The 56,765-nt window shown below is 46.4% G+C and carries 57 protein-coding genes (2 of these 57 cut by a window edge); 24 read left to right on the top strand and 33 right to left on the bottom strand.

The window, feature by feature from the left end:
• Positions 1-768: the 5' portion of an AmmeMemoRadiSam system radical SAM enzyme gene (gene amrS, locus Q0882_RS02005; RefSeq protein ID WP_299177291.1), read on the bottom strand. It extends 303 nt beyond the left edge of the window; 768 of the gene's 1,071 nt are visible here — the first part of the coding sequence; it begins with the start codon at positions 766-768; the stop codon falls past the left edge of the window.
• A 329-nt stretch (positions 769-1,097) separates the two neighbouring features.
• Positions 1,098-1,889: a glutathione S-transferase family protein gene (locus tag Q0882_RS02000; protein WP_299177289.1), complete on the bottom strand. Its 792-nt coding sequence runs from the start codon at positions 1,887-1,889 to the stop codon at positions 1,098-1,100.
• Positions 1,890-1,994: 105 nt separating this feature from the next.
• Here Q0882_RS02000 and Q0882_RS01995 point away from each other — a divergent pair, with 105 nt between their 5' ends.
• Together Q0882_RS01995 and hisA are read left to right on the top strand one after the other, a co-directional pair.
• A complete protein-coding gene (locus tag Q0882_RS01995) occupies positions 1,995-2,888 on the top strand; it encodes a LysR family transcriptional regulator (protein WP_299177287.1) in 894 nt (297 codons plus the stop codon).
• A gap of 280 nt (positions 2,889-3,168) precedes the next feature.
• A complete protein-coding gene (gene hisA / locus Q0882_RS01990; protein ID WP_299177284.1) occupies positions 3,169-3,924 on the top strand; it encodes a phosphoribosylformimino-5-aminoimidazole carboxamide ribotide isomerase in 756 nt (251 codons plus the stop codon).
• Positions 3,925-3,979: 55 nt separating this feature from the next.
• Here the strand turns inward: hisA and msrB are convergent, their stop codons facing one another.
• Positions 3,980-5,116, bottom strand: coding sequence for a peptide-methionine (R)-S-oxide reductase MsrB (gene msrB / locus Q0882_RS01985; protein ID WP_299177281.1), 1,137 nt, complete (start codon positions 5,114-5,116; stop codon positions 3,980-3,982).
• Positions 5,117-5,307: 191 nt separating this feature from the next.
• Here msrB and Q0882_RS01980 point away from each other — a divergent pair, with 191 nt between their 5' ends.
• Positions 5,308-5,514: a DUF1289 domain-containing protein gene (locus tag Q0882_RS01980; RefSeq protein ID WP_299177278.1), complete on the top strand. Its 207-nt coding sequence runs from the start codon at positions 5,308-5,310 to the stop codon at positions 5,512-5,514.
• A gap of 35 nt (positions 5,515-5,549) precedes the next feature.
• Here Q0882_RS01980 and Q0882_RS01975 read toward each other — a convergent pair whose 3' ends face one another.
• Positions 5,550-6,326 (bottom strand): TlyA family RNA methyltransferase, encoded by a 777-nt coding sequence (locus Q0882_RS01975; protein WP_299177275.1) that lies wholly within the window; start codon positions 6,324-6,326, stop codon positions 5,550-5,552.
• 122 nt (positions 6,327-6,448) lie between these two features.
• Between Q0882_RS01975 and Q0882_RS01970 the strand changes: the two genes are divergently transcribed.
• Positions 6,449-6,880 carry a hypothetical protein gene (locus tag Q0882_RS01970; RefSeq protein WP_299177272.1) on the top strand — a complete coding sequence of 144 codons (432 nt, stop codon included), beginning with the start codon at positions 6,449-6,451 and terminating at the stop codon, positions 6,878-6,880.
• Between the two features lie 64 nt (positions 6,881-6,944).
• Positions 6,945-7,331, top strand: a complete 387-nt coding sequence (locus Q0882_RS01965; RefSeq protein ID WP_299177269.1) for a RidA family protein — start codon at positions 6,945-6,947, stop codon at positions 7,329-7,331.
• A gap of 163 nt (positions 7,332-7,494) precedes the next feature.
• Here Q0882_RS01965 and Q0882_RS01960 read toward each other — a convergent pair whose 3' ends face one another.
• Both Q0882_RS01960 and Q0882_RS01955 read right to left on the bottom strand, forming a co-directional pair.
• Positions 7,495-9,255, bottom strand: a complete 1,761-nt coding sequence (locus tag Q0882_RS01960) for a DEAD/DEAH box helicase (protein ID WP_299177266.1) — start codon at positions 9,253-9,255, stop codon at positions 7,495-7,497.
• A gap of 225 nt (positions 9,256-9,480) precedes the next feature.
• Positions 9,481-10,275 carry a response regulator gene (locus Q0882_RS01955; protein ID WP_299177263.1) on the bottom strand — a complete coding sequence of 265 codons (795 nt, stop codon included), beginning with the start codon at positions 10,273-10,275 and terminating at the stop codon, positions 9,481-9,483.
• 151 nt (positions 10,276-10,426) lie between these two features.
• Here Q0882_RS01955 and Q0882_RS01950 point away from each other — a divergent pair, with 151 nt between their 5' ends.
• Together Q0882_RS01950 and Q0882_RS01945 are read left to right on the top strand one after the other, a co-directional pair.
• Positions 10,427-11,281 (top strand): TraB/GumN family protein, encoded by an 855-nt coding sequence (locus Q0882_RS01950; RefSeq protein ID WP_299177260.1) that lies wholly within the window; start codon positions 10,427-10,429, stop codon positions 11,279-11,281.
• A 9-nt stretch (positions 11,282-11,290) separates the two neighbouring features.
• A complete protein-coding gene (locus Q0882_RS01945; RefSeq protein ID WP_299177257.1) occupies positions 11,291-11,815 on the top strand; it encodes a hypothetical protein in 525 nt (174 codons plus the stop codon).
• Positions 11,816-11,966: 151 nt separating this feature from the next.
• Here the strand turns inward: Q0882_RS01945 and Q0882_RS01940 are convergent, their stop codons facing one another.
• From Q0882_RS01940 to Q0882_RS01930, 3 genes are all read right to left on the bottom strand, one after another.
• Positions 11,967-12,605 carry an XRE family transcriptional regulator gene (locus tag Q0882_RS01940; RefSeq protein WP_299177254.1) on the bottom strand — a complete coding sequence of 213 codons (639 nt, stop codon included), beginning with the start codon at positions 12,603-12,605 and terminating at the stop codon, positions 11,967-11,969.
• 110 nt (positions 12,606-12,715) lie between these two features.
• Positions 12,716-13,726 (bottom strand): M48 family metallopeptidase, encoded by a 1,011-nt coding sequence (locus Q0882_RS01935; protein ID WP_299177251.1) that lies wholly within the window; start codon positions 13,724-13,726, stop codon positions 12,716-12,718.
• A 110-nt stretch (positions 13,727-13,836) separates the two neighbouring features.
• Positions 13,837-14,121, bottom strand: coding sequence for a metalloregulator ArsR/SmtB family transcription factor (locus Q0882_RS01930; RefSeq protein ID WP_299177433.1), 285 nt, complete (start codon positions 14,119-14,121; stop codon positions 13,837-13,839).
• Positions 14,122-14,498: 377 nt separating this feature from the next.
• Here Q0882_RS01930 and Q0882_RS01925 point away from each other — a divergent pair, with 377 nt between their 5' ends.
• From Q0882_RS01925 to Q0882_RS01915, 3 genes are read left to right on the top strand one after another with little or no spacing between them, the layout of a single operon-like run.
• Positions 14,499-17,057 (top strand): MMPL family transporter, encoded by a 2,559-nt coding sequence (locus tag Q0882_RS01925; protein ID WP_299177248.1) that lies wholly within the window; start codon positions 14,499-14,501, stop codon positions 17,055-17,057.
• A complete protein-coding gene (locus Q0882_RS01920) occupies positions 17,050-17,862 on the top strand; it encodes an outer membrane lipoprotein-sorting protein (protein ID WP_299177245.1) in 813 nt (270 codons plus the stop codon). Before Q0882_RS01925 ends, Q0882_RS01920 begins: the two co-directional genes overlap by 8 nt.
• Entirely contained in the window at positions 17,862-19,163 is a 1,302-nt protein-coding gene (locus Q0882_RS01915) for a hypothetical protein (RefSeq protein ID WP_299177243.1), read from the top strand. Before Q0882_RS01920 ends, Q0882_RS01915 begins: the two co-directional genes overlap by 1 nt.
• An 8-nt stretch (positions 19,164-19,171) precedes the next feature.
• Here Q0882_RS01915 and Q0882_RS01910 read toward each other — a convergent pair whose 3' ends face one another.
• Together Q0882_RS01910 and Q0882_RS01905 are read right to left on the bottom strand one after the other, a co-directional pair.
• Positions 19,172-20,452: a GGDEF domain-containing protein gene (locus Q0882_RS01910; protein ID WP_299177240.1), complete on the bottom strand. Its 1,281-nt coding sequence runs from the start codon at positions 20,450-20,452 to the stop codon at positions 19,172-19,174.
• A 180-nt stretch (positions 20,453-20,632) separates the two neighbouring features.
• Positions 20,633-21,049: a DUF2892 domain-containing protein gene (locus Q0882_RS01905; RefSeq protein ID WP_299177237.1), complete on the bottom strand. Its 417-nt coding sequence runs from the start codon at positions 21,047-21,049 to the stop codon at positions 20,633-20,635.
• Positions 21,050-21,259: 210 nt separating this feature from the next.
• On the opposite strand from Q0882_RS01905, the gene Q0882_RS01900 reads away from it, so the two are divergent.
• Positions 21,260-22,189 carry a universal stress protein gene (locus Q0882_RS01900; RefSeq protein ID WP_299177234.1) on the top strand — a complete coding sequence of 310 codons (930 nt, stop codon included), beginning with the start codon at positions 21,260-21,262 and terminating at the stop codon, positions 22,187-22,189.
• Positions 22,190-22,229: 40 nt separating this feature from the next.
• Here Q0882_RS01900 and Q0882_RS01895 read toward each other — a convergent pair whose 3' ends face one another.
• The gene (locus Q0882_RS01895) at positions 22,230-22,847 is read right to left on the bottom strand and encodes a LysE family translocator (RefSeq protein ID WP_299177231.1); all 618 of its coding nucleotides are present in this window, start codon (positions 22,845-22,847) and stop codon (positions 22,230-22,232) included.
• Positions 22,848-23,082: 235 nt separating this feature from the next.
• Here Q0882_RS01895 and Q0882_RS01890 point away from each other — a divergent pair, with 235 nt between their 5' ends.
• The 4 genes from Q0882_RS01890 to Q0882_RS01875 all read left to right on the top strand — a co-directional run bounded on the left by Q0882_RS01890 (position 23,083) and on the right by Q0882_RS01875 (position 26,033).
• Positions 23,083-23,994 (top strand): LysR family transcriptional regulator, encoded by a 912-nt coding sequence (locus Q0882_RS01890; protein WP_299177228.1) that lies wholly within the window; start codon positions 23,083-23,085, stop codon positions 23,992-23,994.
• Positions 23,995-24,092: 98 nt separating this feature from the next.
• Complete coding sequence (locus Q0882_RS01885) at positions 24,093-24,698, top strand: LysE family translocator (RefSeq protein WP_299177225.1); 606 nt, start codon at positions 24,093-24,095, stop codon at positions 24,696-24,698.
• A gap of 94 nt (positions 24,699-24,792) precedes the next feature.
• The gene (locus tag Q0882_RS01880; protein ID WP_299177222.1) at positions 24,793-25,782 is read left to right on the top strand and encodes a permease; all 990 of its coding nucleotides are present in this window, start codon (positions 24,793-24,795) and stop codon (positions 25,780-25,782) included.
• A 17-nt stretch (positions 25,783-25,799) separates the two neighbouring features.
• A complete protein-coding gene (locus tag Q0882_RS01875) occupies positions 25,800-26,033 on the top strand; it encodes a thioredoxin family protein (protein WP_299177219.1) in 234 nt (77 codons plus the stop codon).
• A gap of 25 nt (positions 26,034-26,058) precedes the next feature.
• On the opposite strand, the gene Q0882_RS01870 is transcribed toward Q0882_RS01875, so the two are convergent.
• Entirely contained in the window at positions 26,059-27,303 is a 1,245-nt protein-coding gene (locus tag Q0882_RS01870; RefSeq protein ID WP_299177217.1) for a DEAD/DEAH box helicase, read from the bottom strand.
• 210 nt (positions 27,304-27,513) lie between these two features.
• Between Q0882_RS01870 and Q0882_RS01865 the strand changes: the two genes are divergently transcribed.
• The gene (locus tag Q0882_RS01865; protein ID WP_299177215.1) at positions 27,514-28,695 is read left to right on the top strand and encodes a substrate-binding protein; all 1,182 of its coding nucleotides are present in this window, start codon (positions 27,514-27,516) and stop codon (positions 28,693-28,695) included.
• 1 nt (position 28,696) lies between these two features.
• The gene (locus Q0882_RS01860; protein WP_299177212.1) at positions 28,697-30,523 is read left to right on the top strand and encodes a sensor domain-containing diguanylate cyclase; all 1,827 of its coding nucleotides are present in this window, start codon (positions 28,697-28,699) and stop codon (positions 30,521-30,523) included.
• Positions 30,524-30,556: 33 nt separating this feature from the next.
• On the opposite strand, the gene xthA is transcribed toward Q0882_RS01860, so the two are convergent.
• Positions 30,557-31,372 carry an exodeoxyribonuclease III gene (gene xthA, locus Q0882_RS01855; protein ID WP_299177209.1) on the bottom strand — a complete coding sequence of 272 codons (816 nt, stop codon included), beginning with the start codon at positions 31,370-31,372 and terminating at the stop codon, positions 30,557-30,559.
• A gap of 175 nt (positions 31,373-31,547) precedes the next feature.
• Between xthA and gorA the strand changes: the two genes are divergently transcribed.
• Complete coding sequence (gene gorA / locus Q0882_RS01850) at positions 31,548-32,906, top strand: glutathione-disulfide reductase (protein ID WP_299177206.1); 1,359 nt, start codon at positions 31,548-31,550, stop codon at positions 32,904-32,906.
• A 65-nt stretch (positions 32,907-32,971) separates the two neighbouring features.
• Here gorA and chrA read toward each other — a convergent pair whose 3' ends face one another.
• Together chrA and Q0882_RS01840 are read right to left on the bottom strand one after the other, a co-directional pair.
• Positions 32,972-34,114 (bottom strand): chromate efflux transporter, encoded by a 1,143-nt coding sequence (gene chrA, locus Q0882_RS01845; protein ID WP_299177203.1) that lies wholly within the window; start codon positions 34,112-34,114, stop codon positions 32,972-32,974.
• A gap of 72 nt (positions 34,115-34,186) precedes the next feature.
• The gene (locus Q0882_RS01840) at positions 34,187-35,437 is read right to left on the bottom strand and encodes a glycosyltransferase (RefSeq protein WP_299177200.1); all 1,251 of its coding nucleotides are present in this window, start codon (positions 35,435-35,437) and stop codon (positions 34,187-34,189) included.
• 152 nt (positions 35,438-35,589) lie between these two features.
• Here Q0882_RS01840 and Q0882_RS01835 point away from each other — a divergent pair, with 152 nt between their 5' ends.
• The gene (locus Q0882_RS01835; RefSeq protein WP_299177198.1) at positions 35,590-36,123 is read left to right on the top strand and encodes a DinB family protein; all 534 of its coding nucleotides are present in this window, start codon (positions 35,590-35,592) and stop codon (positions 36,121-36,123) included.
• A gap of 160 nt (positions 36,124-36,283) precedes the next feature.
• Positions 36,284-36,526 (top strand): hypothetical protein, encoded by a 243-nt coding sequence (locus tag Q0882_RS01830; RefSeq protein WP_299177195.1) that lies wholly within the window; start codon positions 36,284-36,286, stop codon positions 36,524-36,526.
• A 65-nt stretch (positions 36,527-36,591) separates the two neighbouring features.
• Here Q0882_RS01830 and modC read toward each other — a convergent pair whose 3' ends face one another.
• The 4 genes from modC to Q0882_RS01810 all read right to left on the bottom strand — a co-directional run bounded on the left by modC (position 36,592) and on the right by Q0882_RS01810 (position 40,490).
• Positions 36,592-37,692 (bottom strand): molybdenum ABC transporter ATP-binding protein ModC, encoded by a 1,101-nt coding sequence (modC, locus tag Q0882_RS01825; RefSeq protein WP_299177193.1) that lies wholly within the window; start codon positions 37,690-37,692, stop codon positions 36,592-36,594.
• Positions 37,685-38,383 carry a molybdate ABC transporter permease subunit gene (modB, locus tag Q0882_RS01820; protein WP_299177191.1) on the bottom strand — a complete coding sequence of 233 codons (699 nt, stop codon included), beginning with the start codon at positions 38,381-38,383 and terminating at the stop codon, positions 37,685-37,687. The genes modC and modB overlap by 8 nt, the downstream gene beginning before the upstream one ends.
• Entirely contained in the window at positions 38,384-39,154 is a 771-nt protein-coding gene (modA, locus tag Q0882_RS01815; RefSeq protein WP_299177189.1) for a molybdate ABC transporter substrate-binding protein, read from the bottom strand.
• 307 nt (positions 39,155-39,461) lie between these two features.
• A complete protein-coding gene (locus Q0882_RS01810; RefSeq protein WP_299177186.1) occupies positions 39,462-40,490 on the bottom strand; it encodes a GGDEF domain-containing protein in 1,029 nt (342 codons plus the stop codon).
• Between the two features lie 330 nt (positions 40,491-40,820).
• On the opposite strand from Q0882_RS01810, the gene Q0882_RS01805 reads away from it, so the two are divergent.
• Positions 40,821-42,473, top strand: coding sequence for a SulP family inorganic anion transporter (locus Q0882_RS01805; protein ID WP_299177184.1), 1,653 nt, complete (start codon positions 40,821-40,823; stop codon positions 42,471-42,473).
• Here Q0882_RS01805 and Q0882_RS01800 read toward each other — a convergent pair.
• Both Q0882_RS01800 and Q0882_RS01795 read right to left on the bottom strand, forming a co-directional pair.
• Positions 42,446-43,063 (bottom strand): YigZ family protein, encoded by a 618-nt coding sequence (locus Q0882_RS01800; protein WP_299177182.1) that lies wholly within the window; start codon positions 43,061-43,063, stop codon positions 42,446-42,448. The genes Q0882_RS01805 and Q0882_RS01800 overlap by 28 nt on opposite strands.
• The gene (locus tag Q0882_RS01795; RefSeq protein WP_299177180.1) at positions 43,060-44,238 is read right to left on the bottom strand and encodes a cation diffusion facilitator family transporter; all 1,179 of its coding nucleotides are present in this window, start codon (positions 44,236-44,238) and stop codon (positions 43,060-43,062) included. The genes Q0882_RS01800 and Q0882_RS01795 overlap by 4 nt, the downstream gene beginning before the upstream one ends.
• A gap of 502 nt (positions 44,239-44,740) precedes the next feature.
• On the opposite strand from Q0882_RS01795, the gene Q0882_RS01790 reads away from it, so the two are divergent.
• A complete protein-coding gene (locus tag Q0882_RS01790) occupies positions 44,741-45,622 on the top strand; it encodes a bile acid:sodium symporter family protein (RefSeq protein ID WP_299177178.1) in 882 nt (293 codons plus the stop codon).
• On the opposite strand, the gene queE is transcribed toward Q0882_RS01790, so the two are convergent.
• Complete coding sequence (gene queE, locus Q0882_RS01785) at positions 45,619-46,251, bottom strand: 7-carboxy-7-deazaguanine synthase (RefSeq protein ID WP_299177175.1); 633 nt, start codon at positions 46,249-46,251, stop codon at positions 45,619-45,621. The two genes, Q0882_RS01790 and queE, sit on opposite strands and share 4 nt — an antisense overlap.
• A gap of 108 nt (positions 46,252-46,359) precedes the next feature.
• Here queE and Q0882_RS01780 point away from each other — a divergent pair, with 108 nt between their 5' ends.
• Both Q0882_RS01780 and Q0882_RS01775 read left to right on the top strand, forming a co-directional pair.
• Positions 46,360-46,869: a DUF3087 family protein gene (locus Q0882_RS01780; protein ID WP_299177172.1), complete on the top strand. Its 510-nt coding sequence runs from the start codon at positions 46,360-46,362 to the stop codon at positions 46,867-46,869.
• Between the two features lie 133 nt (positions 46,870-47,002).
• Positions 47,003-47,644: a rhodanese-like domain-containing protein gene (locus Q0882_RS01775; protein ID WP_299177169.1), complete on the top strand. Its 642-nt coding sequence runs from the start codon at positions 47,003-47,005 to the stop codon at positions 47,642-47,644.
• A 98-nt stretch (positions 47,645-47,742) separates the two neighbouring features.
• Here Q0882_RS01775 and Q0882_RS01770 read toward each other — a convergent pair whose 3' ends face one another.
• The 10 genes from Q0882_RS01770 to Q0882_RS01725 form a co-directional block, all read right to left on the bottom strand.
• The gene (locus Q0882_RS01770; RefSeq protein WP_299177166.1) at positions 47,743-48,714 is read right to left on the bottom strand and encodes an SLAC1 anion channel family protein; all 972 of its coding nucleotides are present in this window, start codon (positions 48,712-48,714) and stop codon (positions 47,743-47,745) included.
• Positions 48,715-48,861: 147 nt separating this feature from the next.
• Positions 48,862-49,776 (bottom strand): recombination-associated protein RdgC, encoded by a 915-nt coding sequence (gene rdgC, locus Q0882_RS01765; protein ID WP_299177163.1) that lies wholly within the window; start codon positions 49,774-49,776, stop codon positions 48,862-48,864.
• A 75-nt stretch (positions 49,777-49,851) separates the two neighbouring features.
• Complete coding sequence (locus tag Q0882_RS01760) at positions 49,852-50,244, bottom strand: thioredoxin fold domain-containing protein (RefSeq protein ID WP_299177160.1); 393 nt, start codon at positions 50,242-50,244, stop codon at positions 49,852-49,854.
• A 97-nt stretch (positions 50,245-50,341) separates the two neighbouring features.
• Positions 50,342-51,235 (bottom strand): alpha/beta hydrolase, encoded by an 894-nt coding sequence (locus Q0882_RS01755; RefSeq protein WP_299177157.1) that lies wholly within the window; start codon positions 51,233-51,235, stop codon positions 50,342-50,344.
• 101 nt (positions 51,236-51,336) lie between these two features.
• Positions 51,337-51,879, bottom strand: a complete 543-nt coding sequence (locus Q0882_RS01750) for an adenine phosphoribosyltransferase (RefSeq protein ID WP_299177154.1) — start codon at positions 51,877-51,879, stop codon at positions 51,337-51,339.
• Positions 51,880-52,036: 157 nt separating this feature from the next.
• Positions 52,037-52,831 (bottom strand): fumarate/nitrate reduction transcriptional regulator Fnr, encoded by a 795-nt coding sequence (fnr, locus tag Q0882_RS01745; protein ID WP_299177152.1) that lies wholly within the window; start codon positions 52,829-52,831, stop codon positions 52,037-52,039.
• Positions 52,832-52,902: 71 nt separating this feature from the next.
• On the bottom strand, positions 52,903-54,297 hold the full coding sequence (gene hemN, locus Q0882_RS01740; protein WP_299177150.1) for an oxygen-independent coproporphyrinogen III oxidase: 1,395 nt from the start codon (positions 54,295-54,297) through the stop codon (positions 52,903-52,905).
• Positions 54,298-54,328: 31 nt separating this feature from the next.
• Positions 54,329-55,003 carry a sulfite exporter TauE/SafE family protein gene (locus Q0882_RS01735; protein WP_299177147.1) on the bottom strand — a complete coding sequence of 225 codons (675 nt, stop codon included), beginning with the start codon at positions 55,001-55,003 and terminating at the stop codon, positions 54,329-54,331.
• Positions 54,996-55,190, bottom strand: a complete 195-nt coding sequence (gene ccoS, locus Q0882_RS01730; RefSeq protein ID WP_299177146.1) for a cbb3-type cytochrome oxidase assembly protein CcoS — start codon at positions 55,188-55,190, stop codon at positions 54,996-54,998. Before ccoS ends, Q0882_RS01735 begins: the two co-directional genes overlap by 8 nt.
• A gap of 47 nt (positions 55,191-55,237) precedes the next feature.
• A protein-coding gene (locus Q0882_RS01725) for a heavy metal translocating P-type ATPase (RefSeq protein ID WP_299177144.1) crosses the window boundary here: on the bottom strand, positions 55,238-56,765 show its 3' portion. Its footprint extends 977 nt past the window's final position; the window shows 1,528 of its 2,505 coding nt (coding positions 978-2,505); the start codon falls outside the window, past its right edge; its stop codon occupies positions 55,238-55,240.

Here is a 56,765-nt window from a genome sequence, read left to right as displayed (position 1 = left end):
GAAGGCACTGAAATGGATGGGGATATCGTGCCCTAGTTCAGACACAATCCATCGACACATCTGTTCAAGTTCTTGATCACTGTCATTCATTCCCGGAATGATTAGATTTGTAATCTCAAACCAGGTTTTAGTTTCAAACCTGAGGTGCAGGAGTGTATCGAGTACAGAAGATAAGCTTCCTCCGCATATCTTTTTATAAAAGGATTCAGAGAAGCTTTTCAGATCAATGTTTGCTGCATCCATCGCAGAGAAAAAGGTTTTCCTGGGTTCTTCACAGATATAGCCCGCAGTGACAGCAACGGTTTTGAGGCCTAGTTCATGGCATGCATCTGCGACATCCAGTGCATATTCCATAAAAATGACTGGATCATTGTAAGTAAAGGCAACTCCTAAACAGTTATTTTTTAACGCGGTTTTTGCTAACTGTTCAGGCAGTGCATTTTTAGCCAAAATATCAGTATCTCTGGATTTACTGATATCCCAATTCTGACAGAATTTACAATTCAGGTTACAACCAGCGGTACCAAAGGAAAGAATTGGCTCGCCAGGGTAGTAATGGTTGAGCGGCTTCTTTTCGATAGGGTCGATACAGAACCCGCTAGATCTTCCCCAGCTGTATAGCTTGATCTGACCTTGGTGATTACCTCTTATGTAGCACAGTCCCCGCTGTCCCTCTTTCAGCTTGCAAAAACGGGGACATAGGTCGCATTGAACCCTTCCATCATTGAGTGGGTGCCAATATTGTGTAGGGTGAGCTGTGCTTCGCATCCGTTTGGTCCCCGTTGTTATCTAAAGGCTAGCTCAGATTAAGGGATTATGGTGGAAGTGCCGAGGATGTTTGGAGAGCAAAACTATTAACAGAATGGTTTGATAAGCTTGTGCATAAGTTGTGTTTAAATACCGCTAGACACCTTATTGCATATATTCAAGAAAACTGTGCGAAAAAAACACAAAATCTTTTTAATTTCAGATGGATGAATTTGCGCCAGTGATGCAAAGATTAAGAGGTGAGCTAGTTTTTGTCATGATGAGTACCGGTTTATGTCAGACAGTACTCATCATTTAAACTCAGAGGTGAGTTTATAAAGCGGGTAATCTTACTTGTGTTGTAGGTGGCGCTCTATAATTTCCCAAGCAATTTGACCCTGCTCTTTCAATTGACTCAGGAGCTCTTTGTTAAAATCTGAACTCACGCCTTTTTGATAGGAGTCTCTGTTTAAGCATCGCTCAAACCAATCTGTAACTCTGGGGCAGTCTTCATATATTTTCTCCCAGCCAAATTGATAGATAGTCTGGAAGTAAGGGGCAAGGCAGATATCTGCCAGAGAGAAGTGATCACTGACAATCCATCTATGCAGACCTAATGCCTGCTCCATTCGCAGAATAGTCGATCGGTATACCTGTACCGCGTCAATGACATCAGGAGCTTCCAGACCCATCTCCATCAGCCTTTTCTGGCGCTCTCTCCGAGGTTTTTCCGGTATTCTGTCAAGTAAGGCTTTTCGTTCAGTTTCAGTCTTTTCCAACAGAGCAGGACGCATGATGATCGGCCATTGGAGTGCACCACAAGAGGGATGAAGTTTCGTATCGATATGTTTCATCCAAAAACGCATTTCAGCTCTTTCAAGTGGATCATCAGGACTTAAGTTGTGCTGCGGGAACGCATCGTTGAGATATTCGCAAATGATACTGGATTCAATTATCGGGTGTTTGTTATGAACCAAGGTTGGTACAACACCTAAATGGTTCAACGCGAGATACTCCGGTTTCAGATTCTCTTTGTTAGCAAGGTCTACAAAGCGTGGTTGATATTCTAGTGATTTTTCAGCTAGAACAATTCTGACCTTCTGGGCGCAGGGAGACATCGGATGGGTGTAAAGTTCAATCATGACTCATTTCCTCATTTTTCAGACAGCATAAATCTGATTGGTTTATTGAAAAATGGCATGAGTGGCATATCATTTATGAAAAAATATCAATAAAAGGAGCGGATCTTGAACCGTTGGTCAGAGATGCAGGCTTTTACAGAGTCGGTCAGAGAGGGTAGTTTTTCTGCAGCAGCGAAGGTTCTCGGAATCTCCCCCTCTGCTGTAAGCAAGCTGATCTCAAGATTAGAGAAACGCTTACAGACACGATTACTGAACAGGACAACACGCCAGATAAGTCTGACAGAAGCGGGACAGCTTTTTTATCAACGGTGTTATGAAATATTACATGAAGTAGAGGAAGCTGAAGCTGAAATTGAATCTTTTGGTGTAAACCCTCAGGGTACTTTGCGAATAAACTGCTCCTCAGGTTTTGCTAATCACCAACTATTACCTTTATTACCAGCATTTCAGACACGCTATCCATCCTTAACGGTTGAGCTACAACTGACAGGGAGACCTATCGACCTGGTTGCCGAAAGTGTAGACCTTGCTATTCGATTAGGAGAGCTTGAAGAGAGCAGTCTGGTTGCCAGTCCATTAGGGAGCAGCCAGCGCATTATTTGTGCGGCTCCGGAATATCTAAGACGCTATGGTTATCCGGATACTCCTAGTGAGTTATCCCAGCATAACTGCTTGAGGCTTAGCTCCCGTGAGGGTTTTAATCGCTGGCATTTCCGTAAAGGGGAGGATATTGAAACGGTAGATGTTCAGGGAAACTTCATTACCGATAATGTGGAAGCATTGTACGAATATGCCATTAAGGGTGGAGGGATCGTCAGGCTTTCTGGATTTATGTTAAAAAGTGCTCTGGATTCGGGGGCTCTTGTGCCCCTTTTGCTAAATTATGAGACTGATCCTCAGTGGGTCAATGCAATCTATCCACACCGGCGCTTTCTGCCAGCAAAGGTCCGATTATTTATCGACTTTTTAAAAGAGAATCTGAATACCGAAGATTGGTAATAAGCAGGCGTATCCCAAAATGAGATTTTATGCTGACTCGTAGACAAGTCTAGGGTGAATTCCAGCACAATATGCCAGATGAAAGCAAACGTCCCCTAGTGGAAGTAACGGATGCTAAAAAAGATACGGTTGATTCTTTGGATGCCAGGCCTAGTGGCTGATGTTAAATCAAATAACAACAGTTGTGACTCAATTGTTATTTTTGCGGACGTTGATGTACCTAAGCATTATCGAGCGGTAAAATGGGGTCAATTTATCAGTGCAGTTTCAGGAGCTTACTTTGACATACTTCCGTCCATGTATCGATCTACACCAGGGGCAAGTTAAGCAGATAGTGGGAGGTAGTCTTAAAGAGAGTGGTGCAGATACTAATTTTGTCAGTACCCACGATGCCGCATATTACGCAGACTTATACAAACGTCATGATCTCAAGGGTGGCCATGTAATTGCTCTGGGACCGGGAAATCAAGCGCAAGCATTACTTGCACTCAAAACCTGGTTTGGTGGACTACAGTTTGGCGGGGGCGTTAATCGTGAAAATGCTACGAGCTATCTTGAAGCAGGAGCTTCGCACGTTATTGTCACCTCTTACCTTTTTGAGCAGGGGCAGTTTAGTTGGGAGCGTTTGGAGGGGATAAAAGCAGAAACCGGTGCCGAGCGTCTGGTCCTTGATTTAAGCTGTCGTAAAACGGAGAGTGGTTGGCATATAGCTACTGATCGGTGGCAGACAGTAACGTCTACGGCAATTACCGCTGAAACCTTATCTGAGCTAAGTGATCATTGCGCCGAGTTTTTGATTCATGCTGCCGACGTTGAGGGGCTGCAGGGGGGGATCGATCAGGATCTTGTGAACCTCTTGGGGGAGGCGTGCACTATTCCGGTTACTTATGCAGGTGGTGCTCGCTCTTTAGATGATCTGAAACTTGTGGAAAAGCTTTCACAGGGGAAAGTGGATCTGACGATCGGTAGTGCATTAGATATATTTGGTGGATCAGGGGTTACGCTGCAGGAGTGCATTGCTTGGAATGCACGCTAGAGCTTTATCTTGAGAAAAAAGGCAGCCTGTGTGGCTGCCTTTTTGTGTTTTCCGATTAATGAAACAGGCTTGTAAACTCTCTGTACCCCTGCTGCTCAAGCTCCTCTTTAGGGATGAAACGGAGGGAGGCAGAATTAATACAGTATCGTAACCCGGTTGGCTCTGGACCATCATTAAAGAGGTGACCCAGGTGTGAGTCAGCATGAAGGCTTCTGACCTCTGTGCGTTTCATAAAAAGAGAGTTGTCCTCTTTTTCAACAATTGAAACCCCTTGTATGGGTCGGGTAAAGCTGGGCCAGCCTGTCCCTGATTTGTATTTGTCTTTAGAGGAGAATAGCGGTTCTCCACTAACGATATCGACGTATATACCCTCACGTTTCTCATTCCAGAACTCATTATCAAAAGGTCGCTCCGTTCCCTCTTCCTGTGTCACTGTATATTGTAAAGGGGTCAGGTGATTTCGCAGATAGTGCTCGGAGGGCTTTATGTATGTTTCAGTAATCAGGTCAGCTTGAGAGCGCTGATTTTCAAATTGAGTGTAATCGAATTTGATTTTGTCGCCCCAGGTGCGCTCTAAAAACTGGTCCCGACCAGAGCCGTTTCGGTAATAGCTATATCGTAAAGGATTACGAGCGTAGTAATCCTGATGGTACTCTTCTGCTGGATAGAAGCTTTTAAACGGTGCGATCTCGGTTTCAAGCTCACTATCAAAAACACCGGAGGCCTGTAGCTTAGCAATAGATTGTTCTATGGCATGTTTTTGGTCGTTGTTGTGAAAATAGATAGCGGGTCGATATTGCGCGCCTCGGTCTACAAATTGTCCCTTTCCGTCAGTGGGGTCCATGCTACGCCAAAGTTTCTCTAGCAGACCAGAGTAGGAGATGACATCGGGGTTGTAATAAACCTGAATCGCTTCTGTGTGCTTGGTTTGTCCTGAGGAGACCTGTTGGTAGGTCGGGTTTTCTTTATCTCCACCACTGTAGCCAGAAATCACCTGAACTACACCGGTAAGTTTCTCGAAGTCTGCTTCGGTACACCAGAAACACCCTCCTGCAAATGTTGCTACGGCGATTTGAGACGTGGAGATTGGTTCTGCTGCTGAGGTTGATGTACGGTTTTCGGTACCGGAGGTCAGTGTTGTAACAACTATACCTCCAATTGCCAGAACGGATGCCATTATTATTTTCTTCATATCCCAAAGCCTCTATACCACTTTATACAATCGTGGGATTTAGAGGCTTAGAAATGATATTGGTTCCCCATGAATCAAGAGAGGTTCAATTAAGCCTTTTTTATTACGGCTTGCGGAGGAGAAAAAGAATTGTTTTACCGGTTGAACTAAACTTACAAGATGCTTTCCTGATCGTATAAAGGGATGGAACTATGATCAAAGAAAAAGAGGTAGGGCAAATACTTTCACCCTGTGTTCGTAATTGCTGCCTTAATCAAGAGGATGTGTGTTTAGGTTGCTATCGGACACTTGAAGAGATTTTGAGGTGGAGCAAGGTCTCAGAGCTGGAGAGGGGGAATATTATGCTGGATGCGCAACAGAGAAAAGCTCGTTATCGCAATCTGGAGTTTAGCTCTTAAGCTAGCAGACATTAACCCCCCATTATGAAGAATGATTAGTCACCGTTATCAGGGCGAGCTTTCTGAGCGATTAGTAGAAATTCTCTGTTGCCATCTCCACCTTTTATCGGGCTGTCAAAATAGTCGATAATCTTCAGGTTGAGCTTTTCGCAGCATCTGATGATATCGGTTTTAACCTGTGGATATAGGGTTTCGTCTCGAACAATTCCACCGCGCCCTATGCCTTTTTTCCCAACCTCAAACTGTGGCTTAACCAAGCTGATCAGATAACCTTCCGGGGCAATTAAAGGGATCAGAGAGGGAAGGATCTTTTGTTGAGAGATAAAAGAAACGTCCATGACGGCCAAGTCAAATCCTGGATCATGGGCGTGGTGTAGCAGCTCTTCCTGGGGCAGAGCGCGTGCATTAACACCCTCAAGGCAGGTAACTCTGGAATCTTGGCGCAACTTTTCAGCTAGCTGGTCGTGCCCAACCTCAATACCAACCACATGGCCGATGCCAGCTTGCAGTAGGCAATCTGTGAACCCGCCAGTTGATTGGCCTATATCGATGGCGATTTTGTTACCTAGCTCAAAGGGATGCCGTTCCAGAGCACTCTGAAGTTTTAGTGCCCCCCGCGATACAAATTGATCAGCGGCATCTGGCTCCACTTTAAAGAGGGTCTCTTGATCCAGTTTGATACCCGGTTTATGCAGTACCTGCCACTTACCTTTATGGAAGGCCTCTACTTTATCGTTCTTAATCAGTCGTTGGGCGTGAGTGCGAGTTTTGGCAAGACCCTTTTCAACAAGAAGTAGATCAGCTCTTTGCATTATTGATCCGAGATTTGTGTAAAGGGCAGATTATACGCATATTCAGATCTACTGGTTAGAACTTTGAGTGCAGTGTAAACTGCAATGTAATTGCCGATGCAGATCCGATTAAGGAAAGGAAAATGCGCAAGTTAATCCCGATTATTTTCTTACTGATGCCATTGTATGGATGGGCTGGGGCCAATGAGGCTGACTTGGCTAAGTGCCGTGAATACATTAATCCGGCCGTGCGAAGTCAATGTGTACAGTTATACAAAAAAACGAGTACGCGTGTAGCTTTTTCGAAGTGTAAGAAAAGCCTGGATTGCTGGAGTAAGCGCTACCGTAAGCAAGCTGAGCAATATTGTTCCAGGGCATTTGAAATGCGAGCTGCGCGATCTCAGTTCTGGAATCGTTACTGGAACGGGCAGGATTTTGATAAGGTGCGTTGGTTGGATGAAAGTGAGGGAGCTATGGTTTACTTCGAGGAAGAGGGAAGTGCGGTTTTAAACTGTTTCTTCTACCCAAATGCGCCCTCCAGAGTCAAAGTAAAGATCGCTTCCAAAGCTCGTTAATGTAGCTTTTGGAGCGGGTTTTGTATCAATATTTGTATAGAAGCATACCTTTTCAGGGGTAATCATGAATAAAAGTATCATCAGTACTGAAAATGCACCGTCTGCAATTGGAACATATTCTCAGGCCGTGCGGGTTGGTAGCACGGTTTATATGTCTGGCCAGATCCCATTGATTCCTGAATCAATGGAGATGGTGACTGAATCTTTTGAAGCACAAGCTGAACAGGTTTTTAAGAACCTTCAGGCTGTAGCTGAAGCGGCAGGCGGATCGCTTTCTGATGTTGTAAAAGTGACGATTTTGCTCTCGGATATGGGCTTTTTTGCAACGGTGAATGAGGTGATGGCGCGGTATTTTGAAGAGCCCTACCCTGCACGTGCTGCGTTTGCTGTTAAGCAGTTACCCAAAGATGCGGATATCGAGGTGGAAGCGATTATGGTGACGGCTGAGTAAGTTATTTTAGATGAAAAAAAGGCAGGCTTAATAGCCTGCCTTTTTTTGTCTATTCCATTAGAGGCCATCGAATATCCTGCGAAGGGGGTGCAGGATATTCGATGAAGATTGAATTACCAGCAAGGGTAATCCTTAGCAAAGCCTATTTACATCCCGATCAGGCTTAGCTGTCTTTGCTCTTATTAGAATCTTTCTTCTGACGACGCGGGCGGTTTCGGCCGCCTTTGTTGTTGCTTGTTCTTGGTTTGCCACCCTTATTAGCAGACATGTCGCTGATATTCAGGCGCTGGCCGCAAACAACCGCTTTTCTGAGTTGCTGGACAACATACTTAGGCATGCCCGCTGGAAGATCAACAGTGGAACAGTCATCGAAGATCTCAATCGCACCGATAAAGTTTGCATCCAGCTCAGCTTCATTCGCTATTGCACCCACAATATTCTTTGGGGCTACGCCATGCTCATGACCAACCTGAATCATGTAGCGCTTCATCTCTACATCGGGATTTTCTTTCAGTGGTTTTGCTTTTGATGAGATGCCGCGCGGCGGTCGTTTACCCTGCTGTTCATTTCGCCCTTCACGCTCGCGGCGTGCAGGCCTTTCCTGCTCTTTCATTAGCAGGGGCGTTTCACCTTGCAGCAGGTGCGCCAGCGCTGAGGCAATGACGAGTGGGTCAGCATCATGCTCCTGCTGATATTCTGTCAGCAGGTTTCTGTAGAAATCCAGTTCCTGACCATCGATGGTCTGCGTAATCCGGTCTACAAATCGCTGGACACGTTTCTCATTGATATCATCAGTGGAAGGAAGCTGCATCGCGTCGATCTTCTGTCGAGTCGCACGCTCAATGGATTTAAGCATCCGTTGTTCACGTGGTGATACAAACAGAATAGCTTCACCTTCACGACCAGCTCGGCCGGTACGACCAATACGGTGGATGTAAGACTCTGTGTCGTAAGGGATATCGTAGTTCAGTACGTGACTGATACGTTCAACATCAAGTCCACGTGCAACCACATCAGTAGCGATCAGAATATCGATCTGGCCACGTTTTAGCTTTTCGATTGTACGTTCACGCAGATTCTGTGAGATATCGCCATTGAGGGCTTCACAAGCGTAACCACGAGCGGCCAATTTTTCGGCAAGTTCGACTGTAGCTGATTTTGTTCTCACAAAGATCAGCATGGCATCAAAAGACTGCATCTCCAGAATTCTGGTCAGCCCATCCAGCTTCTGGTTACCTGAAACGCGAAGGTACTTCTGGGTAATCGTTGTAGCCGTTGCTGTTTTAGCCTTAATCCGGACTTCGGCCGGTTGATTAAGATACTTGTCAGCGACGGTTTTGATCTGGGATGGCATCGTTGCAGAGAACAGTGCGATCTGGCGATCATCGGGTGTATGTTCTAAAACCCACTCAACATCATCTATAAAGCCCATGCGAAGCATTTCATCTGCTTCGTCCAGGACCAGTGCCTGCAGGTTATTAAGCTTCAGTGAGCCACGACGCATATGATCCATAACGCGTCCCGGCGTACCGACAACCACCTGTGCACCGCGCTTAAGTTGGCGTAATTGACTATCGTAAGCCTGACCACCGTAGATGGGCAGTACATGAAAGTCTGGCAGGTTGCGGGCGTAAGTCTGGCATGCTTCGGCCACCTGAATGGCTAACTCTCGGGTAGGAGCCAGAATCAGAAGCTGTGTATGACGGCTCTTTAGGTCAAGCCGAGATAGCAATGGCAGGGAAAATGCAGCTGTTTTACCGGTACCCGTCTGAGCGATACCTAGAAGGTCTCTACCTTCCAGCAAATGTGGGATACTGGCCGCTTGGATGGGAGAAGGGGTTTCATAACCGATCTCGTCCAGCACTTTTAACACGGGAGCCGCAAGGCCAAGCTCAGCAAAAGATAGCTGATCTTCTGAATTCATCTCTTTGAGTTACCTGTTTGGAATTAGGGCAGGCTGCATCAATGTTGTAGATACAGTATAGGCTGCTCTGGTGGGAAAGCGTGCGATTATACACCTCATAGCCTATAGAGCAAGGAAGATGGCTTTTTAATCAGCTTTATACCGTTATCTTATCGGGTGCCGTCTTTAATGGAGGTTGACTGCTTCAAGCTATACAGGAGGGACGTGAGGGGTTGTCATGCTTGGTTATTCCTCGAGTATCCTGGCCAGTAACTGTTTGACTATGGCAGGTTCAAACGGTTTATCTGTCAGAGCATTTACGCCAGACCTTGAAATGTTACTCAAATGAGCCTGGCTTGCTTCACTTGAGACCATCAAGACAGGAAGGTGGGAATAATCACCAGAATTACGTATATGTTCGGTCAATTCTAAGCCATTGATTTCGGGCATATTGTAATCAGTGATGACCAGATCGAAACCCTGATTGAGTAGTTGAATCGCCTCAGATCCATCTACAGCTTGAGTGATATGAGAGATACCCAAAGTTTCCAGTACACGGATAATGATATTACGTGCCATGCGGCTATCATCGACCACCAGTACACGTAATGCAGCTGGATCATAATACTCCAGCTCAAGATCATGCTGTGAGAGCAGGTCCAGTGTCGAATTGATAGCGGTTCCCAGGTGTTCACTATTGAAAGGCTTAGGGAGTATGGCTATTACACCGGCTTGTTTAAACTGATCCAGTTGTTCGTGACGAGTTTCACTGGAGATCAACATAAAAGGAAGATCGGCCGTAGCCTCATCCGAACGGATGGTGTCCAGAATATCCATGGCAGAGCCATCAGGAAGGTAGAGCGCACTCACAACAAGGTCAGGGCAGACCGCTTTAATTCTTGCTAATGCGGATTGAACGGAGTCGGCCTCATCGATCGCATCTACGCACTCTCTTTGAAATTCTTGACGAATAATCTTGCGCTGAACGGCTGAGGGTTCAACAAGTAAAATATTCAGATCTGCAGAGGTTAAACTTACCATTACTTTTCCCTGTCTATCCTTGTATTGCTTGAGCATACCAGTGATCGATTCTGATTTTGAAGTGATTTTCGGGGTGTTAGTGGGAATTTACCTCCAAAGTTTCTCTGTCATAGTGCTACTCTGGATCTATTGCATGAGATGGATGATAGATATGAAATATTTAACGCTTATCTGGTTACTGTTTTTAAGTAACACTTTGCTAGCAGAAACATCGATCTGGAAAGTCAGCCAGGGTGATCGTTTGCTCTATTTGGGAGGGACGATCCATATATTGTCCCCCTCAGACCTCCCTTTTCCGCAAGCATTCGATCAGGCATACCGTGAAGCAGAGGTTGTCGTGCTGGAAACAGAGATGGAAAAGTTATTCCAGCCTCAAACTCAAGTTAAATTAATGTCCGGATTGTCTTATCAGGATGGCCGTTTACTCAATGAACTGATCTCTGCTGAACTGTATGCGGATCTGAATCAGTATCTGAAAGAGCGTGGCTTGATGCCACATCTGTTTATCGGGATGAAACCAGCAGGTGTGATGATTACGATGTTGGGAATTGAATTCAGGCGATTGGGGATATCAGCTGACGGCGCCGACTCTGTCTACTATAAACGTGCAATGAAGGATGGCAAAGCCGTAATCGGGCTTGAAACCATTGATGAGCATCTTGGTTTCCTTGTGGATATGGGGACGGGTAATGAGGAGCGTTTTCTCCGTCAAACCTTGGATGATGTAAAGAAAACTGAAGGCATGATGCGCGAGATGGTACGGCACTGGAAATCCGGGAACACCCTAGAGTTAGAAAAGGATGTGTTAGATGAGATGCGTGAGGATTACCCCAATGTGTATCAATCTTTACTTGTCGAACGAAATCAGCGTTGGTTTCCCGCTATAGAATCTATGCTGCGGACGGAAGAGGTCGAGCTGATCTTGGTAGGGGCCGCACACCTCATCGGACCGGATGGTATTTTGAAAAGGCTACAAGAATCAGGATACAGTGTTGAGCAGATGTAGGAGAAAAATATGTTAGGGACACGGATTATTTTAATGGGCGTGGGTTCGGCTGCTGATGGAGGGGGTGAGCAGCGAGCTGAAATGCTCTGTGCTGCGAATCATGCTATCCCTCTGTATTGGTTGTTACCGTTTGACAAAGACGATATCAAATTCTACAAGGTTGATAACTCTCAAAATCCAATGATTGAACTACCAGACGATAAGGAATATCCCGTTCTGATCACCGATAAGGATAGGGCTATTTCGCGACTTACCCAGCGACAAAAAACGCTTGGAATGATGATGGCGGATACGGATAAAGCCTTATTGGACAGTTGGCTTTCATTTCTCGACGGGCAGCCCTTTTCGATGTTCGCTGTAGATACATTTGAGCTATGGTGCAACCGCAGGGAGAGTCAGCCTCTGGATAAGGAGCTGGAGTCTTACTTTGAATTGTTGTCAGGTGTTGATGAGAAGGATGGATTCTCTCTTATGCTCTCCTCTGGAGAGTGGCAATCTGGGAATGCAATCTCATTGGCAGGCTTTGGATGGTAGGGTAAAAAAAACCGCCACAGAATTCGTTTGTAGAGACAAACAACATTGTGACGGTGTTCAGGAAGGTTGAAATCAGTATAACTGAAAATTCAGAATTATCACCGATTAAAATGACTTAAGAGCTTGCTGAAGAAAGCCATTATGCTCTGAATCAGGCGGTAACCCATATCACTTCGGCATCCTCTTCGCTTGTGGATATCAGAGCGTGGCCCATTTCGCAGTCATAGTATGCAGAGTCTCCGGAAAATAGCTCCAGCGGCTCGTAAAACTCAGTATAAAGAAGTAATGATCCACGAAGTACAAAGAGAAACTCCTCTCCGTCATGCCGAACCCATTCGGGGTATTCATCAAAACTCCTTGCCCTGACCGTCGTGCGGTAAGGGATCATTTTTTTTGTACTAAGTTGCGTTGCTAGTAGTTCATGTTCATAGGTCGGGGTCGGGTGTGGTTGCCCCTCGCCACCACGAGTGATATCCCGGCGGCCGCCGGCACCTGCTCCGCGCTTGGGTTGTGAGAACAGTTGAGGGATATCGATTCCCAGCCCTTTAACCAATTTGTTTACAGCGCTGAAAGTGGGTGAGATCTGCTCATTTTCAATTTTGGACAGGGTTGAGCGGGCAAGCCCCGTCAGCTTGCTGGCTTCTTCCAGCGTGAGGTTCTGGCTCAAGCGTATCTCTTTGACCCGTTTACCCAGCTGTAAGGGTTCAAGGGTTGCTTCAGTTTGTCCGTTGGCTCTGTTCAGCCCTAGTTTTTCTTTTTCTTCCTTGAGGAAAAATGGCTCGTCAGACATTAATGCAACTCCAGATCTACCTATAGTTCTTCTTAGAGGGTATGTGAAACCGTTATGGAGACAGTATACATGGTTTCAAGAAACTGTACTCTAGGCTAAAAGCAACAGACTCAGGGGGTTGTTAGTTGTGAAATCTCTTTCTGGATGACCAGTACACGCTCAACTGTTGTGGGATGTGAAACCAGTTTTCCATGGGTAATTGAGCGGGGGTGGATGGCAGCGATCTTACGCCAGAACTGATCTATCCCTTCAAGACTGAAACCGCTTTTATATAACATTCTTACCGCAACAATATCCGCTTCCAGTTCGTAGTGTTGACTATATAAGTTGCCACCGATTCCCGCATTTATGAAGGGCGAGACGATACCCTGAGTGATCAGAGCAATGTCGATCAGGCTACCCAGTGCAGTATTTTTCAGACGTTTCCAGATATGCTGTTGACTGTTATGGGCCATCTCATGGGCGATGATCATGGCAAGTTCTGAATCTTTTTCAGCATATCGCATCAGGCCTGAGGTGATGATGATATTACTACCATCTGCATAAGCATTCACCATATCACTGTTTCGTAAAAGAACAGGATAGTCACATACTTGCTCAGGTGTGATGGTGGTTTGTTGTTGCTCTTCATGACGCCAGAATTGAAGCTTAACAGGGGTACCTGATCTGAGCGCATCCTTAATTATCTTGAGCTGTGTTGTATGAGCACCTGACAGCAGAGAACCATTGATCGCGACAAGCTTATCGCCGTGCTGTAAATGACCGTCCGCAGGGCCCTGAGTTAATACATGGTTTACCTGAACAGCGTTATCGAACTGATATAGCGATTTCGCAGCAGGCTTTTGGTGATCACTATATTGCTCCAGTGAATGCAGCAGGACCCCTAAACGGTAGCGGGTCTTATTTTCACAAGCGATAGGTGCCAGTTTTAATAATGGATGTGCAGTCTCCGCCAATCTGATTGTTTGAGAGCGTTGGTAAGTGATGGATTGCTCTAATTGATGTTGTCGCTCGGCTTTTACCGCCTCATCGCTCAGCTTGGGAATTTTTACATCTGGAGCTGAACAAGCGGCTACAAAGCTGAATGAAAGAAAGAAGGAAACAGTCAGGGCCCGATTCATGATAAAGCCCAAGCCCCGAATCGAATTACATTTAAGGTACTTTTTGCAGTAACAGGCATATCAATTTTCATTCCGGCATGAAAAAGCCGCTACATTGAGCGGCTTGATGATTACATTGCTGGGCAGAACATCTCATGAAGTGTGTGAATAATCCGCTTTGCGGTATCACCCTCAAGAGAGTAGTAGATAGTTTGTGATTCACGCCGCGTTTTGACCAGCCCATCTTTGCGAAGCACCGCCAGATGTTGAGAGAGGGCTGATTGGCTCAGATCCAAACAGTTATTCAGCTCGGTTACTGAGAGCTCTTTGCCATCCAGGTAGCAGAGGATGAGCAAGCGGCTTTCATTCCCGAGGGCCTTCATTAGTTTCGCTGCTTTACCCGCATTGGTTTTCATCATTTCCAGGGTTTCAGCATCTAGCGAGGCTGCAGTAATTGTATCGTTCAATTTAACACTCCGAAGCGCTGTATTGTTCTTATCATCGTGTGAGCAGCTGTGAATCATTGATACATCTGGGGTTGAGTATCTAATGATCGGTTTCCGTACAACAGGGCTCAATCAGCGTCATGCCTGCCGTTTGTTAAAACGGTTATTAATAAACAGTTTTTTATAACAGATCAAATAATACCTCAGATTGTAGGTGTTTCGCAATTTACTAATTTAGTAGTATTGTAATATTAGCGTAGTCTAATATAATTGCGAATAATAAACTGCTCCAGTGCATCCGAATGAGGTTGAAGATGGGATTTAAAGCTTGGTTAATAGAGTGCTCAATGCAGAAACCGAAACAGGTTTTTCTGCTTATTCTCGCTATTGTTATTTTTGCAGGATTGCAGATTCCAAGCATCAAGGTGGATACCGATCCTGAGAACATGCTGCCACATGACCAGGCAGATCGCGTGTTTCATGACGAGGTCAAACAGCGTTTTTCGCTGTACGATATGATCGTTGTCGGTGTGGTTAACAAACAGCACCAGCAGGGGATTTATAATCCGCAAACCCTTCAGGATCTACATAAGCTTTCGTTGGCTATTCAGTCGATGGAGGGTGTCATTCGTCAGGATTTGATGGCACTGAATACAGTGGACAATATTAGTCAGTCCACCGAACAGGCAGGTACGATCAGATTTGAATGGATGATGCGCACAGCACCTGAAACACAACTCCAGGCTGATTCCATCAGGCAAGCAGTTGAGCGTTTGCCTCTGCTTCAGAATACGCTGGTTTCAGGCGATGGCAAAGCCGCAGGTATCTATATTCCGATAGAATCAAAATCGGAGAGTTATCGCCTTTCGAATGAGATTCAACTTGTCATTGATGAGCTTGTTCAGGCGGCCCCCAACTCTGGTAATCAGTTCCATATGGCAGGGCTTCCCGTAGCTGAAGATACATTCGGTGTTGAGATGTTCATTCAGATGGCGATCTCAGCCCCGCTGGCCGGTTTGATGATTTTCGTTCTGATGTGGGTTTTCTTCCGTTCCTTACTACTGATTACGGCACCTATGCTGGTGGCTATGGCTTCAGTGATCATCACCATGGGGTTATTAATCGGTCAGGGGTACACCGTTCACATTATGAGTTCGATGATCCCAATCTTCCTGATGCCGATAGCGGTCGTCGATTCAGTACATATATTGTCAGAGTTCTCTGATCGATATAAGCCGGGGGAGAAACCTCATAAGGCTATTGGAGAGGTGGTCGGTCACCTTTTCACGCCGATGCTATATACCTCAATCACCTCGGCCGTCGGTTTTGCCTCTTTAGCATTTACCCCTATTCCCCCGGTGCAGATTTTTGGTTTGCATGTGGCGTTCGGTATCTTTTTGGCCTTTGCCCTGACAATTACGTTGGTGCCTGCCTATATCGTTAGCTTGTCACCTGCACGTTTGGCCGCGTTGAAAGATCACTCTATATCAGAAGAGGCTTCAGGTCGTCTGGGACGGTTTCTTGCAGCTACAGGCCGCTTTTCGATCGCCCAGTCAAAAGGACTGGTGGTCATGTTTATCATGATCAGTGCTGTCTCTGTTTACGGACTGACAACCATCCAAATTAACGATAATCCAGTTCGTTGGTTTAAAGAGGATCATCGGTTAAGGGTGGCTGATGATGTGATGAATCAGCATTTTTCTGGCACATATGATGCCTTTCTGGTGCTGGATCATAGCGATAAAAATACGACAACCGGAGAGGTGTTCAGTTCGCTTACAGAGCTTGCAGGAAGTTCTCATCTGCAGACTGAGTTAACTCAGCTATTGAATGTTGCAGGGGCTGAAAACGGTAAGCCCGACTTAGATCTACTTGCAAACGCATTGGATGACGCGGCTTATGATGATCCTGAAAACGAGGCCGTATGGATGCAGATGCTGGATATTGTCGAGCAGGCTCAGGCAGGCAGTCGCTATTTTCTATCACCTGAAGGCTTGGCCTATCTGGAAGATCTGCAGCAGTTTCTTGATAGCTCCGAGAAGATTGGTAAAAGCAACTCGCTGGTGACACTCTTGAAAACTGTTTACCGTGAATTGCAGGGTGGGGAAGATGAACACTACCGTTTACCTCTTACCCAAACGGCAGCCGCACAAACGATTCTGAGCTTCCAGTCATCTCACCGCCCAAATGACCTCTGGCATATGACGACACCTGATTTCAATTCAACAGCGATCTGGTTGCAGCTGAAGAGCGGTGATAATCAGGAGATGAGCAGGGTGATCTCACAAGTATCTGAGTATGTTGACGAGCACCCACTGCCGAATAATGTTGAGATGAATTGGGCCGGCCTTACTTATATCAATGTTGTCTGGCAGGAACAGATGGTAAGCGGGATGTTAAACAGCCTGATCAGTGCTTTCTTTATGGTGGCGCTGATGATGCTGATTCTCTTTCGCTCACTGAAGATTGGTCTACTTGCGATGTTGCCTCTGTCTGTAACGATTCTGTTTATCTATGGTCTGATCGGCTTTGTGGGAAAAGATTATGATATGCCTATTGCTGTTCTGTCGGCCCTAACGTTAGGACTATCTGTCGACTTTGCGATTCACTTTCTGGAGCGTTGTCGTGAAATTTACCGAAGCACTGGTGATTGGCCGGAAACTGTTGCTCAGGTATACCAGGGCCCGGCAAGAGCGATCAGCCGGAATGCTGTAGTCATTGCTGTTGGATTTACTCCATTACTGTTTGCACCCCTGGTGCCCTATATTACCGTCGGTTTTTTTCTGGCGATGATTATGGCTATATCAGCTGTCGTGACTGTCGTGTTGCTACCGGCAGTGATGCAGAATATCAAGAATAAGGATCGGCTGTTTTCAGTGACTAAAGAGGAGAGAGAAAATGCATAAGATAAAACGCTTAGGTTGCTGGATCTATACGGGGTTACTGTTTCTGACAGTGATCTCTGCGCAGGCTGAAGAGATGATGGATGCAAATGAGATTGTTGCAAAAGCCAATCTGACAGCTTATTACGCAGGTGAGGATGGTCGAACTGAAGCCCGGATGCTTATCAAAGATGCACAGGGGCGTGAGCAAAAGCGCCAGTTCACGATCTTGCGAAAAGATCGTGAAGAGGGGGGAGAACAGGATTTTCTGGTGGTATTCAGCCGGCCGGCTGATGTCCGCAATACCGTTTTCCTGGTAGCAAAAAAGCCGGGTAGTGATGATGACCGCTGGCTCTATCTTCCTGGCCTGGATCTTGTAAAAAGGATCTCAGCTGGTGATAAACGCACCAGCTTTGTCGGGGCCCACTATTTTTATGAAGATGTTTCCGGGCGCGGTGTTGAGGAAGATACTCATCAGTTGCTGGACTCTGATGGTCAGTATTATGTGGTCGAAAATACACCGCTTGATCCCTCTTCAGTTGAGTTCAGTCGATACAACGCCTGGATCAACAAGGTGACCTTTCTTCCGGAGAAAATTGAGTACTATGACGAAGGTGGAGAGGTCTACCGACGGGTTGAAGTGCTAGCAAGCACGAAGATTCAGGGGTACACAACGGTCACTAAATCACGCGTCTCTGATCTCAGAAGTGGTGGTGAAACACTGCTGGAATTCCGCCACCAAGCCTACGATCTGGGTATGGAGCAGTCGCTGTTCACTGAACGCTCTCTGCGTAAACCACCGCGTGAATGGTTGCGGAGAGCTAAATAATGCAGCATAACGTGGTGTTCCATCTTTTAGCCCTGATGGCCCTCTCCTCAACAGTCTCGGCGGCAGATGATTGGGGCGATGACAGCTGGGGAGATGAACCTGAGTCCTCCATAGAGCTGCATGGTTTTATTGAAGCCGGTATGGGTGGGCGGATTCAAACTGATCCTCAACTTGAGGATGATGATCTGACGTTAGCGGAATTAAGAGGTCGCCTTGAATCTGAACGCTACGTTGGAGATATCCGGCTAAGTGCAAAATTGGATCTGTACGCAGATGGTGTTGATGATGCTCTGCAAGTTAATCTCCGCGAAGCGCTGGCTGATATCTCATTGGGACAGAACGCAGATCTTCGCATTGGGCAGCAAGTATTGACCTGGGGTACAGGCGACCTTCTTTTTTTGAATGATCTGTTTGCAAAAGATTGGCAATCGTTCTTTTCCGGAAGAGATGATGAGTATCTGAAAGCGCCCTCTGCCAGTTTAAAGCTGTCTTACTATGGTGAAAGGGCCAATCTGGATGTTGTCTGGACACCGGTGTTTACCCATGACCGGTTTATAGAGGGTGAACGTTTCTCCTATTTCTCCCCACTGGTTGGACAGCAGGTAGCTGCGCCGCAATATAAACTTGAGCCGGAATCTCCAGATGAAAACCTGAAAAATGGAGAGTTTGCGGCACGCTTTTACGGTTCATACGATCTGTGGTCTGGGCACAATACAGAGTGGGCGATCTACGCTTACAAAGGGTTTTGGAAACAACCCAATGCATTGAATAGATACGGACGGGCCTATTTCTCGCCGATGAGATCACTGGGGGCTAGTTTACGTACAAACATTGCTGATGGTATCGGATATACAGAACTGGCGTGGTATGAAGGCGAGGACGATTCAGGGAGTGATCCTTTTCTTCCTAATGATCAGTTACGCTTTCTGTTGGGTTATGAACAAGAGGTCGCCCCCAAACTCACTCTGGGATTACAGTACTACCGCGAGCAGCTAATGGATTACTCAGAATTAGCGGCTAATGATGGAGATTCACCTTTCCGGCCAGATGAAACAAGGGAGCTCTGGACTGTGCGGATGACCTACAGTCTGTTACAGGATAATCTGGTGTTAAGCTGGTTCAGCTTTTACTCCCCTACGGATCAGGATTACTATCACCGCCCCTCTATGAAGTATCGGTTTGACGATGAGTGGAGTCTCACCGTCGGCGGTAATATTTTTGGGGGAGAGCAGGTTCACACTTTCTTTGGTCAGTTTGAAGAGGCTTCAAATCTCTATGCGCGCTTACGCTGGAGTTATTAGCGGCAGTTTTATGCATAGTCGTGACGTTGACCGCGTCTTTTCGGTTTGGGTTTGGGCTTAAAATGAACTGCCGTTGAGCAGTTACGCCCCCCTTTTTTGGAGGCATAGAGTGCTTCATCTGCCTTTTTAATAACACTCTGTGGGTCAGTTAACTCGGCCGTTTTTTCACACAATCCGATACTGATGGTTACGCTGACGACTTCACTTTGATCATTTTTTGCCCGCATTTTTTGCCCTTGATCGTTGTCATCAGGACGGTTTGGGTTACGGATATGCATCGGATAATTGGCGATTGTTTCACGTAACTGTTCAATATAGGGGAGCGCTTCCTCCTCTGATTTTCCCGTAAAAACCAGCGTAAACTCCTCTCCGCCATAACGGTAAGCCTTTCCGCTTCCGTTCACCTGATTGAGCTTTGCAGCGACCATTTTTAGCACTTGGTCACCTACATCGTGTCCGTAGGTATCATTAAATTTTTTGAAATGATCGATATCGCACATCGCCAACGTGTAACGTTTGCCCAGAGTGGAAAGTTTGTCCTGTAGAGCTCTTCGGGCAGGAATACCCGTGAGTTCATCAATAAAGGCCATCCTGTATGAGTTTTGAACAACGGAGATTCCAAGTGCAATCAGGCTGGCAGAGACAAACAGTGCTGAGATCATCGGGCGGTTGAACCAGCTCAGCATAATAAATGCAGAAATCAACGCTGCTAGGAGGGCGGCATCTGTGTATGTTTTTCTTAATATAAAAGAGAGAATGACGGGTAAAAAGCCCAGGAAAAAAGCCAGGGCGGCTGCTTCGCTGAGATAGAACTCATGTAGTAACATCTCCAGCATCATCATTGGCAGATCTGTCAGATAGAGCCCTAAAGTACCCTGATTCCAGATGGTGTAGAGAGCGCCATAACTGAACAGAATGATCGAGATTCGAATAAGGCCTACTGGTGTGAGAAGTCCTCTCTCTTTATAAAGTGCGATAAAGGCCAGGTGAAAAGGCAGTAGGAGAGAGATCATGCTGAAGAGTACAAAAGCATCGGGTTGATTCAGGCTGGTCTGTAATCCGTTTTGAATCAGCCAGTAAGCACCCGTGAGATTCAATGCCGCCAAAACAATACGGCTACGATTGAAACCGTAGCCTAGCAGGGCAACGAGTAGTGCTAATGGATAGGGGAGCAGAGTCAGAATTTGTTGATATTCAGCGCTTAGCTGAGCTGTGATCGGCAACAAAAAGCCTGCACCGCAAAGCAGAATTAGAGAGGGAAGAACAAGGCCTGCAGTTCGGAGGAGCATCTCGATAAGTTAACCGGGTCAGAAAAACTGCTAATTGTATCGTTAACCTACAGAAAAACACTGCTCTAAGGCAAGAAAAAAACCGGGCATTTCAGCCCGGCTCAAGGCGGATATTGGGTGTTACACCCCGGAGAAAGGGTTTATAGCTGAGCGGATGAAGCCGCTACGAGATAAATAGTGTTACGCGGTTACTTCTGTTTTCTTGAAACCCAGCATTGATGCGATCGTCATGGCAGGGCACCAGCCGGTAAAAGCAGATTGTGCCAAGCTGACACCGATAACAGCGGTGATATATAACAAGGAGACTGGTGTAAGAGCCAAAATAACAGGGATTACGGTTACTAGTACAACAGAACCCGCAATGATATGCACACCCTGATGGATCGTCATCCCCTCACAGTTGCAGCTCTCTGCTTTGAGTCCAAGCTTCTGGAAAATAAAGACGGCAGGACACCAGCTGGTGAAGCCTGACTGAAGTAGGTTAAAGCCCACAAATCCTGTCAGATAGAACCAGTTAGGGTGCATATAAGTACCTAAAGCCAGACTGGCCAATATAACGGTACCAGCCATCAGGCGTAATGCAGCATTAATAGACATAAACTCTCCCAAGTATGCTTTTCAAATTATCTATGAGCTATATTATATATAAGTTATATCTAATATAAAGCCAAGGTTTATCTTCTTTTTTTATATGTATGCATAGCACGCTATGAAATTATTATAAGAAGAGAGAGGGGCGTGGCTGGCTAACTGGGGATTTACTGTCCAGAATCTAGTGAGTGCTGTGACAGATATAAGAGAGAAGTGATGGACAAAATCCTTGTTAATATCGATTTTAAGCATAATACCTCGAGCCTTATGGATAAAGTGGCACGGCTTGCGCAGCAGTACTCGGCTTACGTTGAGTTATTTTGTTGCTGTTACAACCGAGCGATAAAGCATGGTTATGTATTCGATAAAGCGGAAGAGCAAAAGGCAGAGCATGCCTATATTCGTCAGATGGAAGCAAAGCTGGAGCGGCTGGCTCAGACTCTCCAACAACAAAATATTGAGGTAGGGGTTGATGTCGCCTGGGAGCGTCATATTGCTGAAGGGGTCGTACGTAAGGTGCTCCGTTTTGAACCGGATCTGGTTCTGCATTCGGTGCAACCTCACAGCCGAATCGGTCATTACCTCTTTGCCCCTGTCGATTGGCAACTGGCGAGGAAGTGCCCGAAACCAGTCCTTTTTGTTAAAGAACGTGATTGGTCAGAGCATCCGCGAGTGGTGGCATGTATTGATCCTCTTCATTCAAACGACAAAGAATCAGAACTTGATCGGGCTTTACTGAAATGGACCAACACTTTTACCCGTGAAGGTGTTTGTGAACTGCGGGTTTTACACTGTTATAACGCTCTTCCCCATGAGGCGATTTTTGATGAGCACCTGGTTACCGATTATGAGGCTCTTCAGGATCGTGTTGAAAAAGATCATTTCCAGCGCTGCAACCAACTGCTTGGTGAGTTTGGATTGAGTACAGATTCCCCGATGGTGGAAATCATCAAAGGGGAAACTGATCTTACGATCAGCAATTACGCAGCAAATAATGGAATTGATATTATTGCGATGGGTGCTGTAGCTCGTAGCGTATTCGATAGCCTTCTGGTAGGCAGTACGATGGAATACGTTGTAGATCATGTTGATTGTGATGTGATGCTGGTAAAAAGCCCAGGGTTTGTGTGTCCGGTGACAGAGTAAAGCGAGATCAGACTGAACTTTACTCTGTCGGTTGAGGGAGTCAAATTAGGTGGATATCACTGATCTCCATAATAACCGGAAGGACGGATACGACCAGCAACAAGGCCATGCTCAGGTTAAACAAACGTTGGTAGGCGGATCTCTGAAGGATGCGTTTGAGGGCTGATCCAAAAAACAGCCATACTCCGACGCAGGGAAAGGCTACAACAAAGAATGACAAACTGATAACAATCACTTGCAGTAACATATCTGTACTCTGAGTGGTGTAAGCCGCAACTGCACCACTCGCCATCACCCAGGCTTTAGGGTTAACCCATTGAAACAGAGCGGCCTGAATAAATGTGAGTGGGTTGGTATTACGTCCGGATTCCAGCTGTTGTGTGGAGGAGCGAGCCATCAGCCAGGCGAGATAGAGCAGATAGGCCACACCCAATACTTTGATCAGTTCATGAATGATAGGAAAACGTTCAAAAACCTGACTGAAACCCATACCCACCGCTGCCACCATCAATGGAAATCCGATACAGATACCAAGTAGATGTGGAAGACTACGCTTAATACCGAAATTCAAACCTGAGGTCAGAATCATGATGTTATTTGGCCCTGGTGTAATCGTTGAAGACACCGCGAACACAAGAATTGCGAGATAGATCTCCATCAGTGTACTCCTGATTTTAAGGTGATTTTCAGACACAGCGACAGTATCTGTGTTTTCTATTTATCATTACAGATTCAGGAAAAGATATTATTTGCAGTACAGATATGCTGTTTTACAACTGTACTGCATTTATAGCGTTACAGATGATGGCTCAGAGAGGGAAAGCGTAGTTCCCCCGTTTCGTTGTTGGCAGGTCTTGCATTATGATTCGCTTTCATTTTGGTAGGAGGCTTCAATGAATCGTCTCAATCTTAATCTGCTACGTGCTCTCGTGATTATGTTGGAAGAGAGAAATGTAACACGCGCAGCAGATCGGCTCTGTCTGACACAATCGGCGATGAGTCGTCAGTTAGGCCAGTTGAGGGATCATTTTTCTGATCCATTGCTGATTCGTGAAGGGAGTGAGAATCTACTCAGCGCAAAAGCGAAACAGTTGTTACCAAAGATACAGGCTATTCTTGTGGAGATAGAGGCTCTGAATGAGGGAGGTCAGTTTGACCCCCTGCAATGTCAGCGTCGTTTCAGCTTTGCCTCTACGGATCATGTTGCTCAGTTTATCTTCCCCCGAGTACTTGAACAGCTTAATGCAAGGGCTCCAGGTATCGATATTGGGTTTGAAATGTGGCGGCCTGACTGGTTGTATCAGATGGGGCAGCTACCTTTGGATCTTGCATCAACGACCGCTGATCAACTGCCGGATAATCTTCAGAGTGTTTATATCGGTGAGGATAGTCCTGTCTGCCTGATGGCTGCCGATCATCCTCTGGCTAATGCTCCGCTTTCTCTGGAATCTATGCTGGAGTACTCTTTTCTGCGCTTGAACAGTGGTGGGGATAAAGACTCATTTTTTGATCGGGAGTTGGAAGGTCTGGGGTTGAAACGCAGAATCCAGTTCGAGGTGCCGTTTTTTTCAGCTGCATTTCAGGTGCTGGTGAATAATCCGCTACTGATGATACTTCCCTACCATATCGCTCAGAATGCGTTACGCCATTTCAGGCTGACCTATCAACCCCTACCACTGAATAATATTCCCAAGAACCAATATCATCTCTGCTGGCACGCTATGCATGATCAGGACCCCGCCCACACCTGGTTAAGAGAGATGATTGCTGATCTGCTGAAAGAGGATATGTTCCTCGAAGATTAGGTATGACTTTAAATCATGATGATGATAAATAAATTGCATTTCTAGAATGTTGATCTGCTCTCTACAATGGTTTCATTGTTCAATGAGAGGTATCAACAATGTCACTGAGCCTTTGGCTGTCATTTGTTTTGGTCTGTTTTCTCGGGACCATCTCCCCTGGGCCGAGTCTGGCCGTTGTTTTGCGGCAGTCACTTGGCAATGGCAGAAAGCATGGAGTTGTTACCGCTATGAGCCATTCTACGGGGGTCGCGCTCTGGGCGGTATTAACGCTCTGGGGGCTGGGCGTGGTCGTTGCGGAACACCCTACCCTTTATCAGGTGATTACATACAGTGGCGCGGTGTATCTCGCTTGGTTAGGGATCAAAGCTCTACGTTCTATGGGTGGAATTCACTCCTTTAGCGAAGAGCAGGTGGGTTCTTACCTTTCAGCGGTCAGTGATGGCGCTCTTATTTCACTGATGAATCCTAAATTGGCACTGTTCTTCATCGCTCTGTTTTCACAGTTTCTATCTGCTGATCAAACGCTTGTGGATCAACTGATCCTACTATCGACCGTTGTTTTAATCGACCTGATCTGGTTCTCTTGGATCGCTATTATGATTACCCAGGGACGATTGCTAAAGATCCTGCAAAACAGATCAAAAGAACTTGATCGTGTGAGCGGTGTCGTGATGATCGGTCTGGCACTTCGAATTGCGCTATGACAAGTTTACAGGTGATTATCAACATTCGACATTTCTAATGGAGCTTGGATCTATTATCGTATGAGGTGAAGATCAGTTTCAGAGGGAGAGTCCAATGTTCGAATATTTTACAACCTTTGCTGATCTGCTCATCTATGACCTTCTGAGTCTCTCTCCTGAAAGCCGTTGGGGGAGTTCGCTCCATTTTTTTGTTGAAGATACAACAAAAATCTTTGCTCTACTGATCGTTATGATCTACGTGGTGGCCTGGGTGCGTGCATCGTTGAATGTGGAGCGTGTCCGGGATTATCTATCCGGTAAGCATCGTAGTATCGGTTATCTGTTGGGCTCCCTATTTGGGGCGATTACGCCCTTTTGTTCCTGCTCCAGCATTCCTGTCTTTCTGGGTTTTACCTCAGCAGGGATTCCGGTTGGAATTACGATGGCTTTTCTGCTCACCTCTCCTTTAATTAATGAAGTTGCCATTCTGTTATTACTTAGCCTGTTGGGATGGGAATTTACCCTCATGTACATTGCGATAGGGATTGCAGTAGGCATGTTGGGCGGGGTATTTCTAGATCTGATCCATGCTGAACGGTGGCTTCAGGCTTTTGCCGCAAAAGCCTATCAATCTGCTCAGGGAAGAGTTTCAACATCTTCAGGAGGGGATAGGCAAGCTCTTAATCTGGAAGAGCGACACCGGTTTGCTAAAACCGAGACACAGGATATCTTCCTTAGAGTGTGGAAGTGGGTCTTTATCGGGGTGGGTCTTGGTGCTTTACTTCATGGATTTGTTCCTGAAGGGTGGTTTGAGAGCAACTTAGGTGATGGCCAGTGGTGGTCAGTCCCTGCCGCAGTCTTGATGGGCATTCCACTCTACTCAAATGCCACTGGGGTGATCCCTGTAATGGAGAGCCTCATTACAAAAGGGCTACCGGTAGGAACCACACTGGCATTTTGCATGAGCACCGTTGCAGCCAGTTTTCCTGAATTTATACTACTCAAGCAGGTGATGCAGTGGCGATTGTTGGCTACGATCTTTGTCATGCTGCTGTGTTCTTTTACTGTGGTGGGTTGGTTGTTTAATGTGTTCTCTTTCTCTTAGAGCTTAGGATCAAATTAATGAAGCAAATTATCGTATTGGGCAGTGGTTGTGCCAAATGTATTAAAACCGCTGAAGTGATCGAAAAAATTTCCAGTGAACTGGGTGTTGATGTTCAGATAACCAAAGAGGCTAGTCCGGAAGTGATGATGAACTATGGTGTGATGAGCACACCCGCCGTCGTCATTGATGGGACGCTGGTACACAGTGGCCGCATTCCATCAAGAGATGAGATTACGGCCTGGATCAGTTAATCATGCATTTGTGGGAGGCTTTCGCTCAGGCTTTTCTAGCGGCAGCCTCACGCAGTTTATCTTTTTTGCTTTTACGCTTGCCTTTGACAGGAGCTTTGCCTTTTTGAGCTGTTAACCCCTGCGGAGGATCTTTGGCACGCTCAAACCCTGTGATCTGCTCCCTTGAAATCGTTTGAGCGGTTCTTTTTTCTATCAGTTTGAAGTGCGCATCGCTCTCATGATCGACAAAAGAGAGTGCTTCTCCAGTCTCTCCCGCCCGTGCCGTGCGCCCGACTCTATGAACATAATCAGCGGTAGAACGCGGCAGATCATAGTTGATGACGCAGGGCATATTGGGAATATCGATGCCTCGGGCAGCCAGATCTGTAGCGATCAGGATTCGACAGCGGCCAGATTTAAAGTCTTTGAGTGCCTGAGTCCGTTCTGTCTGTGTGAGATCCCCATGAAGCGTTTGGGCATCAATGTTTGCACGGTACAGCTTCATCTCAACATTATTTGCAGTCCGTTTACTGGCCGTAAAGACGAGTACTTGTGACCAGCTATTATTTTGCAAAAGATGTTTCAGCAGCATTGTCCGGTTGCTCCGATCAACTTCAATAGCTCGTTGAATCAGGCTTTCAGGGATTTGACGCGTCTGCTTTATCTCAATTTTAACCGGATCGGTTAGCAGTGCTTGCGTGAGAGAGGTCACCGCTTGTGGGAACGTGGCTGAAAATAAAAGGTTTTGCCTCTTTATAGGCAACTCATCGAGTATCTCGTCCAGTTCATCAGCGAATCCGAGATCAAGCATACGATCCGCTTCATCCAAAACCAGAGTGCGAACAGCACGAAGATCAACCGCATTACGTTCCATAAGATCGATCAGACGTCCGGGCGTTGCTACAACAATGTCACGTCCTCCGCGCATCGCCTGCATCTGAGTATTGATTGAAACACCACCATAGATCGCTAACGTTTTCACTTTTCTAGGTAGATGGCGAGCGTACATTCTAAATGCTTCCTCCACCTGTGAGGCGAGTTCCCGGGTTGGGACTAATACTAAAGCGGAAACGAGATTACCTTGTGGTGGGTGTTCAGCTGCTAATTGTTCCAGCAGTGGTAGTGCAAAAGCAGCCGTTTTCCCCGAGCCAGTTTCAGCGGCTGCCAACAGATCTCTCCCCTGTAAAACAGAAGGAATCGCCTCTGCCTGAATAGCGGTAGGCGTGTGATATTCCAGTTCCAGAAGAGCTTTATTGATTGAATCGGACAGGCCTAGCGAAGAAAACGACATGGTGTGAAAATGCTCGATAGCAAAACAGAAGTTGCGATTCTATCAGAGTTTTTCCGGGCAGGTGTGCTGGATATAGTTGAAAGCAGAGAGTGTGGTAGCGGTTCAGTCTGTTTTATTCGGTATACCTGCTCCTAAACTACCCAAAGTGACAGTATATAATTCTTGAATAGTTGTTATATTAGAGAGAGTAAGGAATTACGTTCACAGGATGTGTCCTTATTTGATAGAGGTGGGCTGTTGTCTCTTTTCTTGAAGCTCTTTGCTGTCCTTTTATGTCTACCCCTCTTACTGAGCTGTTCCTCTGATAAACCTCCTATCCGGGTGGGTGTAGTGTTGCCTCTATCCGGTGCTTTTCAAATCTATGGTGAGCAGGGGTTAAAGGGCGCTCAACTGGCCGTTGAAAAGATCAATGCGGAGGGAGGTGTTCTTGGCGGCTATCCTCTTGAACTGGTTGTTCGCGATAATGAAACCATCCCAGCAGAAGCGGTGAGATATAGCCGTGAATTGATTCAGATAGAAAATGTCTTTGCGCTTTTAGGCCCTGTGAGTAGCTCTGCTCGTTACGCTATGAGTGAGGTAGCAGCGCAGCATAAAGTCCCTCAACTCTACGGTATCGATTATGAAGGTGAGCATTACAATCGTTACCTGATCTGTTACAGCACAATTCCAGAGCACTATGTGTCTCCGATTATCCCCTATCTTAATGACAATTATGGGGGGAGTTTTTATATCTTCGGTTATGACTATATCTGGCCTCATAAGATGTCAGATCGTATTCTCAGCGAGGTGGAGAAAGTAGGTGGAGTTGTTTCAGGGATTGAATTTACCCCTTTTGCAGTAAAAGATTACACGCCTGTCTTTCAACGTATCGAAGCATCAGGCGCCAGAAATCTGTTACTGATATTACCAGGGAATGATGGGTTTAATTTTCTCACGCAGATGTCGAAGTTTTCCTTTGGTAGACCTTTGACCACATTTGCGTTTGCAGCCGATGAATCCTATCTGAAAGCAGTGCCTTCGGAGGCCCTGGATGGGGTTTACACGGCGCTGCATTTTATCAGTAGTTGGCAAAGCCCAGCTTTTCAGCGGTTTGTAGCGCAATATCAGGAGAGGTTCGGAGAGCAGGTCTCGGTCACCTATTCCAGCAAATCACATTATGATCTGATCTATTTACTTAAATCCGCAATTGAAAAAGCGGGGAGCCTTGATCGGGAGCAGGCTGCCTCGGCACTCCAGGGGTTGAAGCTCTATAGCGGTCAAGAGACAGTCGCTCTAAGAGAGGATCATCACTTTGACCTGCCCATGTTTTTGGGACAATTCAATCAAAAAAGCCTGAATGTCATAAAACCCCTTGGGACGATCCGGCCGTCTGATCAAAGAGTTGGGCACTGAGGTGTGGTCTCTCAGAGGTAAAATATCAGCATGGATGATGCCGCTGATTGTTGCCATTCTTGTGCTGGCGCATGGTTATTATAAGGCGCATGAACGGCTGATTATTGATCATTTTAAGCAATCTCTGTTGCTTGCCGTATCGGTTGGAGAGCGTGAACTCAATTACTTTATAGATACGCGCGATCGGGAATTTAAGCAAATCAGTGCTGCAATGAGTCGGTGTGATCGTGTTGAGGAGTCAGCCTCGGAGCGTGCATTATGGGCACTGCGCTACACCTCAGGTTTCTCCGCCATGATTCTGTCTGATAACCAGGGTCGGACCACTCATGTGGAGTTGTCGTCAAACAGCAGCAATCGCTTTGTTTTAAGGCAGGAGGTGGAGGGTGAGCGTCTACTATCTGCTGATAGTTTGGCAGAGCTGCGTTATCGCTATGATGAGTGGTATCGATATCTTCCTCAACTCAAAGCATCGGAGCAGCAGAAATTGTCTGAACTGAACGCCATGGCGAGCAGAGGGGAGGTGAATTCACATCGCTTTCGGATGGCACAGCAGCAGCTTTTTGATATGAAGGAAGTACTCAATTCCCCCTATCCGGTGATCTCTTTGAGTGAGGCTGATAATGCCAAGAAACTTGGTTTACCCTTTTCTGGGAGTACATTGCTCTTCTCCAAACCGATACTTGGGTGCAATGCCGAGTTGCTGGGCTACTACACCGCCTATTTGGATAAAACTCAGCTGGAGGATCTGCTTTTTATAATGAAACAAAATCTGCATTCGAATGGTTTCGCTGAGATAGATGTGACACTTATAGATAACGGTACAGGTCAGCTTCTGATCCCAGTACGCTGGATCGCTGAAGAGCCAATGAAGGTGGGGGTGATGCAAGAATTTTATTTGCCAGCACTGTCGATGAAGTACGGTGGAATGGTTGCTAGCCGTCTTATTGAGCGCTCACAGCAGATTACACCGGTATCCCATCTGCATTTGGATGATGATCATCGTATTGATGAAGCATTGTGGCCTAAACCTAAGCCTGGTGTTCAATTGGTTGTGTTTATCTCTAAAAAGGAATTAAAAGATCTTTGCGACTGGTTGCTGGTGAAAGTGTTGTTATGGAGTTTGTTATTGGTAGTTATCTCTTTCGGATTGATTCTCTATCTCTCAAACCACATTGCCAGTCCAATTGTAGCGTTGCGCAAGCAAACCGCATTACTCGCAGCGGGGGAGTACCAGGAGAGTGATTTTAAAGCACGCACTGATGAAATTGGGGAGCTGTTTCAAACCTTTGAGGAGATGGCCATCTCGATAAAAAGTAAGGAGCGGCAGCTCACTGCACTGGCAACACAAGATTTTTTAACGGGTGTGATGAATCGTCGGGCGTTTTTCTCTACTGCTTTCGAGGAGCACCAGCGTGCCATACGTGAGGGAGGCACTGATATTACCATTTTGATGGTAGATCTGGACCACTTTAAGCAGGTTAATGATCAGTTTGGGCATAAGGTTGGAGATCAGGCGCTGGTTAAACTCTGCCGTTCTATTGAGATGCTGTTGCGGGTTGAAGATAAGCTCGGACGGATCGGTGGAGAGGAGTTTGCACTCCTACTCATAGATTCCAATGAGGCTCAGGCAATTGATATAGCAGAACGGATTCGAAGCTCCGTAGAGGCGATGGCTTTTGATGAAATAGGCTTACCAGAGCTGCAGATCACAATCAGTATCGGTGTGAGCCAGTGGCTACACGACGAATCATTTGAAACAGCCCTATCCCGAGCTGATGAAAAGCTCTACATGGCGAAACAGGCGGGACGAAATCGCGTGGAAAGCTGATTCCGCCCGTGAACGCCAGATTGTACAGTCCGTTTAGATATCGATTTCGGTCCAGATAGGCGCGTGGTCAGATGGTTTTTCCATAGCCCTTAGTTCGTAGTCCACACCTGCATCCTTGCAGTTTTCAAGAAGGGAGGGGGTCAGCAAAATGCCATCAATTCTTAAACCGCGCTTTGGCTCCGCCTCAAACCCTCTTGATCGATAGTCAAACCAGCTAAAGGTTTGCTCCTCTTCAGGATTCAAAAAGCGGAAACTGTCAGTTAGGCCCCACCCCGTCAGTTTTTCATACCACTCACGCTCCTCAGGTTGGAAGCTCGCCTTGCCTGTTTTGAGCCAGCGTTTGCGATTGGGTTCACCAATACCAATATCTTTGTCTGTTGGTGATATGTTCAGGTCACCCATCAGTACCAGATGTTGTTCAGGTGTACAGGCGTTTTCCAGATAGTTCTGCAGATCAGCATAGTATTTACGTTTCGCCGGAAACTTCACTTCATGCTCAATATTTTCCCCCTGCGGGAAATAGCCGTTGAGTACCCTGATGGAAAGACCCGAGTCTGTTTCATAGTCACCCATGATCATACGGCGTTGTGCATCGTCATTATCAGTAGGGAAGCCTTTCTGAATATTTTTAAGAGGCTTCTTCGAAATAAGGCAAACACCATAATGACCTTTCTGGCCGTGATACTCGACGTGATAGCCCATCGCTTCAACATCCGCAACCGGGAAGGCTTCGTCATGCACCTTGGTTTCCTGAAGTCCGATCACATCCGGTTGGTATTTGTCGATCACCGCTTGAAGTTGGTGGAGGCGGGAGCGCAGCCCATTAACATTAAAGCAAATCAGTTTCATATCGTCGGAGCCCGGATCAAAAATAAAAATGAATTCTAGTGAACAATCCGAGCGTTGGGTACTCTTAATGGATTAGTAAATACTATGAATCAGTTTAACTTTATCAATTGGCCCCCATAGAAAAGGTTAAGTAGAGTGCGGGTTTAAGATAAAACACAAACATAAGGAGCCGGCTGTGGCGGAGTATGATTTTGATCTGTTTGTAATTGGCGCAGGATCGGGTGGTGTCCGCGCTGCAAGAATGGCTGCAGCCATGGGTGTAAAGGTTGGTATTGCAGAAGACAGATATCTAGGCGGCACCTGTGTCAATGTCGGATGTGTCCCCAAAAAACTGTTTGTATATGCATCTCATTATGCAGAGAGTTTTGAAGAAGCGGCAGGCTTTGGTTTAACCAGTTCAGGTGTTGAATTCGATTGGAAGACTTTACGAGATAACAAAACTAAGGAGATTGAACGCCTGAATGGTATCTATAAGAACCTTCTGGTGAACTCCGGTTGCGAGCTGATTGATGGCCGTGCAACGCTGGTTGATTCGCATACAGTTGCAGTGGGCTCAAAACAATATAGCGCTGAACGTATACTGGTCGCTGTTGGTGGCTGGCCTAATATCCCTGAAATACCGGGTAAAGAGCATATCATCAGTTCCAATGAGGTGTTCTACCTGGATGAGTTCCCAAAACGGGCACTGGTCGTAGGGGGGGGATATATCGCAGTGGAGTTTGCCGGCATTTTTGCAGGCTTAGGTGCACAAACAACCTTGGCTTACCGGGGAGATCTGTTCCTGCGTGGATTTGATAAGGAGATTCGGGAGTTCACCGCGCAGGAGGTTGCAAAGAAGGGTGTAGATCTTCAGTTCAACAATAATGTGGAGTCGATAGAAAAGCAGGCCGATGGTAGTTTCCAGGTTCAGATGACAGATGGAACTGTGTTGGAAACTGACCTGGTGATGTATGCAACGGGTCGAAACCCCAAAGTAGAAGGATTAGGGCTGGAAGCGCTGGGAATTGAGCAAGCAAAAAATGGGGCGATCATTGTGAATGATCAGTTCCAGACAAATGTCCCTTCAGTCTATGCGGTTGGAGATGTGATCGATAGGGTGCAGCTGACACCGGTGGCTTTAGCTGAAGGGATGGCATTGGTACGGAACCTGTACGCCGGGGCTAATCAGAAAGTGGACTATGATCTGATACCCACAGCGGTATTCTGCCAACCCAATATCGGGACTGTGGGACTGAGTGAAGAGCAGGCCCGAGAGCAGTATGCCGATATCGAGGTGTACAAGTCAGAGTTCAGAGCGATGAAACATACACTCAGTGGCAGCGAGGAAAGAACCTTCATGAAGATGCTGGTGGATGCGCAAAGCCGGAAAGTGCTTGGAGTGCATATGGTCGGACCGGATGCCGGTGAGATTATTCAGGGTATCGGTATTGCTCTGAAAGCGGGTGCAACGAAAGAGGTCTTTGATAGCACCATCGGAATCCACCCAACGGCAGCAGAGGAGTTTGTCACCATGCGTGAGCCTGTTGCCAGTTAACCATTTCTGTGAATCCGAAACCCGCCTTGTGCGGGTTTTTTTATCCGCACAAGTTCTGATGGACGCTAGAGTAGTAACCCACCTGTGAGGGTAAAAAGTAGTACAAGTATCAGAACAGGGAGTTTAAATCGCTGGAGTGCGATAAAGCCTGCGATCACCAACGCCATATCCAGGCTGGAGTTCACAGCGCTGGAAAATACTGGCTGGTAGAGGGCGGAAAGTAATAAGCCTACCACAGCAGCATTGAGACCTTGGGCGGCCGCTGAAATTTTGGGTTGTGAGGCCCATGACTCCCACGCTGACTGGAGACTGAGTACGAGCAGAAATCCCGGTAGGAATATTCCCAGAGTCGCAATCAGGGCTCCTGCCAGAGCTGCATCCTCCATGACCTCGGCGCCCAGAAACGTTGCCAAGGTAAACATAGGCCCGGGAATCGCCTGGGCAGCCGCGTATCCCAGAAGGAAGCGGTCAGCATCAACGGAATCCCCCAATGTCTGTTGTAACAGAGGAAGTACGACATGTCCTCCACCAAACACTAGACTACCTGAGTGGTAGAACGAGTTGAAAAGCGAGAGCCACTCGCTGCTAGTTGATAGCAGAGGGAGTAGCAGGAAGAGTGCGAGAAAAAGAAACAGCGGAAGTTTGGCGGGTGCCTCAGAAGAGGTTGCTACCTGATGTGCGCGAGAGCTGAACCCTATACCCACAACAGCGGCCAGCAGAAGGAGAAGCATCTGCACCCACAAGTAAGGAAACAGTAGCATGGCGACAGCGGTCGCGATCGCGATAATAAGAGTTTTATTCTCCTGACAAAAATTACGGGACATATTCAGGGTAGCATCGGCCACGACAATCACAGCCAGTAGCTTTAAGCCCTGAATAATACCGTTAACAGTAGGATGCTCTATAGAGGCGCTGGTGACCGCAAGAAGATAGAGAAGAGTAAACGAAGGGAGAGTGAAACCCAAAAAGGCGGCGACCCCACCTCCGATGCCTGCCTTACGCAGCCCTAAGGCAAATCCGACCTGACTGGAGCCCGGTCCCGGTAGGAACTGACTAAGAGCGATCAGACGGGCATATGCTTCCTGATCAATCCATCTCAGCTCCTGTACAAACGTTTTCTGAAAGTAGCCCAGGTGAGCAGCAGGTCCCCCAAAACTGGTTAAGCCCAGTAGGAGAAAACGCCAGAAAATCTCGAATACCTGCTTCATCTTGTGATCCTATGCCCTCATCTGAAATAGGTTAGCAGAATAGGGCAGGAAGATGACCTCTGCATGACGATGCTAGGTTTGAGGTGGTAGTTTATTTTTAGCTTCTATCCACTGAGACATATACTGTGTGCTTTTCATCGTATGATGGCAAAGCATCGCGCCCGTAAAGTTATTCAGGCGGTGTTCCGATAAGCGGGCACGCAGTTGTAAAATGTGTTCGACCAGAGTATTTCCGTTTTTTTCACCATCATAATAGTGAGAAAGAATGGGAGAAGCTAAAGCCTGTTTGGCATGCCACCGATCCGGGTCACAGTAGAGCGAAGCGGTGAGTTCAATGAATGCTTCATCGGATTCTGCAATCTCACCCGGCCATTCATGATCGGGGCTCATCCCTTCTGCTCCAATAGGGGAGGTGATACTCGGGGTTTTGCAAACCATGGCGTCCAGTAGTTTTCCCTTAATTCCAGCACCAAACCTCAATGGTGAGAGACAGAGTCGAGCATTTTTCAGAACGTCATAGGCGCTGTCAGCCCATCCTTTTATCTGAAAGCCTGTTTTGGGGTTGTGCAGGGCTGTCGCTTTAGGAGGGGGGTAAGCGCCATAGATATGCAGTTCGACATCCTCTTCTCCCATAGCTTTTAGTTGCTGTTTGATCGATGGCCAGAGTCGCTGCATCTGCAAAACGGAATCCCAGTTAGGAGCGTGTCTGAAGTTTCCTATCATCACCATATGCTTGCGCTGCTCAAAGGATGGTTGATCGACGGGTAGCGATGGGAGGTCCAGCATAAACGGGAGGTGGTAGATCAACGTAGATGGAAGAGCGAACTGTTGCTGCAGGAGTGACATCTCGTAGCTGGAGATGATCAGTGACAGGTCAGAACGGAAAATGGCAGCAATTTCACGTTTAGCCAGGTCTGAGAAGAGGTCAGATAATTCAACTTCCCGGTTCTGTTTTACAGCCTGATGGCGTGCATGACGCAAACATTGGAGATCCTCTGTATCCAGAATACGCAGTGCGTCAGGGCAGTTTTTCTCGACCCGCCAACCGAACTGCTCCTCCATCATAAAGCGGTCAAACATGACGATATCGGGAGTGAGTTCTGTAATAAAGCGGTCAAAACTGCTGTCGTTTAACGCGATGTTTTGACTCTCTATTCCTTCGTTGGCCAGATCGGTCATATGCTCGGTTTTCTGGGCTGGGCTGGCGAAAGTGACTTGCCAGTTTTGTGCCCGGAACAGACGTAGTAAGGAGAGCATATGGCTACCCGCCGCTGATGAATTGGGCTCAGGCCAGACATAGCCAATAACCAGAACTGATAGCATAGAAGAGACCATAATTAACTGCGAACGCGATATTTTACCTATAACTCCTGAATAATATACAAGTTGTCATCTTTGCCTGATTAAATGACTCCGACTCAATGATCCGAAGGCGCAGGGAGCTAGCTGGTCATGAGGCTGATTAAGGAGGCGGTATGACATTGAAAGACCAATTTGAACTAATGGCGCGATATAACCAATGGATGAATGAAAGTGTATTTGACGCGGCCAACGAATTGGATAAGAGTGATCTGGTAGAGGACCGTGGTGCATTTTTTGGCTCGGTCATCGGTACGTTAAACCATATTCTGGTCGGAGATATCATCTGGCTGAAGCGTTTCTCTGCTCATCCAAGTGGGTTTGATTCTCTCAACGTGGTCAGGGCGATGGAATCCCCCAAGACGTTAACCACAGTCCTCTATGACGATCTGGAAGCGCTTCAGGATACCCGGTATCAGATAGATCTGACCCTCATTGAGCTGTGTGACGAGATGGAGATCTATGATCTCAGTTATCCAATCACCTACTGTAATATGCAGGGCAATAAGTTTGAAAAACGATTCGGATATCTCCTGCAGCACCTCTTTAATCATCAGACTCATCACCGCGGGCAGGTGACCGTTTTACTCAATCAGCTCGGTGTGGAATTGGCTGTTACGGACCTTTTGGCAGTCATACCGGAAGCGTGAAATTGTTGTTGGTGATACATCCCTCATCTGCCGGGCAGGGGAGCCTATCAATAGGGATTTTGAAGGTGTTTTCTGCAGGAATATGCTGGTTAAATATTGTGCGGCGCAGCAAGGGTGGGTATACTTAAGTCTAGTTTGAAACGCTTGAGAGGCACTAAGCATGAACTTGAATGGTATGAATTTTACAGGTGTGGCAAATGATGACCGCCGTATTGCTGAAGAACTTCAGGCAATGGGCGCATTTGATCAAAGCGCTGATATCAAAGAGTCAGTACTGAGTCAGGCTGTTGAGGCTGTAGGCCAGTTCCTTACTTGGATGCGCTGGAAGGGTGAAGTGGGTGTATACGGTTGCCGTGTTGGCGCTGCTTATGCACGTCGTCAGGAAGCCGCACAGATAGCGTAACTGATGGTTACAGGCTGTACATGCCTATGTGCAGCCTCTTATCTTGCCCGTTACCCCTATCCTCCCTAATTCGCATCAGCAGAAACACTGCTCCAATCATCCTGAGTCACACTGATTCCCTTAATCTGTGCATATACGTGCTCACCGGTTTTTAGCCTGAGCTCATCAACGGCCCATTTGGTGATATGCGACCAAACTGAAAACTTACCTATCTGTAACTCGACTTCCGCTTGATGATCACCCCCCACATGTATCTGTTTGATCTGGGCAGGTAGTATGTTACGAATACTGCTACCATTGGGTTTTTCCCGAATAATAGAGACATCATTCGCATGTATGCGGATCCGGACTGTTTGTTCAGGTGCGAGAGAGAGCTGCCTGATCCAAAGCTTGATATCGTTAGAGAGACTTACACAAGACATAGGGTAGCTGGTGTGATGATGATCCAGAGTTGCGGTTAGCAGGGAGCTACGAGCGTCGCCCTCCAGCCAGGGTTTCATCGCGTCAGAGCTCCAAACCTTCTCAACACTACCTGACTCAATGATCTTCCCCTCATCCAGCAACAGCATATAATCTGCTAGCTGCACAATCTCTTCGAGGCTATGAGTAACGTACAGTATTGGGATCTCAACTTGTTTGGATAGCTGAGCCAGATAGGGTAGTAGTTCTTTTTTTCGGGGGAGGTCCAGGGAAGCCAAAGGTTCATCCATCAGCAACAGTCGAGGCTTTGATAGCAGGGCCCGTCCTATGGCAACACGTTGGCGTTCACCACCCGATAGTGATGGAGGGTAACGGTTCAGTAGTGGTGCGATGTCTAGCATTGAGATTATCTTTTGAAATTCTGATGTCGAGCATGAGGCTTTGGCGCTGTAACAAAGATTTCCTTTGACTGTGTAATGAGGGAACAGTCGAGCCTCCTGGAAAACGTACCCTATCTCTCTCTTTTCGGGCGGGATATGTATTTTCTGGGCCGTATCAGTCAATGTTTCATTATCAAGCGTTATCCTACCCAAATCCGGTTTCAACAGTCCCGCAACCATATTGATTAAGCTGGTCTTTCCAGAACCTGAACGACCGAAAACAACCGTAATTCCATTGTTGGGCGACTGAAATCTACAGCGAAGATCCAGTTCGCCTAACTGTGAGTGAAGCGCGACTTCAAGCATGATCGCCCCCCAGTTTCCGGATCGTTTTACGGGTTAACCACTCAGATGCAAGTAACGAAATCAGGGCAATTGTGATAGCGATAATACAGAGTCGGGCCGCCTGAGCTTCTGCACCAGGGGTTTCGATAAAGGCGTACATTGCCAGTGGAATCGTTCGGGTGATTTCTGGGATATTGGATACAAAGGTAATGGTGGCTCCAAACTCGCCTAATGCTCGGGCAAACCCCAAAACAGTACCAGATAGTATTCCAGGTAGCGTTAGAGGCAACGTAATTGTCAGAAAGACCTTTAGAGGTGAAGCGCCGAGCGTACGGGCTGCAAGTTCTAGTCTGGTGTCGACCGCTTCAATACCCTGGCGGATCGCTCTGACCATTAAGGGAAAAGCGACTACCGCTGCAGCCAATGCAGCGCCCTGCCAACTGAAACTAAAACTAAAACCGGTCAGCTCAAACAGTGGTTTTCCGATCCACCCCTGACGACCAAAGCCGATGAGCAGAAGATAGCCGATGACGACCGGCGGAAGAACCAGGGGGAGGTGAACGATACCATCTAGCAGCGATTTACCTGTAAAGTGTTTCCGGGCCAGAAGCCAGGCCACTAAAATGGCTACAGGCAGGCTGATAACTATTGCGGTCAGAGAAACCTTCAAGCTAAGCAGTAAGGCGGACCATTCATACTCTGTTAAATACATCTATTTCTTATATCCCGATGTAGTAAAGCCAAAACGTTCAAATACGCTGGCAGCTTCCTGGCTGAATAGATAATGGTATACCGATGAAACAGCATTGTGTGTTGATCTGTTGAGCATCGCAACCTCATAGATAATTGGGCTATGCAGAGTGGATGGGATCTGACTAAGTACTTTAAGTTTAGGGTTCTGGCTGACATCAGTGTAATAGTGAATTCCCAGAAGGGTTTCACCTCGCTCAGTGAGCGCGAGTGCAGAGCGTGCGCTATTGGTGGGAGCCAGTTTATCTTTCCAGCTGTGCCAGAGGTTTACCTTTTCTAATGCTTCTTTTGCATAAATACCAACAGGGACGTGCTGTGGATCGCCTACAGCGATACGGCCACTGAATTCCGGGAGGTTGCTAAGAACCAGCGCAGGGCTGAATTCGAAGTACGGTATAGCTGATTCTCTCTGGGAGGCGATTACGAGCCGGTTTTTGAGTAGCGCCTTTCGGCTGGCGGGCTGCAGGTGAGCATCTTTCTCCAGGTAATCTACCCAGCGAGAGTTAGCGGATAGATACAGATCTGCTGGGGCGCCTTGTGTTATCTGTCTGGCCAGTGTGGAGGAGGAGGCAAAAGAGAGAATTATTTTTACCGGTGAAGTTTTTTCAATCTGATGAGCAATCTCCTGAAGCGGAGAGGTCAGAGAAGCGGCTGCGAAAATTGTCACCGTCTCCTTTGCAAAGGCTGAGTGGCTTAACATCAGCACAGTGAACAGCAGGAATTTCAAATTCATCGATTGGCCAATATCTTTGCGGGCAGCACAGGCGTTGGCTGCTTAGTTAATCCCTTTATATAAGATATGGTTGAATTATTCTAGGAAGGAAAATTTTCCGATCCATCTATTGTCGCTGAGGATGGTTTTTTATCTGTTATAGAATGGTCAAAAACTTATTTTGATAAAAACAGGCTTTGATTTGAAATCTTGATACTCGCTTAGGGGCGATCAGTCTATTTAAGGATTGAGGATGTAAAGGGGAGTTCGGAGCTACTTTGTAGCTCCTACTTTCCGGTACCAGCGAGAGTTGTGATTTTATGAGCGGTTATGAGATTACGACCTGATTGCGGCCATTATCTTTTGCTTGATAGAGGGCTTTATCTGTACGTTCTACCAGTTGCTCGGCGGATTCACCATTAACAAGTTGAGAAACGCCAAATGAGGCTGTGATTGAACTAATGATTTCACCGGATTTCTTCTGCTTAATTCGAATGGCCTGAATCTTCTGGCGTACTTGATCAGCAATATCTGCCGCTTCTTTTTTAGTGGTGCCGGGCATGAGAACCGCAAACTCTTCTCCACCAAAACGGACAGGTAGCATCGGTTCCTGGCAAACCTCTTTGAGGAGTTTGCCAACATATTGAAGCACTTTGTCACCCATCAGATGGCCGTAGGTATCGTTGAAACGTTTAAAGTGGTCAATATCGACCAGAATAAACGATGACACCAGATCTGACCCTTGCAGTGAAACCAGCTGATTAAGTTCAGCATCAAAAGCACGGCGATTGAAAAGGTTGGTCAAGGGGTCGACTCGGGCATCCTGACGAGTTTTGTTGAGCTCATCTTTCAATGCCTGAATCTCAGCCTGTGCTTCGTGCATTCTCTCCTGAAACAAGCGAGCTGTTTCACTAATAGATTTTGTATGATCGGCTAGTGCATGGATAACTGATTCAAGAGGTAGGCTGGGCTCCCCATCCTCATCTGCAGCACTGAGTGAATCCAGACTTTCCTCCAGCACATTGCTGAAATTTTCTGTCTTCTCTGCTGTGTTACCAGCATGTTCATGAAGGTCGTTGATCAAACCGATAAGGCTTGCCTGAATGTCTTCGGCTCCCTGAATCTCCTCTTTGATCATATGATCTCTGAAGAGCTGTTCACTCAGCATAGTTGGGCAGGTGCCATATGTATTCAGCGTTTTATCAAGCTGAGCATTGAGTTCAGGTACACGATCACTTACATAGGTATACCAAAGTGCGTAATTGAGAGGGTTTGGTGGAATATTGTGTTTCACCATCAGAGGAACAGCCTGACGGAGATACTCTGCTGCCTGATTATTGTTTTCAGCGAACTTCATACTTCCCCTATTACTATCATCGGTTGATAGTAGATATAAACTGTGGAGTGGAGAAAAATATCTGACTGCCACCCGCAATTGATCGATTACTCACTAACTTTAAAACAAGCGTTTGAGTATGGGAATATCAACTGTAAAAAATCCCAACAAAACTTGGATAAAGTTACTCTTAGTATCGGCAGCAAGGAATAAATCTTCAAGAAAATCCAATTTGAAACTTCATTCAACTAATGAAAGGCTGGTTATTTTTTAAACTCAAATAGTTACGTGATACAGTCATAAGCGCTTTAATCACGATTTCTCGTACTATGTGGGCATAGGGAAGAGCTGATGTCACTGCTTAAAAGTGTTCATTTCTGTCATCTCCGAGGTGATCTTTTTGGTGGATTAACGGCTGCTGTGGTGGCGTTGCCGCTGGCTCTGGCCTTTGGTGTATCATCGGGTGCAGGTCCTATTGCCGGCATCTATGGTGCGATTTTTGTAGGGGTGTTTGCAGCGCTATTTGGCGGAACATCAACTCAGATCTCAGGACCCACTGGGCCGATGACGGTGGTAATGGCGGCCGTGTTTACTCAGTTCAGTGCCGTTGATCCGCAACAAGGGCCCGCGCTGGCTTTTACGGTGGTGTTAATGGGAGGTGGGCTGCAGATTCTTTTTGGATTGTTTAAGCTCGGTAAGTACATCACATTAATCCCCTTCCCAGTGATATCTGGTTTTATGAGTGGGATTGGCGTCATTATTATCGCCCTGCAGTTATCCCCACTGTTGGGACACGATGCGGCTGCATCCGTACTGAGTTCTTTGCAACTACTTCCGCAGCATCTTGAAACTGCTAATCCCACTGCTTTTCTCTTGGGTGGTGTGACGCTCTTAATTGTTTTTTTCTGCCCTGCTGCCCTTGGTCGTATTTTACCTTCACCTTTAATCGCGCTTGTGGTGGGAACGATTATCTATCTACTTTTCTTTCAAAATGAGGGTGTGATCATTATCGGTGAGATCCCTACAGGCCTGCCCCAGTTTCAGCTACCGGTGATTGATCTCTCTCTTTTTAAAGAGATGTTCCTGGCGGCTTTGATGTTGGCAGCGCTTGGTTCCATTGATTCATTGTTAACCTCATTAGTGGCGGATAATTTGACGAAGACGGTACATGATTCAGATCGTGAATTGGTTGGGCAGGGAATAGGTAACATGGTATCCGGCCTGTTTGGCGGGTTGCCTGGGGCTGGTGCGACAATGAGGACCGTCGTGAATATTAGGGCTGGAGGGCAGGGGAGGTTATCCGGTGTTTTTCATGCATTGATATTGTTTGCGATCATTCTTGGGGCTGGCTCCCTTGCTGAACATATTCCTCTGGCGGTTTTGGCTGGCATTCTGATCAAAGTAGGCATTGATATCATTGATTGGAATTTTTTGCGCCGTATACATCGGGCTCCGCTCTTTGTGGTAATCCTCATGTTGCTAGTTCTGGGGTTGACCGTTTTTGTGGACCTGGTGACTGCAGTCATAGTTGGGGTTTTTCTGGCAAATATCATCACGATTAAGCGGCTTTCGGATATTCAGTTGGACTCTATTCGGGTGATATCAGACCAGCCGGATAATTTTGAACGGTTATCGGCAAGGGAGCGATCCATACTTCGGAAAGCGGAAGGTCGTATTCTTCTTTACCATATTGATGGCCCGGTCAGTTATGCAGCGGTTAAAGGGATGAAAAAAAAATTAGCAGATTGTCAGCCTCATGAAGCGTTGATGATCGATTTTACCTCTGTTCCCTTAATCGATGTTTCTACTGCGATGACGATTGAGAATATGATTATCGACGCTCAGTCCGCAGAGCGGGATGTTTACCTGATCGGTATGAATTCGATTGTCAGAAATGTTTTTGAAAGGATGCAGATTCTGACAAGGCTGCCGGAGGAGCTTCTGTTTGAAGAGCGGGAAAAAGCGCTGGAAGCTGCTTACCAGCGATTAAACTTGTCTTTGTAATGGGTGACATGTTTTACCGCATCAAGGAGTTGATTGAGCTGGGTTAAGTTGCTTTCGCTACCTGTTCCTTTGATGAGTAACCGCTCGCTCCAATTACGTTCGGTGATATTGACCTTTGAAAGATTCAGAAAGTGCTCTATCTCTCCAACAAGGTGATGCGGGAGCTCCAGAGTAAAATCAAACTGTTCTATTTTTTCAATGATGGGTAAAGTTTGCAGAGCTTCTTGAACGGCTAGACTATAGGCCCTGACCAATCCCCCTGCACCCAGTTTAATACCACCAAAATAGCGGGTAACCACGACACAGATTTCGCACATTTCACTATGCTCAATTACATTTAGCATCGGTTTGCCAGCCGTTCCCTTGGGCTCACCATCATCATGACTACCCCGGCAGTTCAAAAGGGAGCGTGAGCCAGCGATCTGTGCCCAGCAGTTGTGGTTAGCTTTGGGGTGTTGTTGACGTATTGACTCGATAAACTGTTGGGCGCTCTTCGGGTCGGGCGTATGTCCAATATGGGTAATAAACCGACTGTGCTTGATCTCTATCTCATGGCTGAAACAGGGATCTGCTGGTATGAACTGTTTCACCGGAGTATTCCTGTTGCGAGATAGATCTCGCCAACCCATTCAGACCCCAGAGCGGATTCTGTAAAGGCAGCTTGAATCTGATCCAGTAGCTGTTGCTGATCTATCTTCAGGGGATCCAGAGGGTCATGAAGAGGGGCCTTGAAGAGAAGTTCGATATCAATCTGCTCTTTGGTGTAGTGCAGATAAACTCGATAAGGGGCTATGTTGCTATCAATGCGCGCTAGGCACTGATCTATGAGGGGGATAATCTCTTGTCGTGAGGGAAGGACTGGCGGGTTTTTATCTGATTCCAGATTCTCATCATCGAAAGTATCTATATGATAGATGATATGCCCAATCTCACTATTTTGAAGCAGCTGTTTACAGGCTAAATCACCAATGTAGTGACCTTCTGATGCACTGATATGGGAGGAGACCTGAATATGCAGCTCAAGAAGGTTTTTGCTTCCCATCGCCCGGGTTTTGAAACTGTGAACGCTGACGATCCCTTCTACAGAGATCACTTGTGCTTTATATTTCTCAATAAGCTCAGAGGGAAGAGCCGTATCTACCAGCTGCTGGAAGCTACTCCAACTGAGATCCCAGCCAATTTTTGCGACCATGATTGCAACTGCAATAGCGGCTGCAGAGTCCAGCCAGTTAATCCCGGCCATGGTTCCCGCTACCCCTACAAAGACTACAATAGAGGAGAGCGCGTCTGTACGGCTATGCCATGCATTAGCAATGAGAAGCTCGGATTCAACCTCCTTTCCTACTCTGAGGGTATAGCGATAGATCCACTCTTTACTCGCTACTGAAAAGATAGCAACAGCCAGAGCTGGCCATTCCGGTATTGGTTGGGATTCAAGGTGGGCTAGTTTGAGAACGCTGTCGTAGGCCATGGCCCCGGCAACTGCAATTAATATACTACCGAGTATCGCCGTTCCAACCGTTTCAAAATGACCGTGTCCCCAGGGATGATCTTCATCCGGACCTTTACCTGAAATCTTCAAAATGATGATCACTAAAAGATCGGTAAACAGGTCTGATAGTGAGTGAATGCCATCAGCAATTAAGGCTGCTGAGTGCGAAAATAATCCGACAACGACTTTTAAAATACCCAGAAGGCCGTTAACTAAAGCTCCGATCCATGTGACCTTGTTTGCGGCTCTTATTTGAGCTTCTTCTCTCTGCATTTTTGAACCTGGCAAAATCTGGGTGATATCAGTCTGACCCTGTATCCTACAGGAAGCTGAGCGGATGTTAAAAAGATAGAACCTAAGGTTGCCGGTTGTTTGAAAAAAAAGCTTAGAGAACCGTATTTAAAGGGGTTGCAGAGGGTATTTGTTTTAGCAGACAGAAATAGTTTTGCACTGGATTAAATTTTGCTGGCTAAATGCGTTAAAAAAACAACCATAAAGAATAGTATTTAATATGTTGACAAAAATAACTTACTGAAAAGTAAAGGGAAAAATTTAATTGATCAAAATTTGATCAGTTTGTGCAGGTGCCTGAAATAATCAGTGTTTCGTGACGTTTTTAAGTCATAACTCACAAACTTATCCACAGGTAATGTGGGTAGGGTTCTCAAGGCCTTGTATTTGTTGAGGATAAAGCAGTTCGTATTGAAAATTCAGGTTACGGATTGCGGCTTTGAGGGTTTCCACATAGTATCGTCACCTTGAATAGGAGGGGGTTATGGAAAGCGGAACCGCAGCACAGATTATCTTACCACTGGCACTCTTTACCATTATGTTTGGAGTGGGCATTACCTTACGTGTTTCAGAGTTTACATTCTATATACAAAATCCTAAGCCCGTCATTATCGGGGCTCTGGCCCAACTACTCCTTCTTCCCCTTATCGGGTTGATCGTTGTCACCGTTTTCGCCTTACCTCCGGCGATGGCTGTTGGAATTATGATTCTGACCTTCGCGCCTGGTGGTGCAACGTCAAATATGATTACCCTTCTCGCCCGTGGCGACACCGCCATGTCGGTATCATTGACGGCAGTGTCTGGGCTGGTAACGCCTTTTACGATCCCGCTTCTGGCTTTTTTTGCTGTCGCATACTGGTTAGGGGAACAGGCCGCAATCGCGTTCCCTGTCTTAGAAACAATGCTCAAACTATTCGCTATCGCGGTTCTTCCGGCTATTTTAGGGGTTATCGTTAATCACCTCTGGCCTGAGTTCTGCCGCAAAGCAGAGGGGACAGTGAAGATAATGGCCTGTCTGTTTCTATTCATTGTTGTGCTAGGTATAGTTCGTGCGAATTGGGATAGTCTGCCTGTTTTGATTCTACAACTCGGGCCAGCAGTATTGTCTCTGGTGATGATTGCGATGGGAGGAGGGTACCTGCTAGCAAGCAAACTCGCCATGTCACAGGCGCAGTCGGTCACTTTGGCTGTTGAGTTGGGTATTCAGAATGCTGCTACAGCGTTGATGGTGACCACGGTTATTCTGGATAATCCAGTCATGTCGGCCAGCGCGCTGATCTACGGTATTCTGATGAATATCCCTGCTTTTCTTCTAATTGCTTACCGGAATCTGCCCAATAGAGGGGAAGTTAACAGCCAGTGTTAATCAATGCCTAAGAGTTTGTGATTCTGGAGGCTTAATTTCCATTGTGGATGTTTCAGGCAGTAATTAATAACGTCCTGAGTGAACATCGAGCGGGTAGGGCCATCCATCGGTTGAAGGTAGAAATGCTGAAAAGGCAAGTGTTCAAAACGGTCAGGCGGAGCTAAGGATTGCGGATAAACCAGTTTTAGTTCATGGCCGCTTTCTATAACCAGTTCAGTATCGGCTTTTGGACTGACGCAGACCCAGTCAATACCCTCCGGCAGTGGCTTGGTTCCATTTGTTTCAACCGCCACTTCAAAGCCAAAGCTGTGACATTGATCAACCAGGGCCTGATCGAGTTGAAGGGCTGGTTCCCCTCCCGTGAAGATGATGTAGGGCTTTTGACTCGAAGCGTCTGGCCAGAATGTCGCTAAAAATTGACAGAGGTCGTTAGCGGTTGAGAATTTTCCACCATTTTGTCCGTCAGTACCGATAAAATCGGTATCACAAAAATCACACACTGCTTTATTGCGGTCCTGTTCACGACCGGACCAGAGATTGCAGCCAGTAAAACGACAGAAAATAGAAGGCCGGCCACTTTGTGCGCCTTCACCTTGGAGGCTATAGAAAATCTCTTTTACGGAATACATCAGTTTGTGATAGAAAGGGCGTTTGTTTTAAAGGCGCTAAGTCTACACCTGCACACTTTGACTGCAAGTTAAATTCATCGATTTTGTTATGAAAGAATAGGTAATTACGTGGAACTTCAAGATATTGATAAAGTGATCTATAAACAGAAACAGCGTAAAACAAGTCTGATTTTCTGCCTGATTTTTGCCCTCTTAGGTCTGAGTATCAGTGCGGTGCTACGTGGATACTATGGCAACCCTGAAGGTGAAAATATGGCGGTCAACCTGACCGGGGTATTGGTAGGATTTATTATTTCGATCGTAGTTTTTTCTCGTGTGTCACGCAGACCTTATTTTGATGAGTTACGCTATGGTTGGAACCTAAAGCGTCAGGCTTTGAAAATACAAAACCATCGTCACCGTTGGGAAGCTTTATTAGAAAAGGGTGATGCAACTGCGGCGATTGTGCTGGCATTTTATTATAAAGCGACATTGCAGCTTCAGTCTCTGGATGGGAACGAGTTTGGCTACAACGAGACAAAGGAACGAGAAAACAAGTTTCTTCTGTTATGTCAGGAAAAATCAGTGACTCCAGATCCTGATCAATATTCTGTTGATCTGTTGGAACAGGTCAAATAAGTAGTCTCTAATAGTTATATCACTTATTCAGGTTGTTCTAATGTCTTAGGCGGTGGGGATGACGTCGGCATATTATTTGTGTCATTATCGTTATAGCGTTAATGAATAAACTTATAATAAGAGAGGGTTGACGATGTTAAAGCAAGCGGTTTCCAGTCTGGCATTGGTGGCAGCGCTGACTGTTTCACCATCAGTTATAGCTGAAGGTGGCAAAAAGGCGATGATTGCGCCGGGGCTCTATTCTTTCACTGTTGAGCATGATGGTGAGCAAGTGGAAATCATGCGAAATCAGAATCCCAAGAATACAATTCATGAATTGTACAACACCACCTTCAGGGGAATGCCACAGCCGATTCATCCGTTTGAGCCGCATGATGTGGAGACAATTGGCGAGCGCGAATTTGTGGGCTACATGCAGCAGTCTAACGAAGATGAGAATGTTCTTATTGTGGATACCCGCACAGAGGGTTGGCACTATCGTTTGACGATTCCTGGAAGTATCAATGTACCTTACACGGTGATGAAAGAGGAAGAATCTGCTGCAGACGCGCTGGATGAGTTCGGGGTCAACAAGAATGATGATGGGACTTTCGATTTCTCTAACGCCAAAACGTTGGCGATGTTTTGTAATGGCTATTGGTGCGGACAAACGCCTACATTGATTAGAGCACTGCTGGAAGCTGGTTATCCAGCAGAAAATATGAAATATTATCGGGGCGGGATGCAAGCGTGGACCAGCTTAGGTCTAACAACGATCGGCGATGCTTCAGAGTAATTCTAATCTCATACACCGGTCTCGCCTGAGGTCGGTGTATGAGACTTACATGCATACATTCTAATTCCACTTCATTCTTTATTTCCACTGAAACTCTGCTATTCAGGTCGGCAGATCTCCCCTCGAGTAATCCCCAGTAGTGTGCGAAAAAGCAGTAGTGTGATCACGCCTGAAGATAAACAGAGCAGCGCAATCGAGAAAATCGGGCTAAAAGATGGATTGTGTTGCTGCATAACAAAACTAGCAACGGTGGAGGCTGCCAGTGGGAATGAATATGCCCACCATGACATGAAGAACTGTATTCGACTGAACCTGGGAAGCTGGCTCAGTAAAAACAACACTAGAAACATCGCTGAGTAAAATAGTATACGGGAAAAACTGTCCACCCCTCCTGTTAACTGAGTATAGGAGATGAAGCCAACAGCGGGTGGTGCAATCAGAATGAATAGTGTAGGTAGCAGTTTTTCAGGGAGTGGGTCGTGGAAAAACATGCGATTGAGTATCAGGGTTTTCAGTATGATCCAGTAGATCAAACCGATAGAGAAAAAGAACCAGCTTATTTCATTGTAGCCATACTGCACACCCGCAATAGGGACAAGGATATTACCTACAACAGGGATAAACCAGGCAGGTGTACTATGTGCAATCTTGAATTTAGGGTGGTGCAGCCACTGGCCTAGCACGTAAAGGGTAAAAATGAGATGGAGTGATACGCCTAAAACCCATAGGTACTCTGAGAGTGTTTTTGACACACCTAAGGTTGCGATACTCATCAGTATCAGGCTGATACTGAATGCGGGAAAGAAGCTGATCTTGATAGGGTGGTTAAACTCTTTCAGAACAGCACTGCGGTGGCGTATAGCCTTTAAAAGATAGGTCAGAGTGACCAGCAGAAAGGCGGTGGCACTTAGGTAAAGTAAAGATTCGCCAATAATGGTTGGTAAACCCAGAATAACTGCCGCCTTCTCCCAAGCAAGCGTTAAGCCAGTTAATCCCATTACCATCGCGAAGAAAGCGATCGGGAAATGTTCCAGTTTTGACAATTGAGTCTGTTTAATTGAGTAGTCCATACTGCATCTGTCTGTTAATTAGATAATTCTAATATATTAGTTTTTTTACAAGATAATATCTACTACTGATCTGAAATATTGATGTGGAGGGTGCTCCCCCGTAGGCTTGGTATGGAAGAGCACTAAGAAAGGATATTCAAGAGTAAACTATGGGCGTTCAGCCTCGCCGCCAAACGCATCGATCAGGGCGGGGTACAGTTTGGCAAACTCGAGCCCCATCTGGACCATATCAGTGTCAAATTGGGCTACTTCATCTTCAGCGGCTTCATCCGCCATCTTCTCTTGTAGCTGTTCGCTGAGTTTTAGGCGTTTGATTGAAAGGTCTTCATGCAGGATAAACTGAAGTTGTTCATCCCATTCGATCGCAAGTTTAACCACTCGCTTGCCTGCTTCTAAGTGGGCAATAAACTCCTCATCTTCGAGTTGTTGCCCTTTGATACGAATAACCCCACCTTCCATCACATTATCACGCAGTTCACACTCATCTAAGACATCAAAACTTGAAAGCTGGTTTTCGGAGTTTTCAATCCAGTGGGACATGACAGCAGACGGGGATTGGTTCACATCGGGCAGGGCAATAGGAAGTGATCCAAGACTCCCTCTAAGGTGACTTAGAAGCTCTTCGGCACGTTTGTGGCTCGATGAGTCAACCGCTATCCAGCCTTGTGAAGGGGCAATGAGTGCAGTTGTTTGACTAAATTTACTAAAGGCTCGAGGCAGAAGGTCAAGAACGACTTCATCTTTCAGTTGATCACGCTCTTTCTTGTAAACTTTCCGCGCTTGTTCCTGCTCGATGACGGAAACTTTTTCACCCACCGCTTCTTTAATAACCGCAGTAGGAAGTATTTTTTCCTCCTTACGTGCCGCGACCATAAACATTCCGTGCACTTGGTGGGCAAAGAGATCATCTAAAAGATGGCATGGTGATACCCATCCGTAACGGCTGAGTTCTTGGCTTTTACAGGGTGAGAAGGAGTGCTCAGCAAGTAAAGCCTGTAGTTGTTCCTGAGAGTATTCAAAAGGTTCAGTCAGGCGATAGAAGATAACGTTCTTAAACCACATAGCAGCTCCGCATATTTAAAAGGCAGTGCATGGTATCAAGAAATATCGACTATGGAAGAGGGGGTAGTCATAAACTCAGGGATTTAATCGCTTAAACCCTTGTTTCAGAGATCTATCAACGTAATAGCCGTAGAGTTCCAGCGTGTTAATCCCGACCATTTTTTCTGCTATTTCATTACCTTCACCATCCAGAAAAATGAGTGTCGGCGTTGCCCAAGCATTATAGCGGCGGGCAAAACGGGTTGAATCAACCTGTTGACCGTTAAAATCATGGATTGTCTTCCCGGTATTAATTTCAAGCTCACTAAAAATTGTGTTCGATCTATAATGACCGCTGATTAACATGGGTTGCAGGATCTCTTCAGTAATTTGAATGCAGTAGCTGCAATTGGGTTGAGATACCAACATCAGAACAACTTTTAACTCCCCGGCTGCATTCTGTCCCTGAGTTTGGTAGGTGGATAGCATATCTTTAGCCTTCGGCATCTCTGTAGCAGTAGCTATTGATGTAAAACACAGCCAAATGATGCCACAGCATCGAAGTATCGTTTCTCTCATCCGGGAGTTAGTCATTTGATGATAAGGTATCCATAAACTCAATTGAGTGCTCAATCACTTCATCCATATAGAGGTCACGGAAGAAATGGTCGGCACCTTCGATCTCTACAACCTGAACATTTTTATTATTTATTGCGTGTATTTTCTCTTCAAGTGCAGGGACGGTTGTGTCCTCGCTTCCCGCGATCACCAGGGTGGGAGTCGTTTCACTTCGTAACAATGTAGGGGTATCTAAGCGTGAATCTGGCTGGTAATAGCTGACAAAGCTTTCTAAGTAGACCTCGGCATCTTCACAGTAGATGAAGTCCACCTTAGATAAAACCGAATCGCCTGAAAGTTCAGCGGCGTTGTCGAGTAATGGTTTTAGTTCAACCTGATAGCGGCTTTTGTATGCACTTGCTTCGGTTTGCTGGTCCCAGGTCTGAGGGGCTAATAGAATCAAGGCTTGGATGGCGGGTTCTTGATACTCAGAGAGATACCATGCGCTCTGATTTCCTCCTCGCGAGTGCCCAGCAAGGATGATCTGTTTGCTCCCTTTAGATTTCAACCATTGGATCCAGTGGTGAATCTCTTCTATTGCATCTGTGTGTTTGTGGGTGTGGCGGCTACTGCAATCATACATACCATGCCGATTATCCTGACCAAGACTTAAATTAATGGCAAGGCTGCTGATACCTTCATCTGTTAATAACGATTGCCAGCTATCAATGATCTCCATGCCATTATGGGCAAGTGTACCGTGAGTGATGAGAACAACAGTACTAAAACCACTCTCTTCTGATAGGAGTAGGTTAGCGTTCAGTCGCAGGTTATTCGGTTTTATCGACACCTCTTCCGCAGAAGCAAATGTTGAGAGACAGATTGCGAGGGTGACAAAAAGGGAGGGTAGGAAACGGAACATTGCGACTCCAAGATGGATTTACTTCGATTTTGTTATATTGATATTCTTAATCGAAATATGCAACCGTTTTGGAGTCATTGTGTTACGACATTCGTCTCAATTTACAAACCTTCGTACGCAAGAAGAGTGTGTACCGGAACGCCTGCATCCTGAATTTTTCTGGAGCCTTGCAGGTCTGGAAGGTCGATCAATGCGGCTGCTTCGTAGATCTCAGCACCCAGCTCTTTGACCAGACTGCATGCTGCAAGAATAGTCCCGCCTGTTGCGATAAGATCATCAAATACCAGCACTCGGTCACCTTCTGAGACTGCATCGACCTGCATCTCAACCGCGGCTGTACCGTATTCCAGTTTATACTCCTGGTGGATGGTATCACCGGGAAGCTTGCCTTTTTTACGTACTAGAACCAGTGGAATATTAAGGTGATAAGACATGATTGAGTTAATGAGAAAACCGCGGGCATCAATACTGGCAATATGGGTTATATCACTGTCGATGTAGCGTTGAATAAACGCATCAGAGATCATGCGAAGAGCTTTAGGGTCTTTAAAAAGTGGAGTGATGTCCCTAAATTGCACGCCGGGTTCCGGCCAGTCAGGAATAGTTCGGATGACTGATTTCACATAACACTCGTCATATGACATGGAGATCTCCTTAAAAGCTACGATTTGACTTAGCTCAATGATTTGATTTGGAACAGACGTTCTAATTATGGGGTTGGGTTACACATTGAGATGGCTACTTACTGTGCAACTAGCAAGCACCGGTAATGAAATTACCGGTGCTTTTTTATGGGTGTGATTATGAGCAGCTGCCTTTACCGCACTGGGCAGTGATCTGCTCTGTATCTTCAACAGCAGGGCATTCACCCGATAGTTCATATAACTTATCAAGGTCCTCAATGTGGACCTCTTTCCCCTCTACTTGCAGAAGGTTCGACTTCTGGAAGCGGGTAAATATTCGACTGACAGTTTCTACCGCTAGTCCAAGGTAGTTACCGATCTCATTTCTGGACATAGAAAGACGGAAACTGGTTTCGGAATAACCGCGAACTTTGAATCGCTGAGATAGCTTGATCAGGAATGTTGCTACACGCTCTTCAGCATTCTTCTTAGAGAGAAGTAGCATCATCTGCTGTTCTTCCCTGATCTCTTTACTCATTGTTCTAAGCAGCTGGCGGCGAAGTTCAGGTAACTGACCAGAAAGCTCATCCAGACGCTCAAAAGGGATCTCACATACCGTAGTGGTTTCGAGGATTTTGGCGGAAACAGGGTACTCGTTATTATCAAATCCGCTCATACCCACCAATTCACCAGGGAAGTAAAAGCCGGTAATCTGCTCTTCACCCTCATTGGTAATCGTATAGGTTTTGACGGTGCCTGCACGAATCGCATAAACACTTGCAAACGGGGTTCCCTGATGGAAAAGGTGCTCACCTTTTTTTAATGGGCGACTTTTTTCGATTATATTATCGAGGCGCTCCATCTCAGTCATGTTGAGAGAAACCGGCAGGCATAGCGAGCTAAGGCTACATGTATTACAGCTCACTTGCTGTAAACTGCGTAGTTTCCCTTCAGTTGCCTTGTTATCACCCATAGTTAAATCCTGTTGTGGTTAGATCGAGTGGCTACTACTCGATTATGTAATATTTCCTTAAATTCGGAAAGTTAAATAATCCTGGAGAAGCGCTGAGAGCTCTGATCTTTTGGTATATATGCATCGAATGCCATACAGATACGCCGTATCAGAAGGCGTCCTGCTGGAGATACTGTGATCTTGTTTTTATCCATGGCAATCAGACCATCTTGAGTGAAAGCGCTGAGTTCACGTTGGGCATCAGCAAAGTACTCATCGAAGTTTATACCATAAAGTTTTTCTACCGGGTGCTTTTCAAGTTCAAAGTGGCAGATCAGCTGAGTAATAACATGCCTGCGTATGATGTCGTCCTGAGTGAGTGCAACACCACGTTTTATTGCACGATCAGATGTTTCTACCGCACCTGAGTAAGCCTGTATTTCATGCTCATTCTGGTAATATACAGATCCAATCTGGCTAATGGCTGAAACGCCCATCGCTACCAGATCGCATTCAGAGTGGGTGGTATAACCCTGAAAGTTGCGATGTAGATTTCCCGTTCTCTGAGCAATAGCTAACTCATCATCGGGTTTGGCAAAGTGATCCATTCCTATATAAACATAGCCCGCTTTAAGCAGCTTGTTGATAGTCGATTCCAGTATAGCCAGCTTCGTTTCCGGGCTAGGCAGAGTCTCTTCCTGGATGTGGCGTTGTGGGCGGAATCGATCAGGCAGATGTGCATAGTTAAATACGGAGAGGCGATCCGGATCCATTTCGATAACTTTATCCAGTGTCGCATTAAAGCCGTCTAGTGTCTGGTATGGAAGTCCGTAGATGAGATCAAGATTTAATGAACGAAAACCTAAACGGCGAGCTTCTTCAAGAATCGCAGAGGTTTGTTCAACAGACTGTACCCGATTTACAGCTTCCTGAACCTTTGGGTCTATATCCTGTAAACCAAGGCTGATACGGTTGAAGCCTATCTCGCGCAGAACCTTTATAGTCTCAATAGATGCTTCACGTGGGTCGATCTCAATGGAGTAATCACCAGAATCATCATCAAGAAGTTTAAAGTTTTTACGCATTTGCGCCATCAGTTCAACCATCTGCTCATGACTGATGAAAGTTGGCGTGCCTCCCCCCCAGTGCAGTTGGGTAACGGTCCGGTCATTACTGTACCATTGTGACAACTGAGCCATCTCTTTATAGAGCGTATCCAGGTAGGGTTGTGCTTTCTTACGGTTACGAGTGATGACTTTATTACAAGCACAGTAGTAGCAGACGTGTGCACAAAAAGGGATGTGGACATAGAGCGATAGAGGCGCATTCAGGTCGGCAGTGGTCTGCCCTTTAGTTACCAGATCATCTGCTGAAAGTTCCGGATCAAACTGAACGGCGGTAGGGTAGGAGGTGTAACGAGGCCCAGATAGATCATACCGCTTAATCAGATCTAAATCCCATTTTATCAGATTGTTATCCACGAACATTTACCTCTGTTAAATCAGGTCTATCCCTGATCTATAGACCGAATGACTGGCTGAATATTCCCTGCCATGGGATGGTATAAATACCCATAAGGATAATAATACCGCCAGAAAGATGTTTAGTTAGTTGTTTCTGCAAAATCTGTTTGACCTGCTGAGCAAGCACTCCGGTGAGTAGCATTGTGGGTAGGGTACCCAACCCAAACGCGATCATTAGCTCAGCACTTAAAAGCCAATCAGATGCAGCGGATGACCAGATTAGCGTGCTGTATACCAGCCCGCAGGGTAGCCAGCCCCAGAGTAAGCCTAGCAATAAGGCTTGAGAATAGTTTTTTACCGGTAAAAGTCTGCTGGCAACGGGGCTGATACGTTTCCACAAAACGCCACCAACTTGCTCAACGTGAGTTAGAACTTGCCACAATTGCGCAATGTAGAGGCCCATAAAAATTAACATGATACCCGCAAAAGTACGTAAGACGATTTGGGCTGTTTGATGTTCTATTAACCAGCTAAGGCTGCCGATAGCAGCCCCGGCAATACCGTAACTCAGGATTCTTCCCGAATTGTAACTTAGCAGGAATCCTAGCTTTTGGTTGTTGCTGTGTCCCAGTGAAACGGTAGCAGCAATGCCGCCGCACATACCCAAACAGTGTGTGCCACCGAGCAATCCAAGAAAAAAAGCTGTCGGAAGGGCCAGAGTTTCAGTCATTCTCTTTTTGTTTCTGCTTTACCTTAGCATCATCTGGAATAAGATCTTCGTCATCATCGTACAGAATACTGTGGGCGGGACTTTCCAGATCATCATACTGACCGCTATTAACGCTCCAGAAAAAAGCCCACACCCCACAACCGGCCAGAATAATAGCGATAGGTATAAGTAGGAATATGATATCCATTGGAATGAAACAACTCGTTAGTAATGGTGGGGCAATTCTACCTGATTTTAAGAGGCTAGGTTAGCTTTAGCTTCCGCTTCAGGTTTGACTGGGGACAATTGTTTATGCCGAATTTGCTTTAGTCGGTTCAGGCGCATGGCGTTTCCGACCACTACCAGCGAACTTGCTGACATGCCCAGTGCTGCCATGTAAGGTGCAATAAAGCCAAAAGCGGCCAGTGGTAGAGCCATCAAGTTATAACAGAGTGACCAAATTAGGTTTTGCCGAATGATGCCTTTGGTTTTGCGGGAAAGCTGAATACCATCAACCAATCGCAGCAGGTCCTGACTGATGAGTACGCCGTCAGCATTGGTTTTAGCCAGATCAGTGGCACCGCCCATGGCAATAGAGGTCTGAGCCCCTGCGAGTACCGGAATGTCGTTGATTCCGTCACCCACCATAACAACTTGAGCTCCTTCAGACTGCAGCTTTTTCACATGCTCAAGCTTTTCCGCTGGAGATACGCCGGCAATAGTTGAATTGATACCCAGAAATTCTGCGACTTCGGATACGGCTGAAGAATTATCACCGGTCAGCATTTCACATATTAGGCCTTGCGATTGAAGCTCACGGATAGCAAGTTGAGCTTCAGGGCGTACCTGGTCATTCAGGCGGAACCAGGCGAGTGGGCCAGAAGAGCAGCAGAGGAGTAGCCATTGTCCGCTGGTTTCAGGAAGTGCTGGTAGCTTAGCATTTGAAATCTCTATGGCGTATTCAGGCTTTCCTATACGATAGAGTTCGTTTTCGATCTTACCTTCAAGCCCCTGTCCCAGTTTGTTTTTGATATCGGTAGCTGTCAGTAGGTGTGACTGTTCATGGAAGGCCTTTGCGATTGGGTGCTCGCTGTGTCTCTCTATCGCTGCAGCTATTTGTGTACAGTGATTTTTATCCAGGTCAGCGAAAGGGAGAACTTCCTGTAGTGTCAGATTCCCCTCGGTGAGAGTCCCCGTTTTGTCGAAGACAATATGAGTCGCTGTGGCGAGGCTTTCAAGAACGTGCCCTCGTGTGATGAGTAACCCATTTTGTCGTAAGGTTCCTGTTGCAGCGGTGAGGGCTGTAGGTGTGGCTAGGGACAGTGCACAAGGACAGGTGACCACCAATACGGATAAAGTTATCCAAAATGCTTTATCGGGAGCAACTAACCACCAGCTAAAACCGACAATGGTTGCAGTGAGCAGAACAGCAGCAACAAAATAACTGGCTACCTTATCGGCAATTTTTGCGACCTGCGGTTTATCCTCTTGGGCACGTTCAAGCAATCTTACGATTGCTGACAGTTGGGTCTCACTACCAACTTTAGAGATCTCAAGAGTGAGAGGGTTTTCAACATTGATTGTGCCGCCGACTACGCCGTCGCCAGTCTGCTTTCTTATAGGGAGATATTCGCCTGTCAGTGCCGATTCATCTACGGAACTGCTGCCGCTGAGGATAGTGGCATCGGCAGGAATAGTATGGCCGGGTTTGACAATAACAATATCGCCAATTTTAAGTTCATTGACAGGTACAAGTTGTTCTTCGTCGCCACAGAGTCGGAGT

Origin of the sequence: uncultured Neptuniibacter sp. (assembly GCF_947498015.1) — a bacterium.
Classification (GTDB): domain Bacteria; phylum Pseudomonadota; class Gammaproteobacteria; order Pseudomonadales; family Balneatricaceae; genus Neptuniibacter.
Note: the sequence above shows the minus strand (reverse complement) of the source record. Positions and strands in the feature narration are given on the sequence as shown.

Excerpts from the sequence above, each read along its gene's own strand:
- Q0882_RS01980 (WP_299177278.1), top strand. The coding sequence starts at position 5,308 with ATGATCAAAGAAAAAGAGGTAGGGCAAATACTTTCACCCTGTGTTCGT.
- msrB (WP_299177281.1), bottom strand. The coding sequence starts at position 5,116 with ATGAAGAAAATAATAATGGCATCCGTTCTGGCAATTGGAGGTATAGTT.
- Q0882_RS01880 (WP_299177222.1), top strand. The coding sequence starts at position 24,793 with ATGTTCGAATATTTTACAACCTTTGCTGATCTGCTCATCTATGACCTT.
- Q0882_RS01830 (WP_299177195.1), top strand. The coding sequence starts at position 36,284 with ATGAACTTGAATGGTATGAATTTTACAGGTGTGGCAAATGATGACCGC.
- Q0882_RS01835 (WP_299177198.1), top strand. The coding sequence starts at position 35,590 with ATGACATTGAAAGACCAATTTGAACTAATGGCGCGATATAACCAATGG.
- Q0882_RS01905 (WP_299177237.1), bottom strand. The coding sequence starts at position 21,049 with ATGTCTATTAATGCTGCATTACGCCTGATGGCTGGTACCGTTATATTG.
- modC (WP_299177193.1), bottom strand. The coding sequence starts at position 37,692 with ATGCTTGAAGTCGCGCTTCACTCACAGTTAGGCGAACTGGATCTTCGC.
- Q0882_RS01770 (WP_299177166.1), bottom strand. The coding sequence starts at position 48,714 with ATGGACTACTCAATTAAACAGACTCAATTGTCAAAACTGGAACATTTC.
- Q0882_RS01870 (WP_299177217.1), bottom strand. The coding sequence starts at position 27,303 with ATGTCGTTTTCTTCGCTAGGCCTGTCCGATTCAATCAATAAAGCTCTT.
- chrA (WP_299177203.1), bottom strand. The coding sequence starts at position 34,114 with ATGAAGCAGGTATTCGAGATTTTCTGGCGTTTTCTCCTACTGGGCTTA.
- ccoS (WP_299177146.1), bottom strand. The coding sequence starts at position 55,190 with ATGGATATCATATTCCTACTTATACCTATCGCTATTATTCTGGCCGGT.
- Q0882_RS01840 (WP_299177200.1), bottom strand. The coding sequence starts at position 35,437 with ATGCTATCAGTTCTGGTTATTGGCTATGTCTGGCCTGAGCCCAATTCA.
- Q0882_RS01750 (WP_299177154.1), bottom strand. The coding sequence starts at position 51,879 with ATGTCATATGACGAGTGTTATGTGAAATCAGTCATCCGAACTATTCCT.
- Q0882_RS01955 (WP_299177263.1), bottom strand. The coding sequence starts at position 10,275 with ATGGTAAGTTTAACCTCTGCAGATCTGAATATTTTACTTGTTGAACCC.
- Q0882_RS01940 (WP_299177254.1), bottom strand. The coding sequence starts at position 12,605 with ATGTCTGACGAGCCATTTTTCCTCAAGGAAGAAAAAGAAAAACTAGGG.
- Q0882_RS02000 (WP_299177289.1), bottom strand. The coding sequence starts at position 1,889 with ATGATTGAACTTTACACCCATCCGATGTCTCCCTGCGCCCAGAAGGTC.
- modB (WP_299177191.1), bottom strand. The coding sequence starts at position 38,383 with ATGTATTTAACAGAGTATGAATGGTCCGCCTTACTGCTTAGCTTGAAG.
- Q0882_RS01935 (WP_299177251.1), bottom strand. The coding sequence starts at position 13,726 with ATGAATCGGGCCCTGACTGTTTCCTTCTTTCTTTCATTCAGCTTTGTA.
- Q0882_RS01790 (WP_299177178.1), top strand. The coding sequence starts at position 44,741 with ATGGAAAGCGGAACCGCAGCACAGATTATCTTACCACTGGCACTCTTT.
- Q0882_RS01890 (WP_299177228.1), top strand. The coding sequence starts at position 23,083 with ATGAATCGTCTCAATCTTAATCTGCTACGTGCTCTCGTGATTATGTTG.
- xthA (WP_299177209.1), bottom strand. The coding sequence starts at position 31,372 with ATGAAACTGATTTGCTTTAATGTTAATGGGCTGCGCTCCCGCCTCCAC.
- Q0882_RS01885 (WP_299177225.1), top strand. The coding sequence starts at position 24,093 with ATGTCACTGAGCCTTTGGCTGTCATTTGTTTTGGTCTGTTTTCTCGGG.
- Q0882_RS01805 (WP_299177184.1), top strand. The coding sequence starts at position 40,821 with ATGTCACTGCTTAAAAGTGTTCATTTCTGTCATCTCCGAGGTGATCTT.
- Q0882_RS01760 (WP_299177160.1), bottom strand. The coding sequence starts at position 50,244 with ATGCTATCCACCTACCAAACTCAGGGACAGAATGCAGCCGGGGAGTTA.
- Q0882_RS01875 (WP_299177219.1), top strand. The coding sequence starts at position 25,800 with ATGAAGCAAATTATCGTATTGGGCAGTGGTTGTGCCAAATGTATTAAA.
- Q0882_RS01900 (WP_299177234.1), top strand. The coding sequence starts at position 21,260 with ATGGACAAAATCCTTGTTAATATCGATTTTAAGCATAATACCTCGAGC.
- Q0882_RS01915 (WP_299177243.1), top strand. The coding sequence starts at position 17,862 with ATGCAGCATAACGTGGTGTTCCATCTTTTAGCCCTGATGGCCCTCTCC.
- queE (WP_299177175.1), bottom strand. The coding sequence starts at position 46,251 with ATGTATTCCGTAAAAGAGATTTTCTATAGCCTCCAAGGTGAAGGCGCA.
- fnr (WP_299177152.1), bottom strand. The coding sequence starts at position 52,831 with ATGGGTGATAACAAGGCAACTGAAGGGAAACTACGCAGTTTACAGCAA.
- Q0882_RS01735 (WP_299177147.1), bottom strand. The coding sequence starts at position 55,003 with ATGACTGAAACTCTGGCCCTTCCGACAGCTTTTTTTCTTGGATTGCTC.
- Q0882_RS01960 (WP_299177266.1), bottom strand. The coding sequence starts at position 9,255 with ATGAATTCAGAAGATCAGCTATCTTTTGCTGAGCTTGGCCTTGCGGCT.
- Q0882_RS01925 (WP_299177248.1), top strand. The coding sequence starts at position 14,499 with ATGCAGAAACCGAAACAGGTTTTTCTGCTTATTCTCGCTATTGTTATT.
- Q0882_RS01755 (WP_299177157.1), bottom strand. The coding sequence starts at position 51,235 with ATGTTCCGTTTCCTACCCTCCCTTTTTGTCACCCTCGCAATCTGTCTC.
- Q0882_RS01920 (WP_299177245.1), top strand. The coding sequence starts at position 17,050 with ATGCATAAGATAAAACGCTTAGGTTGCTGGATCTATACGGGGTTACTG.
- Q0882_RS01945 (WP_299177257.1), top strand. The coding sequence starts at position 11,291 with ATGTTAGGGACACGGATTATTTTAATGGGCGTGGGTTCGGCTGCTGAT.
- Q0882_RS01965 (WP_299177269.1), top strand. The coding sequence starts at position 6,945 with ATGAATAAAAGTATCATCAGTACTGAAAATGCACCGTCTGCAATTGGA.
- modA (WP_299177189.1), bottom strand. The coding sequence starts at position 39,154 with ATGAATTTGAAATTCCTGCTGTTCACTGTGCTGATGTTAAGCCACTCA.
- Q0882_RS01910 (WP_299177240.1), bottom strand. The coding sequence starts at position 20,452 with ATGCTCCTCCGAACTGCAGGCCTTGTTCTTCCCTCTCTAATTCTGCTT.
- Q0882_RS01950 (WP_299177260.1), top strand. The coding sequence starts at position 10,427 with ATGAAATATTTAACGCTTATCTGGTTACTGTTTTTAAGTAACACTTTG.
- Q0882_RS01930 (WP_299177433.1), bottom strand. The coding sequence starts at position 14,121 with ATGAAAACCAATGCGGGTAAAGCAGCGAAACTAATGAAGGCCCTCGGG.
- Q0882_RS01810 (WP_299177186.1), bottom strand. The coding sequence starts at position 40,490 with ATGAAGTTCGCTGAAAACAATAATCAGGCAGCAGAGTATCTCCGTCAG.
- rdgC (WP_299177163.1), bottom strand. The coding sequence starts at position 49,776 with ATGTGGTTTAAGAACGTTATCTTCTATCGCCTGACTGAACCTTTTGAA.
- Q0882_RS01975 (WP_299177275.1), bottom strand. The coding sequence starts at position 6,326 with ATGCAAAGAGCTGATCTACTTCTTGTTGAAAAGGGTCTTGCCAAAACT.
- Q0882_RS01970 (WP_299177272.1), top strand. The coding sequence starts at position 6,449 with ATGCGCAAGTTAATCCCGATTATTTTCTTACTGATGCCATTGTATGGA.
- Q0882_RS01795 (WP_299177180.1), bottom strand. The coding sequence starts at position 44,238 with ATGCAGAGAGAAGAAGCTCAAATAAGAGCCGCAAACAAGGTCACATGG.
- hemN (WP_299177150.1), bottom strand. The coding sequence starts at position 54,297 with ATGTTCGTGGATAACAATCTGATAAAATGGGATTTAGATCTGATTAAG.
- Q0882_RS01895 (WP_299177231.1), bottom strand. The coding sequence starts at position 22,847 with ATGGAGATCTATCTCGCAATTCTTGTGTTCGCGGTGTCTTCAACGATT.
- Q0882_RS01775 (WP_299177169.1), top strand. The coding sequence starts at position 47,003 with ATGTTAAAGCAAGCGGTTTCCAGTCTGGCATTGGTGGCAGCGCTGACT.